The organism is Pseudomonas sp. TH41, from assembly GCF_016650695.1.
Taxonomy (GTDB): Bacteria; Pseudomonadota; Gammaproteobacteria; order Pseudomonadales; family Pseudomonadaceae; genus Aquipseudomonas.
In genome coordinates, this window is the sequence record NZ_JAEKFH010000003.1 from 330,001 (window position 1) to 387,443 (window position 57,443).

The following is a 57,443-nucleotide window of genomic DNA, read 5'->3' on the forward strand; positions in this document are numbered from 1 at the left end:
CGCCTCCCTGGCCAAAAGCATGTTTCCTATTGTTGGCGCGCAAGGGACCACTACCCTGCGTCTCATTTTCGCCAGCGTGATCATGATGATGATTCTGCGCCCATGGCGGGCGAAGCTCACGGCGAAATCCCTGCGCACCGTCATCGTCTACGGAATGGCGCTGGGCGGCATGAACTTCCTCTTTTATATGTCCTTGCAGACAGTGCCCCTGGGTATCGCGGTAGCGCTAGAGTTCACCGGGCCACTGGCGGTAGCTATCTATGCCTCACGTCGCGCGATCGATTTCTTGTGGATCGCCCTCGCCGCCGTAGGCCTGCTGCTATTAGTACCTATTGGAGCAACAGCGGCGGGAATCGACTTGGTAGGCGCCGGTTATGCCTTGGGCGCCGGTGTTTGCTGGGCCCTGTACATTCTGTTCGGTCAAAAGGCCGGTGCCGACAATGGGGTTCAGACCGCGGCACTGGGGGTAATGATCGCGGCCCTGTTTGTGGCCCCTATCGGCATCGTCCATGCTGGCGCTGCATTGCTGACGCCCTCGCTGATTCCCGTGGCCATTGGTGTCGCCCTTCTCTCCACTGCTTTGCCCTATACGCTGGAGATGATCGCGCTCACCCGAATGCCGGCCCGTACCTTCGGCACACTAATGAGTATTGAACCTGCGATCGGCGCATTGTCTGGCCTGCTGTTCCTCCACGAATACCTCACGCTGTCACAGTGGATGGCCATCGCCTGCATCATTCTGGCTTCCGTTGGCGCGACCATGACCATGGGGAGTGCTGCGAAGCCTGCGGTCGCAGCCGATTGATATCGGATTTGACGTGGGTCTGGTATTTAACGCTCAATTAGGCCATGTTTAGGGCCGTAACCCGGCGTCAGACATGGATTTTTCAGGATAGAGATCTCAAAGCGCTTCATGCAAAAAGCGAAAACAGCCAAACCCGGGCGCTAGATCCGGGGACGCTAATAAGGACGGCAATGAAACGAATTTTGATACTGATCGCTGTACTCGCAGTTGCGGGCTGCGCGGCGACATCGGAAACGCATACGAAGCGCGGCAAGAAAGGACTTCATATCAACTGTTCCGGGCTGTCGTCATCCTGGGACAAGTGCTACACCAGCGCAGCCAACTCATGTGCCCCCAAGGGATACAAGGTTGTCGCCAAGTCAGGGGACGCCGTGGAAGAACCAGGCGATTATCCGTTTGGCCTCAACCCTGCCGGCTATACCAGCCGCAGCATGATCGTCATCTGCAAATAGGTTGATGCCGCCCTGTCAGGTTCGTGGACTTGAGATCTGGCGGCCAATCTCATCGTAACTGGACTTCAGCACCCTGCGCTGAATGTCCGGAGTGGCCAGCATTCTCGCCACCACCAATGCACCGATGCATTGCGACAAAATCGCCCAGGCCAGGCTGTCGCTTTCCAAAACCCGTGCCCAACTCTCCTGAAGTCGACAAATCCAGCTTTCCGCTTGCTGACGAACCATCACGTCGGAGCGAGCAATTTCAGCGCCTAATGTCGGCAAGGCACAACCGGATTCCGGGTGCTCGACATGAGCCATGGTCAGGTAATGCTTCACGCAGCGCTCGAGTTTGTCGCGGCCCTGGTCAGCGCCCAATCGAGCCAGGCTTTGGCCCAGCTCACGCTCGACAATTGAAGCGAACAATTCGTCCTTCGACGAAAAGTGACTGTAGAAAGCCCCCCCGCTCAAACCGATAGCCTTCATCAAACCGTCGACCCCCACCGTCGAAAACCCGGACTTCTTGGCGGACACCGCACTGCTTTCCAGCAACTTCTCTTTGGTTTCCAGCTTGTGATTGGCCGAGTATCGCATTGCCTTGCCCTCAGGATTGTTCGCCTTGACGCTTGCCGAATCGTAGCATAACGTTCGTTCAGTTAACGATCGTTTAACAAAGGGATCTACTCATGAATAACAAGAAGGTCGTATTGGTTGTCGGCGCTGGGGATGCCACAGGCGGCTCCATTGCCAAGCGTTTTGCACAGGAAGGATTTGTGGCCTGTGTCACCCGGCGTAGCGCGGACAAACTCCAGCCGCTGGTGGATGCCATCAAGGCTGACGGTGGCCAGGCCTACGGTTTTGCCTGCGATGCGCGCAAAGAAGAGGATGTGGTTGCCCTGGTCGAGCAGATAGAAAGCGAAATCGGCCCCATCGAAGCGTTCGTCTTCAATATCGGCGCCAATGTGCCATGCAGCATTCTCGAAGAAACCGCCCGCAAATATTTCAAAATCTGGGAAATGGCCTGCTTCTCAGGCTTTCTCAATGCCCGTGAAGTGGCCAAGCGCATGGCCAAGCGTCAGCGTGGCACTATCCTGTTCACCGGTGCCACCGCCGGCATGCGTGGTGCCGCGGGTTTCGCGGCATTCGCCGGAGCCAAGCACGGTATTCGTGCACTGGCCCAAAGTATGGCCCGCGAACTGGGTCCGATGAATATTCACGTCGCCCACGTTGTCGTCGACGGTGCCATCGATACCGACTTCATTAGAGACACCTTTCCCGAAAAGTACGCGACCAAGGATCAGGACGGCATCCTCAACCCCGAGCACATCGCCGAGAATTATTGGTACCTGCACAGCCAGCCCCGAGACGCCTGGACCTTCGAACTGGATCTGCGCCCCTGGAGCGAACGTTGGTAAGCCCTCCCCCACAACACTAAGCAGAGCGTATCGACCATGAGCAAAACCGTGGAGTTCTACTTCGACCTCGGCAGCCCAGCCACCTACCTGGCCTACACCCAACTGCCAACAATCTGCCAACAGACCGACAGTCAGCTGATCTACATCCCAATATTGCTGGGCGGTATCTTCAAAGCCACTGGCAACGCCTCCCCGGCGACTATCCCGGCCAAGGGCCGGTATATGTTTCAGGACCTGGACCGCTATGCCAAACGCTACGGCGTGCCGCTCAAGTACAATCCGCACTTTCCCATCAATACCCTGATGCTGATGCGCGCCGTAACAGGCATGCAACTGCGCCATCCCGAACGCTTTCAGGCCTTTATCGACTGCCTGTTTCAAGCCCTTTGGGTTGAAGGCCGCAGCCTCGATGACCCGGCAACCGTCGCGATCGTTCTGACACAGAACGGCTTCGATCCCAATCAGATAATGACCCTGACCGCCGATGAGGAGGTCAAAGCCGCGCTCAAGAACAACACCGAGAAAGCCGTGCAGCGAGGTGTATTCGGCGCACCGAGCATGTTTGTCGATAATCAATTGTTCTTCGGCCAGGATCGACTGGACTTCGTCCTTGAAGCCCTGCGTTAAATCTCGACGACCAACCGCCCCTGTGCTGCTCCGGACATCAGCAGCTCATGGGCGGCCTCGGCGTTTTGTAATGTGAAATGCCGAGGGTCTACCAACGGTTTCAACTTGCCCGCCTCGATCAATTGCGCCGCTTCTCGAAGAATCTGTCCATGATGCTCAAGCCCCTTGCCAGTCAACAACGGCAATAAGGTAAACACCCCGGAATAAGTCGCTCCGCGAAACGATAGCGGCGCGAGGCTGTGCTGGCCCCAACCCAGGCAGCTCACCACATGGCCGTGATAAATCCGGACCGCCTTGAACGACGCATTCAGCGTTTCACCGCCCACCGTGTCGTAGACGATATCGAAACCCTCCCCGCTCGTGTACTCGGCCACGTAGTCCTCAACCGAGGACGCGCGGTAATCAATAAATGTCGCACCGAACCCTTCGAAGATCGCTTGTTGACTGGCTGAGCCGGTGGCGAACACCTCGGCACCCAAGGCGCGTGCTATTTGCACAGCAACGTGCCCGACCCCACCCGCGCCGCCATGAATCAATACTTTCTGACCCGCTCGCACCCGAGCCCGGTCCACCAATCCTTCCCATGCCGTGATCAACACCAACGGCAACCCTGCTGCTTCGCGCAGACTCAGATTGCGCGGTTTACGCGCCAACAATCGGGCATCAACCACCGCGTATTCAGCCAGCGAACCCTGCGCACCGCCAATTCCGGTCGCCATTGCGTAGACCTCATCGCCCGGCAGCCATCCGCTGACGCCCTCCCCCAACACTTCAACAACGCCCGCAAGATCAATACCCAATACCGCGGGCAACGGCTGCCGAGCATGGTCTGCCTGGCCCGCACGAATTTTTCCATCCAGAGGATTCACCCCGCTGGCCCTGATCCTGACCAACACCTGACCCGCTGCAGGCACAGGACGCTGAATTAAAGCCAAGCGTAACGGCCCGTTGGCCGAGTCAACAATCAGAGCGCGCATTTCAAGTGAGTCAGTCATTTCGCAAATTCCCGTCAGAGGTGGCTGTGGGATAAATCTTGCGCTTAGTCATTCATGCCGATAAGGCGTCATATCGCTATAGTGATCATGCCCAATTGGCATCAATGAGAAAGCCCATGGACAAACTCAATGCAATGGCGATCTTCGTCCGTGTGGTCGAACGCGGTAGCTTTTCGGCCGTCGCCCGAGAGTTGCAGACCAGCCAACCCACCATCAGCAAAGTCCTGCGAGCGCTGGAAACCGAGCTGGGGGGCAAGCTGATTGCCCGCAGTACCCGGAAGCTCTCCCTGACCGACGAAGGTCAGCGGTACTACAGCGAATGTCGACACATCCTCGCGGCCGTGGATGCTGCGGAGCACAGCTTTCATTCAGGGCGCGAAACCGTTGCTGGAAACCTCAGAATTGGCTCGTCAGTGAGCTTTGGACGTTTGCAGATTGCGTCGCGACTGCCGGGTTTTCTGACTAAATACCCACAGGTGCAGATCGATCTGCAACTCAGTGATCAAAACCAGGACTTGGTCAGCGAAGGATTGGACGTCACGTTCAGGATCGGCGAGCTAAACGACAGCGGCTTGATCGCCCGACGCATCGGTACGACCCATCGAGTCACTGTCGCAGCCCCCGTCTATCTCAAACAACACGGCCAGCCGCAAACGCCGCAAGAACTGGGCGGGCATAACTGCCTGCAGTTCAACTTGCTGAACAGTCAAAACCTATGGGCTTACGAAAAAGACGCCCGACGTCACGAAGTGCGGATCAAGGGCAATGCGCAAAGTAACAATTCCGAGGCGATTCGCGAGATGGTGCTGGGGGGATTGGGGATTGCGCTGTCGCCAGTGTGGCTGTTCAGCGAGGATCTGAAAGCCGGTCGAGTGACGGCCATTTTGCAGGACTACACCGCGCAGTCGCTGCCGATTCATGCCGTGTCCCCGGCCAATCGTCGCCAATCCGCCAGGGTCAAAGCCTTTGTCGACTACATGAGCCAGGCGCTGGAAACAGCGCCTGAACTCAAGCCGGTCAGATAGCTGCGGTGCGGGTGTTCAGCCATTCAAGGGCTGCGCCGTCGAGCAACGGGCTCAACCGTTCGCGCACTTCGGCGTGGTAGGCGTTGAACCACTGCTTCTCGTCCAGCGTCAGCAGCGACGGCTCCAGGCAGCGCGTGTCGATCGGGCACAGGGTCAGGGTTTCGAACTTCAGGAATTCACCGAATTCGCTGCTGCCCGCCTCGCGGTTCAATACCAGGTTCTCGATCCGCACGCCCCAGCGGCCCGGACGGTAAGTGCCCGGTTCGATCGAGGTGATCATGCCGGGTTGCATCGCGGTTTGCGGCGCCGCAGCGGCCTGATAGGCGATGACTTGCGGACCTTCGTGAACATTCAGGAAATAACCAACGCCGTGACCGGTGCCGTGACCGTAATCGACGCTCTCCGCCCAGATCGGCGCCCGGGCGATGGAGTCCAGCAACGGCGACAGAATGCCCCGAGGAAATTGCGCACGGGACAGCGCAATCACGCCTTTGAGTACCCGCGTGCAGTCGCGCTTCTGCTCATCGGTTGGCGTACCGACCGGCACCATCCGGGTGATGTCGGTGGTACCGCCCAAATACTGGCCGCCGGAGTCGATCAGCAACAGGCCGTCGCCTTCGATCACCGCGTGTTCTTCTTCGGTAGCGTGGTAATGCGGCATGGCGCCATTGGCATTGAACGCGGCAATGGTATTGAAACTCAGCGACACATAACCTGGACGTCGAGTACGCGCGGCCGTCAGGTGTTCATCGATGGTCAGTTCGGTGACGCGTTCACGCCCCAGCGCGGTGTCCAGCCAGGTGAAGAATTCACACAGCGCCGCGCCGTCCTGCTCCATGGCCTGACGAATGTGCTCGGCATCGGCCAGGCTTTTCTGCGATTTGGCCAGGGTGGTCGGGTTCAGGCCTTCGACCAGTTTCACGCCACTGTCCAGATTATCCAGCAAACCCGCCGTGACCCGGGCCGGGTCGACCTGCAAGCTCGCCCCACTCGGTACCGCGCGCAAGGCTGCCGCCACTTCGCTGTAATCACGCAGGGTCACGCCGTCTTGTTCAAGGACCGCACGCAACTCGGCGTCGACCTTGCTCAGCGCCACAAACAATGTCGCCTGCTGCTGGCTGATCAAGGCAAAGGACACGAACACAGGGTTGAACGACACATCACCGCCGCGCAGGTTGAACAGCCAGGCGATGTCATCGAGGGTCGCGATGAAATGCCAGTCGGCACCACGTGCCTGAAGCGTTTCACGTAGTTTGGCGAGTTTTTCACCACGGCTGACTGTTGCCTGTGGCGGCAAGTGTTGATAGATCGGCTCATTCGGCAGCGTCGGACGATCGCTCCAGACGTCGCTCAACAAATCGATGTCGGTGCGCAGACGTGCGCCGCGCTCCTCGAGTTTGCCGCTCAACGTACGCGCCGACGCCACGGCCATCACCGCACCATCTACCGCAACGACGCCGCCTTCAGGGGTTTGCTCGGCCAGCCAGTCCAGCGGACCGGGCTGACCCGGTTGCAGCTTGACCAATTCGATGCCGCTGCCTTTGAGTTCCTTGGTCGCTTGCTCCCAGTAACGGCTGTCAGCCCAGACGCCGGCAAAGTCCGGGGTGACGATCAAGGTGCCGACCGAACCGTGGAAACCCGACAGCCATTGCCGCCCTTGCCAATAGCCCGGCAGGTATTCCGAGAGGTGCGGGTCGGCCGACGGCACCAGCAAGGCGTGAATGCCTTCCCGGCTCATCAGTTCGCGGGTTTGCGCCAGGCGCTGGGGCACTGACCCATTGATCGAAGGCTGCGTACTCATCGTGTCTCCTGCTAACCACTTCATCATTATTGTTGAGTGCCGATACGGGTCGGCGCTTTAAGACGCTACTGCCAGAATGCCGGAGCACTGGCGCAGGCCGCTTTAATCAGTTCAACTGCTTGGTCGATGTCCTGCTCGGTGGTGAAACGCCCGAGACTCAAGCGAATGGTTCGACCGGCCGAGCGCGCGTCATGCCCTAACGCTAGCAGCACATGGGACGGCGCATTGCTCGCGGAGTTGCAGGCCGACGTCGCGGAAAACGCGATCGATGTGCTCAGCGCGGCGGAATTGAACTCGCCTTCGTCGAAGGTCAGGCTCAGGGTATGGGGAATCCGCTGGATCGGGCTGCCATTGAGGCGAACGCCGGGAATGCTCAGTAGCTGTTCGAGCAAACGCTCGCGCAGACGCACAATCGTGTCTTTTTCTTCAGCGAACACTTGCGCTGCCAACGCGAAAGCCGCGCCCATGGCAGCAATCTGGTGAGTCGCCAAAGTGCCCGAACGTAACCCGCCCTCGTGACCACCGCCGTGAATCTGCGCCTGTAAACGCTGCTGCGCGCGAGGGCCGACATACAGCGCGCCAATGCCCTTGGGGCCATAAATCTTGTGCGCGGAGAACGACATCAAATCCACCGGCCACTGAGCCAGGTCAATCGCCACTTTGCCCGCGCCCTGGGCCGCGTCGACATGGAACAACGCATCGCGATCACGCACCACCTGGCCGATGGCCGGAATGTCGTTGACGGTGCCCAGTTCGTTATTGACCAGCATTAGCGAGACCAGAAAGGTGTCCTCGCGCATCGCCTCGCTGACCGCTTGCGGGGTAATCAGCCCCTCGGCGTCAGGCACCAGATAAGTCACCGTAACACCCGCGTCCTGCAATTGTTTTGCGGTGTCGAGAATCGCCTTGTGTTCAATCTGACTGGTGATGATGTGGCCGCCGGAAATACCGCGAGCCTGGGCGACGCCCTTGAGGGCGAGGTTATTGGACTCAGTGGCACCGGAGGTCCAGACGATCTGTTCCGCTTGGGCGCCGACCAGTTCGGCCACCTGACGCCGCGCTTGCTCGACCGATTGTCGGGCCTGTTGGCCAAACGCGTGGGAGCTGGACGCCGGGTTGCCGAAGTTGCCGCTAAAACCCAGACACTCGACCATGACCTTGATGACCCGCTCATCCACCGGCGTGGTGGCGGCGTAGTCGAAATACAACGGACGTTTATTCATAAAAGACTCGCAGAGCTTGTTCCGGGATCAGGTGCTGGAAACCACCGCACCAGCAATACCTGATCGGATGCGTTAAAGAAGTACGACTTCATTTAAAAGTGCGTAGGAACGCTCCTGAAGTCGAGCTTAACAGGCATCGGGCAACCGGTTGAAGCAATGCGTCAGCGAAAGCTTTCAAGCAACAACGGATACAACGAAACCACCAGCAATGCGGCCATGCCCCAGTTGAACAGGCGCAACCAGCGGCGATCCTTCAGCACATTGCGCAACAGCGTGCCACAAGCGGCCCAGACGCCAACGCTCGGCAGGTTGATCAGGGCGAAGACCGCTGCAATCACGATCACGTTGGTGAAATAGCCCTGCATGGGTGTGTAAGTGCTGATGGCACCGATCGCCATGATCCAGGCCTTAGGGTTGACCCACTGAAACGCGGCGGCGCCGAGGTAGCTGATCGGTTTGCTCTTGCCTTCGTCACGCTCGGAAACCGGCCCGGAATGGGCGATTTTCCACGCCAGGTACAGCAAATACGCCGCCCCGACGTAACGCAGCACGCTGTAGAGCAACGGATAGGTTTTGAACACGGCGCCCAGACCGAAACCCACTGCCACGACCAGCACAAAGAAGCCGCAGGTGATGCCCAGCATATGGGGGATGGTCCGGTTAAAGCCGAAGTTCACGCCCGATGCCAGCAACATGGTGTTGTTCGGGCCTGGCGTGATCGAGGTGACGAGCGCAAACAGGGCGAAGCCCAGCATCAGATCGAATGAGAGCGTCATGAGCGGCAGTCCATCAAGGTCAGTCAGGTATTGACCCTATCGCACGCCCTGCGGGAAACCCATGGACAGTTGGGTGAAAGTTCGAGCAGTACAGTCTCAGCTAGGGTGGCCGTGAAGCTGTACAGCACGTTCGGCGTTCATCTCGCCATGCTTGTCAAAACTGAACGACTTCTGTGGTTAGCCGAGCAATTCGGCTTTTTTCGCCTGGTATTCGTCGAAGGACAAACCGCGACGATTCAGGTTCTCCAGTGCCAGTTCCCGGCTTTCTTCCGCCGTGTATGGCCGCAATTCCGGTGAAACATGGCTTGCACATCCGGCGAGAACGGAGACCGCTAGGAGCATGGATATCGCGATTAGAGGTTTCATGTCTGGCGTCCTGACATCTGTGTTCGGGGCAATGAACACAGGCTACGCCCGGCCTTGGCTCAGTAGAAATCAACGCGCTCGATAGTGGGTATCACGGTCAAAAGATCGCGGTCAGCCTATTTTTATATTCACTTATGATCTATAAATATTTTTTAATGATCTTTTACGGAATAAGGGAGAGTGTTTATAACAACTCCGTCGATTAAACAGACCTTCACGCCTACCGCTCCATGTGCTGAACGCCCCATCGAATGCCTGACAAATCATCCCTGTGGGAGCGAGCTTGCTCGCGAATGGGCCTGAACAGCCAACTTCAGTGTCGACTGGGCGGACGTCTTCGCGAGCAAGCTCGCTCCCACAGGGATGATGTGTCGACTTTCTATTCATAGCCTTCTATTCATGGAGCTTGCCCCATGCAACTGCTGACCTTACCGCCCTCGCCCGCACTGGCCACTTCGATCCGCGCCACGGCCCAGGTGTTCGAAGATCCGAAATCCCAGGCCTTGCTCACGCATTTGCAGCAGGTCGCGCCGAGTGAAGCCAGCGTACTGATCATCGGCGAAACCGGCACTGGCAAGGAGCTGGTTGCCCGACATATCCACAACCTCAGCGCGCGACGCAACCGGCCGTTCGTGGCGGTGAACTGCGGCGCGTTCTCCGAATCCCTGGTGGAGGCCGAATTGTTCGGCCATGAAAAAGGTGCCTTTACCGGGGCGCTGAGTGCCAAGGCCGGCTGGTTCGAAGAGGCCGACGGCGGCACGTTGTTCCTCGATGAAATCGGCGACTTGCCAATGGCGATTCAGGTCAAGTTGCTGCGGGTGCTGCAGGAGCGCGAAGTGGTGCGACTGGGTTCGCGCAAGAGCACTCCCATCAATGTGCGCGTACTGGCCGCGACCAATGTGCAACTGGAAAAAGCCATCAGCGCCGGGCATTTCCGTGAGGATTTGTACTACCGCCTTAACGTGGTCAACCTGGAATTGAGTCCCCTGCGCGACCGCCCCGGCGACGTCCTGCCGCTGACCCGACATTTCGTCAAAGCCTACAGCCAGCGCTTGGGCTACGGCAGCATTACCATCAGCAAAGACGCTGAACTGAAACTGCGCAGCTACAGTTGGCCGGGCAACATCCGCGAGTTGGAAAACGTCATTCACCACACCCTGCTGATCTGCCGCAATGGCGTGATCGAGTGCGAAGACCTGCGGCTATCGAACCTGCGCATCGAGCGCCAGGACGACTACCAGGCGAATATCGACGATTCAGCGCAAGCCTTGCTCGACCGGGCCTTTCAAAAACTTTTCGAGGAACAGGCGGGCGCACTGCACGAAAAGGTAGAAGACGCTTTATTGCGGGCGGCTTATCGCTTCAGCCATTACAACCAGGTCCACACGGCAGCACTGCTGGGGCTGAGCCGCAACGTCACCCGCACACGATTGATCAAGATCGGTGAGCTGGCGGTGAACAAGCGCCGCCCCACGGAAAATGTGCTGGGTGAGCGCTTGATGCAGCTGTCGATTTAACCCACCAGATTGCAGTGCAACGCGTTGTCGTGGCTACGCTCCAGACTGTGCAGTACCTGGAACGAGCCGAAGGTCACGGTTTTCGCCTGATGGGCACGGATCAGTTGCCAGAAATCCTGCTCGCCACTTTCAAAACGCTGGAACGCGGCTTCACCCGCTTCGCGAGATTGCCATTGCAAGTAGTTGAGCACCCGCCGGCCGTCGTCGCTGGCCTGGATGCTGGCGCTCAGAAAACCGCTGTTGCTCTGGGCCAGGTGCTCGGTTTGTTTCGATAATGCCGACACCAGTGCATGTTGGTGATGGGGTTCGATCTCGAATTCGATCAATTGGGTGAAGCTGCGATTTTTCTCTGGCGCTTGCATGAAAAGTCCCCACTGACGTGTAAGCCGGATCTTGCGATCCGAAGGCCTGCAGGGTAAAACCTCTAGTTAACTAGAGGTCAAGGGGCATTGTTTAAATGATCACCTCGGAAAATTTGCATAAAGAACTCACCGTTGGCCAAGTCGCCGCCCGCAGCGGTGTGGCGGTCACGGCGCTGCACTTTTATGAATCCAAGGGATTGATCAAAAGCCATCGCAATCAGGGCAACCAGCGGCGTTATCCACGGGAAGTGTTGCGGCGGGTGGCGTTGATCAAGGTGGCGCAGCGGTTGGGGATTCCGTTGGCGGAGATTGGTGAGGCGTTGAAATCCCTACCGGATAACCGGGCGCCCACGGCGGCGGACTGGAAGGTGTTGTCGGCGCAGTGGAGTCGGGATCTGGATGAGCGGATCAACCAGTTGGTGATGTTGCGGGACCGGCTCAATGGCTGCATCGGGTGTGGGTGTTTGTCGATGGAGGCGTGTCCGTTGCGTAATTTTGGTGATGTATTGGGGGAGCGTGGGCCGGGGGCGCAGCTGTTGGAATCGGGAGTTGATCCGGAATAGCGGCGCGGCCTTCGCGAGCAGGCTCGCTCCCACAGGAGATCTGTGGCGTTCACAAATCCTATGTGGGAGCGAGCCTGCTCGCGAAGGCGTCCTGTCAGTCAGCGGGAATTTAGAACCCCGGCGCAATCTGCCCTTTATAGCGGGTCAAAATGAACTGCCGGACCTCATCGGAGTTCAACGCCTTGGCCAGTTTCTGCAGGCCAGGGTCGTTGATGTTGTCCGGCCGTGCGACGAGGAATTCGATGTACAGGCTCTTGCCCTTCTCGACGATCAACGCGCTGTTGGTGTCGATCCCAGCTTCCAGGGCGTAGTTGGCGAAGACAAACGCCAGGTCCACTTGGCTCACCGAACGGGCCAGCAACGCGCCTTCCAGTTCACGGATCTTCAGGTGCTTGGGGTTTTCAACGATGTCGCGCTGCGTCGCCAGGGTGTTGCTCGGGTCCTTGAGTTTGATCAGCCCTGCTTCGTGCAAAAGCACCAGCGCGCGACCGGTGTTCACCGGGTCGTTGGGGATCGACACGGTAGCGCCATCCTTGAGTTCGGCGATGTTTTTGATTTTGGTCGAGTACGCCCCGAACGGTTCGATGTGCACCCCGACCACCGGCACCAGATTGGTGTGGCGGGTCTTGTTGTAGTCATCGAGAAACGGACGGTACTGGTAATAGTTGGCGTCGAGGTTCTTCAATGCCAACTGCTGGTTGGGCTGGATGAAGTCAGTGAAGACCTTGATGTCCAGGTCCACGCCTTCCTTGGCCAGTGTTGGTTTAACAAATTCGAGAATTTCCGCGTGCGGCACCGGGGTGGCGCCAACGGTCAGTTTTTCGTTAGCGTGAACGCTCAACGACACAACGGCAGCCAGTATGGCCAGGGTCTTTTTCATGCTGTGCTCCAAGGCAGATTTAAGTGGCCGTCGTGGGGTGGACGTGGGGCCGATTTTTTGGGGTTTGAGTTAAAGGTTCAGCGATGGCTATAGCGCGCCACCAACCGGTCGCCGGTCATTTGCAGGGCCTGGACCAGGATCAGCAGAAGCACCACGGTCACCACCATCACGTCGGTTTGAAAACGCTGGTAGCCGTAGCGAATCGCCAGGTCGCCAAGGCCGCCGCCGCCAATCACCCCGGCCATTGCGGTGTAATCCACCAGCACAATGGCCGTGACAGTGACGGCGGCCAACAGCCCTCCCCGTGCTTCGGGCAACAAGGTGTGGCGGATAATCTGCCAAGTGTTCGCGCCCATGGCCTGGGTCGCTTCCACCACCCCGCGATCGACTTCACGCAACGCGGTTTCCACCAGCCGCGCGAAGAACGGCGTGCAACCCACCACCAGCGGCGGAATCGTCCCCGGCACGCCGAGCGAAGTGCCTACCAGCAGCGTGGTCAGGGGAATCAATACGATCAGTAAAATGATGAATGGCAGCGAACGCAGCATGTTCACGATGATCGACAGCACCCGATAAACGCCGACGGCTTCATGTAACTGGCGCTTGCCGGTGAGGAATAACACGACCCCCAGCGGCAACCCCAACAGCACGGTAAAACCGAGGGCGGCACCGAGCATGCTCAGGGTGTCGAGACATGCCTGGGCGATGTCGGCCCAATAAATGTTTTTCAGCAGTTCAGCCATGATCACGACCAGTCGTGGCGCGGAGGTTTCACGCCGTTGAGCAGCCAGTTGCCGACCACGTGGTACTTCCAGCGCACCGGGTCGTGCAAGGTGTGAACCCGCGCGTTGCGCCAGTGGCGATCGAAGTTGTGCTGCTTCAGCGTCGAGCGAGTGCCGCCGAGTTCGAACAGTTTGTTGCTGGCCTCGATGGCGATTTCGGTGGTCAGCACCTTGGCCTTGGCCACCGCCAGGGAGGCACGGGCGACGTTGTCTTCATCCGGCGCCGGCCGCGCCGCATCCAGGGCTAGACCCGCCCGTTCCAGCAAGGCTTCGGCGGCTTCCAGACGAATCTCCAGGCCCCCGACCTGAATGATGGTCAGCGGGTCTTCGCTGGCTTTTTCCACACCCGCGTCGATCCACGGCCGGGCAAATTGTTGAACGAACGCAATGGTGTCGCGCAGGGCCGCCCGGGCAATGCCGGCATCGATGGCGGCAGTGGTCAATTGCGCAAACGGGCCGGCCAGGGTCGGGCTTTCATACGAGCGATAGGTCGGGAACACATTGAACGCCGAGACGTGCAGGTCCTCGGCCAGCACCGTGCCGCTGGACGTGGTGCGCTGGCCGATGCTGTCCCAATCGTCGACGATCACCAGCCCTGGGGTTGCGCGCTCGACGAAAGACAGCTGGCCGTTCTGATCCTCATCCAGCGCCAGCACCGCCAGCCAGTGGGCATACAGCGAACCGGTGCAGTAACCCTTGCGGCCGTTGATCACATGGCCGTCGCCATAACGGCGGAGGGTCGCCTGAATATCCTGCACGTTCTTGCCGCCGGTTTCCGACAGGGCATTGGCGAAACGATGACCTTGCAGTGCCAGCTCAAAGAAATGCGCCTGCTGCTCGGGCGTGCCCTGGAGGCGAATGTCTTCCAGCAGGCAATAGTGATTTTGCGGGATTTGCCCCAGGGACGGATCGGCTGCCGAGATGATGGCGATGACCTGCGCCAGCACCGCGTAGGACACCTGCGCACCACCGAAGGCTTTCGGCACACTGATGCCCCACAAACCACTGTTGGAGTAGAAGTCGACGATCTCGGCGGGCACCTCGCGACTGCGGTCACGCTCGGCATCCTGCTGCAGTAAAACGGCGGCCACGCGTTCGGCAACCTGCAGGGCTTCGGCCTCATCGGCGATCCGATGGGCGGCCGGTGGGTTGATCGGATAAACGGCAGATTCAGGCATACAAGACTCTCGGTACCAGTGTTTAGGTGAGGTCATTGCAGCTTCTGTGCCTGACAGCCGGAGCCCCTGTTTTCGGGCAGTTCAGCGCCTTCTCGAGGGTTTTTTGATGAGAAAACCGAGCAATCTGTTGCAGCGCTGTTGATGGCTGAACAGTGGCTTAGTTATGCCTTAAACCTGTAGGAGCTGCCGAAGGCTGCGATCTTTTGATCTTGATTGTGTATTGACCTTATTGGCGACAGGGTCAAAAGATCGCAGCCTTCGGCAGCTCCTACTATATTTGTTCGCTCGGAATACTTTTTGTTTCATAACAAAAATCAGGGAGATCGATCATGAGCGTCAAACCCATTCCAGAGGGTTATCACAGCATCACCCCGTATCTGGGCATCCAGAAAGCGGCCGAAGCCATCGATTTTTACAAGAAGGCCTTTGGCGCGATTGAAGTCATGCGCCTGTCCATGCCCGACGGCGGCATCGGCCACGCTGAACTGCGCATCGGCGACTGCCCGATCATGCTCGGCACACCGTGCGATCAGGGGCCATTGAGCAATCCGGATAAATCACCGTCCGTGGGGCTGCATCTGTACGTGACCGACGTCGATAAGTCCTATGCCAAGGCGATTGCCGCCGGTGGCATCGTCGTGTCCGAGGTCAAGGATCAGTTTTATGGCGACCGGTCCGGGACCTTGAAAGACCCCTATGGGCATCTGTGGTTTCTGGCCACGCGTAAAGAAGATCTGACACAGGAGCAGATCGAAAAGCGGGCGAAGGAGATGTTCAGCCAGGGTTGAGTTTTGCAGTCGATGTTATGGCCTCATCGCGAGCAGGCTCGCTCCCACAGTAGATTTGTGCGCACAGTCAAATGTGGGAGTGAGCCTGCTCGCGAAGGGCCCAAGGGCTTAGACCCTTGATCTGCTTTCTATGAAGGGGGCGACAGGCCTTTGTCCATGGGAATGGCGTGGAGCCCCGACACCTCGAAAGTTTGAGCGCAGGGCCGATAACCCAAATGACGGTAAAACGCTTCGCTGGTTCGGGTGCTGTTGAGTTGTGCCTGACGTAAACCCTGATTGATCAACCAGCCTTCCAGGTCCTGCACCAGCGCTTGCCCGGCACCCCGGCGAAACCATTCCGGCTGCACGTAACAGAACGCGACCTTGCCACTGATCGCGGCCATGGCGACGCCGACCGGTTTGTCCTGCAACAGGGCGATGTTCAGGTACAACCGATGGTCAGTCAGCCAGGCGCTGATGTGTTCAACGGTTTTGTTGTGGACCCAGGCCGCGACGATTTTTGCATCATTGCGGTGGTCGAGCGCACAGCCGACACGGATGGAGCGCTCGACGATCCGGCTGATGATGCCGGCGTCGGCGGCGGTTGCCTTGCTGATGTGTATCGATGCATTCATGGCGCTGTTACCTCAATCCATTGAGAAAAAGCTGCCGGGGACGATAGCGCCGGCGACGGCAGCTACACCAGTGGAGAGAGGTTTCATTTGATGTGCAACGCAGAACCTAATGTAGGAGCTGCCGCAGGCTGCGATCTTTTGATCTTTTTTCAGCAAGATCAAAAGATCAAAAGATCAAAAGATCAAAAGATCAAAAGATCAAAAGATCGCAGCCTTCGGCAGCTCCTACAGGGTTTGTCAGGCCGGATGCAACGGCATGGTCAGTTCAACCCGCAACCCGTCCGGTCGGCTGTCGAAATGCAACGTGCAACCACAACGCTGAACGATCGCCTGAACAATCGCCAACCCCAGACCGCAGCCGGTGCTTTGGCCATTGCGCCAGAAGCGCTGGGTCAGGTGTTGCAGATCGTCTTCGGCAATGCCCGGGCCATGGTCTCGAACGACAAACCGCACCCGAGCCTCAGTCGTTTCAAGGCTCAGTTCGACGGCCCCGTCGCTTGGAGTATGCCGCAGCGCGTTGTCCAGCAGGTTGCGCAGCGCGGCGATCGACAGCACCGCCGGCATTTTCACCGGGGCATGAGACAGCGTTGGCGGCAGCTGAAACCTGATGCGCTGACGATCACTGCTGGCGGCGTCCTGAATCGCCAGTTTCGCCACCTGTTCGGCGCTGCATTGCACGCCATCGTCGAACGACAGACTGCCCTCGACGCGCGCCAGCAACAGCAATTGTTCAAGGGTGCGATGCAGGCGATCGGCGCCCTCTTCGGCACGGGCCAGGGATTGATCCCGGGCCGCGCCTTCGGTCATACGCGCCACTTGCAGGTGGGTCTTGATCGCCGTCAGCGGACTGCGTAATTCATGGGCCGCGTCGCCGGTCAGCCGGCGTTCGCGTTCGATGGTCTTGCCGATGCGCTGGAGCAGTTGATTCTGGGTGTCCAGCAAAGGTTGCAGTTCGCTGGGAAGCGGCTGGATCTGCAAGGGCTCGAGGGAATCGGCACTGCGGCGCATCAAGGCATCGCGCATGCGGTTCAGCGGCGCCAGCCCTTGCCCGATCCCCAGCCATAGCAGACACAGGCAACCGAGCAATGCCACGCCGACCGGAACCGAAGCCGCCAGCAGGATCGACATATTCAGCGCCTCACGCTCGATCTGCCGATCCGCCGTGGTAATCCGCAGGTCGCCACGCGCCAGGGTGAAGCTGCGCCACGGCGCGCCGTCGATCATCTGATCGTGAAAGCCCACCTTCTCGGCTTCCAGTGTTTGCTGCGGATCGGTATGACTGCGGGCAAGGATCTCGCCACGCAACGAGCTGACCTGACAGGCCATGCCGCCGGGAATATTCAATTGTTCCGCGCTGAAGTGAGTGCCTTCGCCCTTACTCGGCAACGCCGGCATTTGCTCCATCAGGCCGGCGACCATGCGCGCCGACGCCACCAGCCGCTGGTCGAGGGAAAACATCATCTGGTTGCGCAAATCGCTGAGCATCCAGGCCGCCGCCAAGGCCCAGATCAGCGCAAATGCGGCGCCGAGTGTCAGGCTCAGGCGCAAACGCAGGCTCATCACTTCGATTGATCTCCGCCATCGGCCGGCCCCAGTCGATAACCCAGGCCGCGCACTGTCTCGACAATGCCATTGCCAAGTTTGCGCCGCAGGTGATGGATATGCACGTTGAGGGCGTTGCTCTCCAGTTCGTCGTTGAAACCGTACACGCTGTCCTTGAGCTGCTCGGTGGACAGCACGCGGCCACGGTTATGCAGCAGGGCCTGCAACAACGACTGCTCGCGACGCGATAAATCGACCGGTTGGCCGCCGAGCATGGTTTCGCGGCTGCTTGGATCGTAGGTCAGAGCACCGTGCTCGATCAGATTCACACTGCGCCCCGCCACACGCCGCAGCAGGGTGTGCAAACGTGCCGCGAGTTCGCGCAGGTCGAAGGGTTTGAGCAAATAGTCGTCGGCGCCGGCTTGCAGACCATCGACGCGGTCAGTGACCGAATCGCGCGCTGTCAGAATCAACACCGGAATTTCCAGGCCATGTTGACGCAATTGCTGAAGGAGTTTGAGCCCGTCTTCGTCCGGAAGGCCAAGGTCGAGCACCATGACGTCGAACTCGGCCACTTTAAGCATCGCGCGGGCCGCCGATGCAGTGGCGACATGCTCTACGGTCAGGCCCTGGGCGGTCAGGCCGGCGACAATGCCGCTGGCGATCAACTCATCGTCTTCACAAACCAGTACGTGCATGGTTTTACCTGCAAATGCGTTGATTAAAAGGGCTGCCGATTAACCCCGGATTATGCCTGCGGCCAACACGCGCTGTCCGGACAAGCCGTCGATTAATGGCATGCAATAACTATGTACCGCACATCACTCGTCTCCACTCAATAGCCTGTGTCGGGTGTTACCTCAACCCTCCAAAGACACAGGAATCAATGATGTATACCCATTCAGATGCACTTACGATGCTGTTCGGTTTTCTCGAAAACCTGAACGCACTGATCAAGTCCGTGCAAGAGCAGCAAGAGTCCGCCAAAAAACAGGCCATGGACTTATACAACTTGGGCGAATTCACCCATGCGGAAGCTTTTTTGAAGATCCCGGCGTGTGCCGGAGACGCTGCGGCGCAGTTTGCCTTGGGCGAAATTTTCAGGCGGCGGGATAAAAAGGTTACCGACGAAAAAAAACGGGATAAGACCGTTATCGAAGAAGCAAAAAAATGGTACGCGCTCGCCGCTGCCCAGAATCATGTCTATGCCTTGATGCGACTGGCAGACGAAGATTCACTGAAAAACGCTAAAGCGCTGGCTCAGACGGCTGCCGATGGAGGCAGTGGCGAAGCGATGCTTCAGATGTACGAGCTAACAAATGACATTGAATGGCTGAAAAAATCCGCCGACGCGAATTTTCAGGAAGGGCAATACCTCCTGGCCAGACGGTATGACAAAGATGAAACCCTCATTACAGATGCGGTCACACGTCGAACGACTGTCAACACTCTGCTTGAAAAGGCTGCCAATGCGGGGTTTTCCAAAGCCATGCTCTGGTATGGCAATCGTCCCCCCGTCAGCAACGATAAGGCTGCGAAGCGGCAGTGGCTGGAAAAGAGAACACAATTAAACGACGTCAACGCGGTGCTCGATTATGGGTATGCGCTCGCCTTCGACTACACAGACGAGGAAGACGCCGATGAGTACGGTTTTGAAAGGGACGTGGTAAAGGGCTATGGACTGGTCTGGCTGGTGGTCGATACCACTCGAGAGTTTCTGCAATACGACACTGCCAGAACCAATCTTGAGGAGATCGGCAAGGGCATGACAGCGGCACAAATCCAGGCAGCCATAGCATTCGCCCAGGAATGGAAAAGCATCCATGTCTCCATGTCCGAATACCGACTGACCTACAACGAAGATCGCTAAGCGGGCCGGTTGAACAGCGCAGCAGTCAGACTGACAACTTCAATATTCGCCGACACCTTGCGTTAACACCCGGTTAATCGATGACCATCATCGTAATCAGCATCTGTAAATTCCAAGGCGTTGCCGATGCGTTTTCTTTTCCTGCTTGTATTTGGATTGTTTGCCGGACTGGCTCAAGCACAGTCCGGCAACAATCCGTTTGAAACCAAACCCGACTTTCTTCCCGTTGGCAAAGCCTTCATCTTTACCTCCGAACGCCTTGAGTCCGGTGAAACCCAGCTCTATTGGCAGATTGCCGATGGCTACTACCTGTACCAACAACGCCTGAAATTCGATGGCTTGCCGACGGAGCACAAACCGGAATTGCCCCAGGGTGAATCCCACAGCGATGAATTCTTTGGCGAACAGCAGGTTTATCGTCAAGGCCTGGAACTGAAGATTCCCGCCGGGGCCAGTGGCCAGATCAAGGTGGGTTTCCAGGGCTGTGCCGATGCCGGTTTGTGTTATCCACCGCAAACTCAAGTGGTGAATCTGGGCGGCGACGCGGCCACTTCGGCGACTAACGAAGCGCCGGATCAAGCATTGGCCAGCGGCCTCCAACAACGGGCGCTTGGCTGGAGTCTGCTGGTGTTCTTCGGCCTGGGTCTGCTGCTGGCCTTCGCCCCGTGTTCGTTGCCGATGCTGCCGATTCTCGCCGGATTGGTCGTCGGCAGTGGCGCCACGCCCAAGCGCGGTTTTGCCCTGGCCGGCAGTTATGTGGTCAGCATGGCGCTGGTATATGCGGCGATGGGTGTGCTGGCCGCGCTGCTCGGGGCAAACCTTCAGGCGCTGCTGCAAAACCCTTGGTTGCTGGGCAGTTTCGCCGCGATTTTTGTGCTGCTGGCGTTGCCGATGTTCGGGTTCTTCGAACTGCAATTGCCGGTGGCCGTGCGTGACCGACTGGAAAATGTTTCGCGCAATCAGCGCGGCGGCAGCCTCATCGGCGCTGGTGTACTGGGCGCCTTGTCCGGTCTGCTGGTCGGCCCGTGCATGACCGCCCCGCTGGCCGGCGCCCTGCTCTACATTGCGCAAAGCGGTAACGCGCTGCACGGCGGGTTGATTCTGTTCGCCATGGGCATCGGCATCGGTGTGCCGCTGCTGTTGCTGGTGACCGTTGGCAATCGCTTCCTGCCCAAACCTGGCGCCTGGATGAACCTGCTCAAAGGCGTGTTCGGCTTTCTGTTCCTGGCGACTGCGCTGTTGATGCTGCGCCCGGTGCTGGATGAATCGCTGTGGGTCGGTTTGTGCGGTGCGTTGCTGTTGATTGCTGCTTACGCCGCCTGGCGCCAGTCCGCGGGTTTCGGCCGGTCCACCCATGTATTCGGTGCCGGTTCGTTATTGCTGGGTTTTTGGGGCAGCCTGCTGGTCATTGGTGCGGCGGGCGGCAGTGATGATGTGTTCAAGCCGTTGCAGGTCTACCGCGCTTCAAATTCGAGCAATGTGGCAAGTCCCACGGCTCATGACGCTTTCACCACGATCAAGGACCCGAGCGCACTGCAGCGGGAACTGGACGAAGCGCAAACGCAAGGCCAGTGGGTGTTGCTGGACTATTACGCCGACTGGTGCGTGTCGTGCAAGGTCATGGAAAAGCAAGTGTTCGCCAAGCCCCAAGTGCTGGAAGCCCTCAGCGAGGTGCGCTTGCTACGGCTGGACGTCACCGCAGACAATGCCGCCAGCCGCGAGCTGCTCGGTCGATATAAAGTGCCGGGGCCACCGAGTCTGCTGTGGATCGGTGCCGACGGCGAAGAACGCCGTAGTCAGCGCATCACCGGCGAGGTCGATGCCGACACGTTCCTGCAACGCTGGACCACCACCCGAGACGCCCGTTAATGCTGACTTTTACCCTCGGCACTTTTGCCATCGCGCTCAATCACCTGCTGCTGATCAGCGCCCTGGCGCTGGCGACTTTTGTCGGCTGGCGGGTGGCCAAGCGCGGAGGCGAGAATCCGGAGTCGGCGCTGTTCAGCCTGTTCCTGATCGGCATGCTCGCCGCCCGGATCAGCTTCGTGGCGGTTTACTGGGCGCACTATCGCAATGATCCATGGCAAATCATCGACCTGCGCGATGGTGGCTTCCTCGCCTGGCCCGGCGTGATCACGCTGCTACTCGCCACCTTGTATCGAGGCTGGCGTCGCCCTGGCTTGCGCCGCCCCTTGGGCTTTGGCGTGGCCAGCGGCTTGGCATTCTGGCTACTGGCAACCTTCTCCCTGACAATTTACGAACAAGGCACGCGCCTGCCGGAAATCACCCTGCGCAATGCCGCCGGTCAAACCGTGCAACTTGCCGACTACAAGGGCGGTCCATTGGTTATCAACCTGTGGGCCACCTGGTGCCCGCCATGCCGCCGGGAAATGCCGGTGCTTGAAAACGCCCAGCAACACCGCCCGGACCTGACCTTCCTGTTCGTCAATCAGGCTGAAAGCATGCAAAGTGTCAGCACCTTTCTGGAAACCCAGGGCCTGAGCCTGTCCAACGTGCTATTCGACGGCGGCGGTCGATTGGGTCAGGCCGTCGGTTCGATGGCGTTGCCGACGACCCTGTTCTATAGCCCCGACGGGCGCCTGTTGGGCAGCCATCTGGGGGAACTGTCGGAAGCGAGCCTGGCCCGCGCCCTGGAAAACTTTGATTCAACTCATTCGGCCACCACGGCCACGCCTTCAAGGAAACTGCCATGCCCCGCCTCCGCCACCTGCTGACCCTGACCCTGGGCGCTGCCCTGCTGCACCTGCCGTCAGTGCAGGCCGAAGAATTGCCCGAGGCGATCAAGAAAATCGAAGCCAAAGGCGCGAAAATCGTCGGCCAGTTCGATGCGCCCGACGGTCTACGGGGTTATGCGGCGCAGTACCAGAATCGCGGCATGGCGCTGTACCTGACGCCCGATGGCAAGCACGTGCTACTGGGCAATTTGTATGACGCCGAGGGCAATGACCTGACCAGCGCGCCGTTGCAAAAGCTGGTGTACGCACCGATGGCGAAAGAAGTCTGGGGCAAGATGGAAGCCAGTAACTGGATCGCTGACGGCAACAAAGATGCGCCACGCGTCGTCTACCTGTTCAGCGATCCGAACTGCCCCTACTGCAACATGTTTTGGGAGCAGGCACGGCCGTGGGTGAAGGCCGGCAAAGTGCAACTGCGCCACATCATGGTCGGCATCATCCGCGAAGACAGCCCGGGCAAATCCGCTGCGTTGCTGGCGGCAAAGGATCCGAGCAAAGCGCTGGAAAACCACGAGAAATCCGGCAAAGAGAGCTCGCTCAAGGCATTGAAAGACGTGCCGCCGGCAATTCAGGTGAAACTCGCGGCGAACATGCAGTTGATGGAGGACCTGGAGTTGTCCGCCACCCCGGCGATTTTCTACATGGACGACAAGGGCGAGCTGCAACAGCAGCAAGGCGCGCCTTCGCCGGACGCGTTGGTGAAAATTCTCGGGCCGAAGTGATTTTGAGATTAAAAGATCGCAGCCTTCGGCAGCTCCTACAGGGGGGCGGGCGTATTCCTGTAGGAGCTGGCGCAGCCTGCGATCTTTTGACTTTAAAGCCCCTCCAACTCCGCCATTAAATCATTGAGGCGATCAACCTTGTCTCGCTGATATCACTCACACCTTCTTGGCCTTGATGCTGCTCGCTGGGTACCCAGCATCTAAAGCCCTTTGTGCGATGAACCAGTCGCTAAAAGGTGTGACTCGGACTATGTGATTTACTTCAGGTTGCCTCCAAGGAACTGCTGCAGCCGTTCACTCTGCGGATTGCCCAGTACGTCATCGGGCGCCCCCTGCTCTTCGACCAGTCCCTGATGCAGAAACATCACCTGGTTTGACACCTGGCGAGCGAAGCTCATTTCGTGGGTGACCATGATCATGGTACGACCTTCTTCGGCCAGCCCCTGAATGACCTTGAGCACTTCGCCCACCAGTTCCGGATCGAGTGCCGAGGTTGGCTCGTCGAATAGCATGACTTCCGGTTCCATGGACAAGGCCCGGGCAATGGCGACACGCTGTTGCTGACCGCCAGAGAGGAATGCCGGATATTGATCAGCGACTCGGGCCGGCAGACCGACCTTATCCAGATAACGTCGAGCCCGATCCTCTGCATCTTTCTTGCTGACACCCAGCACCCGACGCGGGGCCATGGTGATATTTTCCAGCACCGTCATGTGGCTCCACAGGTTGAAGTGTTGGAACACCATCGCCAGACGGGTGCGGATGCGCTGCAGTTCAGCCTCGTCGGCCACGCGCATGCCGTGCCGCTCATGAACCATGCGAATCGGCTGGTTGTCCAGGCTCATGGCACCGTCGTTGGGCGTTTCGAGGAAATTGATGCAGCGCAGGAAGGTGCTCTTGCCCGAACCACTGGCGCCAATCAGGCTGATCACATCGCCGGTTTTGGCTTTCAGTGAGACGCCCTTGAGGACTTCGTGGTTGCCATAGCTTTTATGCAGGTTATCAACGGTCAGTTTGTACATGTGCGCAAATCCTGAATTAGTGAGCCGGGCCCAGGAAAGACAGCCAACGGCGTTCGGCCAGGCGGAACGAACCGACCAGGGAGAAACTGACCGCCAGGTAGATCGCCGCCGCGATGCCGAACGACTGGAAAGTCAGAAAGGTTGCCGAGTTGGCATCGCGAGCGATCTTGAGGATGTCCGGCACGGTGGCGGTGAAGGCCAGCGTGGTCGAGTGCAGCATCAGAATCACCTCGTTGCTGTAGTACGGCAACGAACGGCGCAGGGCCGACGGCATGATCACATAGGCATAGAGTTTCCAGCCGCGCAGGCCATAAGCCTTGGCCGCCTCGACTTCGCCATGGTTCATGCTGCGAATCGCCCCGGCGAAAATTTCCGTGGTATAGGCGCAGGTGTTCAGGGCAAAGGCCAGAATGGTGCAGTTCATTGCATCGCGAAAAAATGCATCGAACATGGGCTGAGCGCGCACCGCGGCGATGCTGTAGATCCCTGTGTAGCAAATCAGCAACTGGATATACAGCGGCGTACCGCGGAACAGATAGGTGTAGAACTGTACCGGCCAGCGCACCCAAACATTGCTTGAAACCCGGGCAATCGACAGCGGGATCGACATCAAAAAGCCGAAAAAGATCGACGCGCTGAGCAGCCAGAGAGTCATGGTCAACCCGGTGATGTGATGACCGTCGTGATAAAGGAAAGGTTTCCAGTATTCCTGCAGTAGTTCAATCATCGTACAGCCTCTCGGGAACCGGCCGCGTAATGCCGTTCGAGCCAACGCAAGACGACATTTGAGGCACTGGTAATCAGCAAGTAAATCAGCGCTGCCAGCACCAGAAAGTAGAACAGTTGGTAGGTGCTTTTGCCGGCATCCTGAGCAGCCTTGACCAGATCGGCCAGGCCGATGATCGAGACCAGTGCGGTGGCCTTGAGGATCACCATCCAGTTATTACCGATGCCCGGCAGGGCAAAGCGCATCATTTGCGGGAACACCACGTATCGAAAGCGCTGGGTGCGGCTCAGGCCGTAGGCGGTAGCCGCCTCCATTTGGCCGCGGGGTACGGCGAGGATCGCGCCGCGAAACGTTTCGGTGAAATACGCTCCGTAGATGAAGCCCAGGGTGATGACCCCGGCGCTAAACGGATCGATCTCAATGTAGTCCCAACCCAGCGCTGCAGTGAGGCTCGTCAGCCAGGTTTGCAGGCTGTAGAAAATCAGCAGCATTAGCACCAGGTCCGGCACCCCACGGATCAGCGTGGTATAGAGTTGCGCGGGAATGCGCAACGCAGAAGATCGTGAAAGTTTGGAACTGGCGCCAATCAGGCCGAGCAACGCGCTCAACAACAGTGACAACACCGATAGTTTGACGGTCATCCAGGTGCCTGACAGCAACAGCGGACCGAAGCCCTTTAGACTGAAGCCGGATAGCCCCAGAATCTGCAATAGGTTTTCGAACATTGGGCAGCCCTTTGGCAATCAAGAAAGCGCCCATCCGGGGATGGGCGCAGGGTCGTTACTTGCCGCTGTAAAGATTCAGATCGCCAAAGTGCTTTTGCTGAACGGCCGCGTAGGTACCATTGTCGTGCAGCGCTTTGAGGCCTTTGTCCAGAAGCGCTTTGAGTTCCTGATTGCCTTTAGTGATGCCCACCGCCGTTTGCTCTGGCATTAACTCGCTGTCGATCTGCTTGCTGACCTGGAAATCGGCACCTTGTGGTGACTTCAAAAAGCTCAATTCGGCTTGCAGCTTTTCCTGGATCGAGGCATCGAGGCGGCCGGAGACCAGGTCGGCATAGACCTGATCCTGGTTCGCATAGGCCTGGGTTTCTACCCCGGCCTTGTCCAGTACGGCTTTGGCGTAGGCTTCCTGGATAGAGCCTTGCTCGTAGCCGACTTTTTTGCCTTTGAGCGATACTGGATCAATGTCGATTGCTGCGCCTTTTTTGAAGACTAGGACAGTCGGGCTCGAGAACAACTCGCTGGAAAAATCGATGACTTTCTCACGGGCTGGAGTGACCGTCATAGACGAGAGTACGCCGTCGAATTTGTTGGCCCTGAGGCCCGGAATCATGCCATCAAAATCGCTTTCGACCCATTTGCACTTGACCTTCAGTTCGGCACAGATCGCATTACCCAAGTCGATATCGAAGCCCACCAGGCTGCCATCGGCAGCCTTGGACTCAAAGGGTGCATAGGACGGATCGACGCCAAAGCGCAACTCTTTGTATTCCTTGGCCAGGGCGGAACCGGCAGCGACACATAGAGCCACTGCAGAAAGGGTCAGAAATGCTTTTTTCATTGTTATATTCCTAATATCCAACATGAGCGCTTGTGGCGCATGAGTACTGTTACTGGAACTTGCATGGCATACAGAAACGAAACCTGATGTTCATCTTGTTGCTCTCACACCGTTCGGCTCTGCCGGAGAAATTGTCAGGCGCAGAGCAGTGAGCCTGAGCGCACAGGCTCTTGCCCCGCGACAAACGTCAGCTCGGTATTGGCTTCGGTGAAACGCTCGATCACCCGTGCGTAGAAAACGCCAGCCACGCTGCTGTAGAGGGTGCTGACTTGGCCGCTGAGCGGATCGATAACATCGGCCAGCGCGGTGCCTGGTTCGACCCTGCTGCCAATTGGCGCGCGGTATGCAACTACTCCGGCGTGTGGAGCATTGAGTATCTCCACCCCGGCCAAAGGCGTCGGCTCGCACAAGGGTGTCGGCACCTTGGTCTGTGCATCCGCGATCAAACCCAGGTGCCCCAGGTACGCCAACAGCGCATCGGCATCGCGCGTCGCTAGCTCGTGGCTAACATCAAACAGGCCGCGCAGTTCTAACGTGGCGGAGAAAGTTGCCAGCGGAATCGGCAAATGTGGGAAGCGCTGTTGCAGCCTGTCCCAGATGGCCGTGAAGGACTCGTCGAAACTATAGGTTTTGGCGTCGGGACCACCCTGCTCGGTGGCATGCAGCACGGCATGTGCACCGGTGAAGCTGGCCAGTACTCGCGCCTGATCCTGCTGTTTGCTGTGTGCGTAAATGTGCACCATGGCCTCACTGTCGCAGTGCACATCGATGACGTAGTCGGCAGCACTGGCCAGGCGCAGCAGCGTCAGGCGCAAAGACTCCAGCTCGGTGCGTGGCTGCAGGGCTTCGAGGCGTTCGCGAGTGCAGCGACGGATCAGCGCGACATTGGCAATGGGATCGCTACCAAGCTCACTGCTAACCTGCTCGCATACGAGTTCGGCGAGATCGAGGTAGTGGCGGTTGAAGTTCTCTCGGCTGGACAGCTCAAAGCGGCCCAACTGACGCCCGAATACATAATTGCCCAGGCCGATTGGGTTAGCGATCGGCACCAGTACCACCTCACCCGTCAGGCGGCCAGCGGACTCTAGCGCCAGCAGGTGGTTTTTGAGGTGATGCAGAACCAGCATACCGGGATGCTCATCGGCATGCAGACCAGCCTGCAGGTAAACCTTTTTGCCCTGCCCCTGCGGCCCGAAATGCAGACTGATGACTTCACGGGGTGCGCCAAGGGTCTGCGCTATAAGCACATGTCGAAGCTCTTGCATGGGAATATCCAAATAGGTGGTTCAGACGAGCGCAGCAGCACCGGGATAGCGGCTTTTCTGCCTGCCACGCCTTGGCGCGACAGGTAGACGTCTTAGGCGCGTTTCTTCTGCGGTACAGAAGCTTTGGGCTGTAGACGGGCGAACAGGTCTTTGGGATCTTTCAAGTCAGGTACCAGCTCGATCTCGCTGCCGATATCCAGAGCCTTGGCGGTGTCGAGGACGTAGCGCAATGCCGAGTAGTCCTCCAGTGCGAAGCCTACGGAGTCGAACAAGGTGACGCTTTGCTCGCTGTCGCGACCGACCACCTCGCCGTTCACCACGCGCCAGAATTCGATGATCGGCGAGTCCTGCGGCATCTGCTGGATCTCCCCTTCGATACGACTTTGTGGTTCGTATTCGACGACCACCCGGGCTCGTTCGACGATATCGCGGTGCAACTCGGTCTTGCCGGGACAGTCGCCGCCCACAGCATTGAGGTGCATGCCGGGCTCAATCATGTCTGGGGTGAGAATGGTGGCGTAGGTCTTGTCGGCGGTTACGGTGGTGACGATATCGGCACCGCGCACGGCCTCGGCTACGCTACCGGCAAGGATCACCTTGATCGCAGGGAAGCCGCTGAGGTTGGCAGCCAGCTTGGCAGTAGCCTTCGGATCAACGTCGTACAGACGGATCTCCTCGATACCCAGCAACGTGTGGAAGGCCAGTGCCTGGAATTCGCTCTGCGAGCCGTTGCCGATCAGCGCCATGCTACGGCTGTTGGTGCGCGCCAGGTAGCGGGCAGCCAGGGCTGATGTGGCGGCGGTGCGGATCGCCGTGGTCAGGGTCATCTCGCTGATCAGGAGCGGGGTTCCGGTATCGACATCCGCCAACGCACCAAAGGCCATCACCGTCAGCCTGCCGGTCTCGGGGTTCTTCGGGTGGCCGTTAACGCACTTGAAGGCATAGAGTAAATGGTCCGAGATCGGCATCAACTCGATCACCCCTTCGGGGGAGTGGTTGGCCAGGCGGGCGCACTTTTCGAAAGCGTGCCAGCGCAGATAGTCCTCACGAATGTATTCGGCCATTTCAGTCAGGCACTGCGTGAGGCCTTTTTGCGCAACGAGCTGGCTCAGGTCGTTGACGTCGATATAACGGGTCATGCACATCTCCTTTAATCGGGTTTTTCAGGACGTTTGAATCGCCCCGGTTTTCCCGGACACTCTTCCACGCTCAGTGCGTAACGCTTTCAAAGCGCAAGCAGCGATAGCTGTTTGTTGAAACGATGACGACGCTTTGGCATGCGACACGGCAGCCCAAGATCATCAGGCCAAGAAGTATTTTTTATTCTGTGCATCTGCATAACACCGGTTAAGAGCGCGATTACTTCGACGCCAAACTACGCGATATTCGCTTTCAATCCATACACAGCACCCCCTAAGATGAACGTACCTGTATTGGTCGAAAAGGCTGCACACCCCCTCATGAGTTCGCCGCAAAAGACATCCCTTATTGGTCGGCTGGTGCAGCATTTTTCGCAATTGATCGATCAGGCCAAGCTGGCCCAGGGCGCCCGTTTGCCATCCATTCGTGCCGCAGCCAAGGAGTTCGAGGTCAGTACCTTCACCGTGGTACAGGCTTATGATCGCCTGGTCGCTTTGAGTTATGTCGAGGTGCGCAAAGGGGCTGGCTTCTTTGTCGCCCAGGCCTCGCCGAGTATTGAGCAGCAACGCAGCGAAGCCCCGTTGGGGGATGTCTATTGGCTGCTGGATGATGCGTTCCAACCGGATGCTGATGCCTTGCAACCGGGTAGCGGCGGCCTGCCAGATAGCTGGCTGGATGAGGCGGGCCTTCGCCTGGCCATGCGCAGCCTTGCTCGTGGCTCTGGGCTGATTGCCGAGTATGGTGAGTCTCGCGGCCTCCTGGACCTTCGACAATGGCTGCAGCGCCATCTGAACGAGCGAGGGGTACCCGCACAAAGTGAGCAAATCTTGCTTACCCAGGGAGCCAGCCAGGCGCTCAACATAGTGATCAACGCCCTACTGCATCCGGGTGATTGTGTGCTGGTGGACGACCCAGGCTATATCAACCTGCTGTCTAATCTGCGTGACCACAAAGTCAAAATTATCGGGGTGCCCTGGACCCCACAGGGTCCGGATGTGGAGAAGCTTGGCGAGCTGCTGAGCCTTCATCGGCCCAAGGCCTTTTTCACCAATCCTTGGCTGCAGAACCCAACCGGCGCCAGTTATAGCCCAGCGGTAGCCCATCGCGTGCTGCAACTTGCCGATACTCATGATTGCTGGATCGTTGAGGATGACGTGCATGGTCAGTTGGTACCGAACAACCAGCCAACACTGGCCGCCCTCGACAACCTGCAGCGGGTGATTCATATCGGCAGCATTTCTAAAAGCATGGCCCCCTCGCTGCGGGTTGGCTTCGTCACCGCCGAACCGGCAGTGGCCGAAGCTTTGCTGCACTACAAGATGACCACCGGCCTCTACAGTTCGCAGCTTTGCGAACGGCTGGCGTTGCAGATGCTCAATGACGGCACCCAGCGCAAACGCTGCCAGAGGCTGCGCGATCGTCTATTGCAGGCCCAGGTGTTTGCTCGCCAGCAACTGCAACAACTCGGCTGGCAATGCTGGGCCCCCATCGCACCGGCGCCGTATCTGTGGATCGGTAGCGGCCAGGAAGGTTTCGATCCGGTGGCCCTGACACGCGCAGGGCTCAAGCAGAATATCCTGCTGTCCCCCGGCTGCATCTTCCGCCCCGACCTGGAAGTTACCCCCTGGCTTCGCTTTAACGCGGCCTTTGGCGAAGACCCGGCAGTCTGGCGCTTTCTCGCCGAAAGTCAGGGAAACAAGCCACGGACTGCTTAACGCGAACTCTCGATCCAGTCATGGTTCTGCTGACGACCCTTTTCTGCTGAAGACCAAATAACGGAACGTGTTGTCTAGTCCTGAATAAGGTTTCACCTGTTCCGACGTGATTCAAGGCAAAGCCAAATCTGGTAAGCGTCCGGCCAACACGCCTTCCTGATCTCAACACCTCATAGCGTTAGCAGTAATGTCCGATACACTCCTGTGAGAGAACGTCTTACAGCACCCAGGTTTTGCGTCCGATTAACTATTTAGATGTGGTGTTTTGATGCGGCGGAAAGTTAATCGTGTCGTCATTTTAAGCCTAATGCTTACAAGCTGCTTTCTACAGGTATCCGCAGAGCCGGCTCCTCCCGATCCTGATCAGGCGATTGGCCGTTCGTTGTCAATTATTCGGTCAGCAACTCCAGAGACGCCGCAGGTCCTGAAAATTCTTTTCTACGGACAATCGATCAGTACGCCGAAGTGGACCGATCTGGCTATTGCGACTTTGCGAGCCAAATATCCCAACGTGGCCTTCGATTACCGTAACCTCGCTTTGGGGGGCTGGGGCGCCGCTCTCCTGGAGCAGGCGGTTGCCCGCGACGTGGAGGAAGTCTATCCCGATCTGATCGTTTTCCACGCTTATGGCGATCACCGTGCCTACGAACGAATTATACGAACCCTTCGCTCAAAAACGGCAGCCGACGTCATCATTCAAACCGACCACGTCGTAAGTCCGCTTGAACCCGTGTGTGACACTGGCTTTCATCTTCAATGGTCGCCGCCCGAGGGCTGTGTGGGCCATTTTTGGTTCAAGCAAAGGAGCTGGGAGGAGTTCATGTCCGGCGTCTGGGAGCCAGCCCTGGCGGCGAAATATGACCTTGCGCTGGAACCGCGCCGCCAGCGCTGGAATGCCTATTTGCAGGAGCATAATCTTCAAATAGCTGATCTTCTCGCCGATTCGCCGCATCCCAACGCCGAGGGGTGGACCCTCATGGCTAACCTGTTCACCTCTTGGGTCGAGGAGCTTGGGGATCGTCCTCAAAATAATGGGTGGAACACTTCCGGGCAAGTTCGGAGTTTTACTGCGCCGGTCCCTGGCGAAAAGACCCGCTATGAATTTGATGGAAACCGCGCCGAACTAATCGCCGCGGGGCCCTTGGACGGAAAAGTAAATCTCAAAATCGACGGAAAGGACCCTAGCGAGCTCGACGGCTGCTGGCAGACCAGCCGCGTGACGCGTTTGACTAATGTCCCGGATTGGCCGGCCCTGACAAAAGTCGACGTCCGCCTATCTTATCGAGAAGCGGATGTTTGGACGCTTCGGGTACGGAGTCTCGACATCTCGCAGGAAAACTTCGACTTTGACGTCGAGAGTGCTCGTACAGGAGCAGAGGGAAGCGGCTCGGGTAAGGACGTTTTCACGTCGCTCTCGGGAAACTTTACTATACAGCCGGGCGCCTGGAACCTTTCCTATGCCAAGACGACATCCGGTAAAGGTCTCGCGGAGGAACAAAGCTTTCAATGGGAGCGACGCTTCGCCTGCGGAGACGAACTGGCGACCGCCCTGGCAGATGGCTCGGTGCAGCAACGTCATGTACTGGCAACCGGCCTTCCAAATACACATCATGTCATCGAGTTAACCGTTTCTTCTGATACTCCCGCGATTTTGGAATTGCGGGCTTATCGGCCACCGCTTATTGAGTGATATTGCAGAAAAAAGCGGATAGTTTTAGCAAAAAGGGCGTTCCTGATGGAGCGCCCTTTTTCGTTGTGGTTCAGGTGGTTCGTGGCGGATCAATCGTCATGCAGCAAACCGGAACTGTATTGGCTAAAGCTGCTGCCAAGCGCACTGCCATGGAAATTCATCTGGTTGGGGTTGTTGCTGTGGCTCGGAGTAAAGCCATCAGACGACTGGCAGTCTTCGCCATAACAGTCATGGGTGCTCGCCCCGGAACAGGCGCTCAACAGCAAAGCACCGGCGATGAGCGAGACTTTGATTATGTTTGAGATCACTTTTCAGATTCCTTTGGGGAAGACGCAGTGGCTTGGCTTTGTGATTTCATTCTAGTTCGTTGACCAGCCACCCATTATGAAACTTTGCTGAGTGACAGCGCTGGTTCAGGTACGGTGGTATCTCAAGTAAAAAGGACGCCTCTCAGGGTAATGCCGATCAGTTAAGCAAATTCAGCAGCAACACATACCTTGTAATTGGATGGACTCGCCCAAGCCGAGGCGTCAATGCGCCACGGTGGCAGTCTAAACAGCCAACGACAGCGAGGGCGAGTCCATGAAAAATCATAGTTCGATTGATCAATCCCTGTCTTCTTCCGATTTGTCGGCCTGCACAACCTTAGCGGTCGATCTGGCCAAGCAGGTCTTTCAGGTTGCCGGTGAAGATGTCCTCGGTCAGGTGCGCTACGAGCAGCGGATCAAGTCGCGCGAGGCGTTTTATGAGTTTCTCCACAAGTTACCGCCTTATGTCGTGGTTTTGATGGAGACCGGTCCGGGTGCTCAAGCCTGGGCCCGGCAGTTGCAAGAACAAGGCAATCTGGCGCGGATTCTTCCAGCCGGTTTGGTGGCCACGCATCGCAGCGGGCCAAAAAATGATCGCAACGATGCGCTGGCGATTCTGCGGGCTGGTCGCGATGAAAAAATCTGCGCAGTACCGGTCAAAAGCGTCGCGGCGCTGGCAATGCAGGCGTTGCATCGCGCCCGTCAGGGCTATGTGCGTCGGCGCACGGCTGTCAGTAATCAGATGCGCGGCCTGCTGCTCGAGCACGGCGTGGCCTTGGCGCAGGGCGATGTTGCGATCAGCCAGAAAATTCCGCGGGTACTGGAAGATGCTACCCAGCCGGTGCCGGGCCTGCTGCGTGAACTGATCGACGAACTGTTGGCCGAGTGGCGCCATTTGGGCGAGCGCATCAGCGTGCTGACGGGACGCCTGGAAGTGGCCGCCAACGCCGACATGACGGCGAAGCGACTGATGACTGTGCGCGGCATCGGCCCAGTCACGGCCACGGCACTGGTGGCCAAGGAAACCAAGCCTGAGCGATTCCCCAATGCCCGCAAGTTTGCCGCGTACTTTGGCATGGTGCCTGACCAGCACAGCAGCGGGGAGACGGTCCGGCTAGGGGATATGACCAAGCGAGGCGATGTTTATTTACGCAGCCTGATGATCCAGGGAGCCCATGCGGTGCTGCAACAACTACGACCTGATTCCCAGCAACCCGATGACCGCCGCTTGTTGCGCTGGATGAGCCGGCTGGGCCGTAAGGAGGCTGCGATCAGGCTAGCCAACCGCAACCTGCGAATCGTCTGGGTGCTTTTACAGAATGATCAGACTTATCGTCGCCACGCTGGTGATGGCCAGCAAGCGACAATGAGCCACTGAGCGAAAGAGTTCTGTCACCGAGGTACTAACTGTCCGACCCTTTGCTGAAAAAAATTGACCCCAGGTAAGACCGGCGTGGATTGATGCCTAAGCTGCTACTGGCCTTCGAGGCCTGACCGTAATCGGCATACCACGAGCTTTTCCAATTTTGGCCAGAAGCCGAAGACGGCTTCCACGAATAGGCCTGATACATAGATGCAACGGGGCGACGGTTTTTCAAAAGCGGGTAGACAGTGGGGGGCGAGTCCATACATAGCAGCTGGCGAAGCCTGCGTCCGGCTGCTACGGATCGTGTTATGGCGCTTAAGAATTCATAGAGGGTCTACAGGCTGCGAGGGAAACCAGTGCGTATGAATTTGCTTGAGCACGCCGTTAGCCTTTATGCGTCGATAGCCTTCGTCATACATCGTCAGTGCCCGCAATCCGTCCGGGTGAGCCAGACTAAAGCCTATGGTCGCGGTTGCCACCCCGCAATTGAAGGCAAATTGAACGGCATCTTCTGTGCCGGATTGTTTGGCCTTCTGTCTTTTTTCTTCCAGATTATTGGTCACTATCAAGGCGGCAGATAAGCGCCGAGCAGCGAGTTTCTTAAGGTTCTGCACATCCGAGTCGGCGCTCTCGAATACCACCCCGGCAGACTGTAGCGCTGTAGCCTGGGGCGAATATTCGTAGCCTCTGACAGTGCCCACTACAGTGCCGGGCGGCAAGGTGCATGTGCCTTTCTGCGACTTCGGCAAGGGGGCTTTGGTCAGTTCGAAAATATCATTATTGACCGTGTAGATCGGTTGCGAGGCCAGTTTGATCTTGCCCTCGAATTCGGGCAGCCAACTCATATTGAAGCAGGCCACACTCGTGCCGTTGAGCACCAAGTACTTGCAACGGGCGTAGGGCACGACTTTGAGCTTCACTTCGACCGCCATTTCTTTGAAGGCGGCGACCACTACGTCGTTGGCGTAACCTGTGCCGTCATGCTCCGACCAAGGGGCGGCGGCATCCTCGACCATAATCGTCATCGTCTCGTGCGTCTCCAGTGCAGCGGCGGCGCTCGGAGCCAGCAGGTAGAGTGTGCACATCAGCAGCATCGGTTTGAACTGCCACATTCCGTGGTTAGACTTTTGTTGGTACATGTTTCCTCATTGAACCGTCGCCCCCTATAGCAGTAGGTCGATATCTATAACAGATGTACCCGTAGAACGCAGATCCACATCCCTGTGGGCGCTCAGTAGACGCTTATGATTATGGGTTGAAACGCTCAGCCAGGCTATGCAGATACTCGGCCATACGTTCAAGATCCTGGCTGATCTCGGCGCCTTGTTTGGCCCGTCCGGCGCTGTGATCGCACTACTGGGCAATGCGCGTGATCTGTTGATTGATATCTTCAGCCGAGCAAAAAAGAACAAAAATGGGAGCTATTGGATCGAGCCTGGGCCATGTACTACGAGGGGAACTCCTATTTCGCGGCGCTGCACCTTGCAGGCGGTGCTGAGGAAATTCTCGGCTCCTATGTTGAGCGCAGGGGGATGAGTCGTCGTTCAAAAGCCTGCAGCCGGAGCAGTGAAACTCTCCAAGATTTTCAACGACGGAATGGGGTCGAAATCCAAAGACATCACTGAGATCATGAATCACGCGAAGAACCGAACCAAGTGTTCATCTTTAGACCATGCTTAGACTGCTCAAAAGAGCCGATTGACAAACGGCTAGAGTCAGTGTGGATATCCGCACAAAAATAGTCTACACCTTTATTGTGCCTGATGAGACCGAACACACAAATTAATGCTGAACTAGCGCCTCCTTCAGATCAGCATAGAGCAACATGCAAGCCAGGTCGGAATCTCAATTTTAGAAACATGCAACAAGGCAACTTATTTATAGTACTCAGCACAACATATTGCTTCATTGCTTGGATCTGACCATCAACAGAAATTTAGCAAGGAACTAACATGAAAGCAAAATATATAAAAAACATATTTCTAACGACCTTACTCTTCAGCGTTTCTTTTTTAGTATTTTCGACTGAAACCAAGGAAACTTCAATTTTAGAAAAACAAAAAGAAGCCCTTTTAGCCATACAAAGTTTTGCAGCCTCCATTTGTGATTCAGTAAAGGCTGTTGGTAAACAAACAGCATGGGAGGCCTCCACTGATGCAAAAGCAAAACTCGGAGGGGTTGTGAAAGTCATAAGCGACCTTGGTGTTGAAGGAGCCGCAAAATATAAGTCTTCTGAATACGAAGGAGTTTTACAGTCGGACCTAAGCAAAGTGCTAACAGATCAAGGATCCTGTCGCCACTCAGTATTCATAGAGTTGAAAGACAAGCTCATTCCCGAGAGCGGAACTTCTATACCTCCCGGTTCCTCCAAGGCGAGCACTGTGATATACGGGGAGTTTGGGAAAACAGTACAAGAAGTTGAACAGACAAATAAAGTCACTACTTCGCTGCACAAGGATGATGATACAGGAACATTCTGGATAAGCTATAAGCAGCCTATATTTGGCAAAAGCTTTATTGTAGCGCAGAACTTAGACAACGCAAAAAAAACCGAAATGGCACGGGCAAGTTACAAGCTGCTTGGCGGTGATAGTTGGGGAAGCAAGGGAGCCGACATTGATGAAACACATACTATGTGTTCTACTACACATTATAACTCCATGCTATCCCAACTGATTCAAAAATTCGGCACTCCCACTGACATCAAAAATCCAAAAGAGAAAACCACATATTCCAACGACGGAGGAGTTAAAGTTAATGCATTATTTAATAGTGCAGGCGCTGCATGGCGGTTTTCTGATGAAAGCAAATTACTTTTCCAGATGAACTCCCGAGATGTTGAGCGAACATTCAGCAAGACCGAGAACTATTGGGAGTGCATCGTCGAACTATGCGCGATACCTACAGACACCAAAGAAACTTGTTTTGATATACCAGGACTAGCACTCTAGCGACTAACTTAACCACTCAGATCAAGCGCTGTATGAGGATAATTAATCTCGATTAGAGAATATACATTAAAGCTCAATTCCAGGTATTTCAAAACAAGATTTTTTCCACCCTTTGGGTATGGCACATAATTGCACGACACACTTCCAAGTGATCTGGGCATTTCCATATACCCGCTCTTTCTCACTTGATCTAATCTGGAAAAGTAATTTGCTTTCATCAGAAAATCGCCATCCGGCGCCAGCGGTTTTTGATATCCCTTTATACGTCGTTCCTCCTTCGTTTGAGTATGCCTCTTCCTCACTTGGATCTTTTATATCAGTAGGAATGCCGAATCTCTCGATCAATTTAGATAGCATGGAGTTATAACGTGTTATTGTGCACATAGAGTGTGCTTCAGCAAAGTCTGCGTTTTTGAATAAACTACCATCACCACCATAAAGGCTATAGTACGCCCTTGCCATTTCGGTTTTCTTGGAGTCATCTAAACTCTGAGCTACTGTAAAGATTTTACCGAACAGAGGCTGCTTGTATTCTATCCAAAGTGTTCCTTCTTCTTCACTTTTATGAAGTGAAGTAGTGATATCATTGTTGTCTTCAACCTCTTTAACGGTAAGGCCGAACCGCCCCAATATCGAATCTCTCGCACTGGATGAAACTATCGGTTTAATAGCGACAGCATCAGGAATGAGTTTATCTTTCAATTCGACGAATACAGAATGTCGGCAGGATCCTTGCTCTGTAAGCACTTTGCTTAGGTCGGTTTGCAAAACCCCTTCATATTCAGAAGACTTATATTTCTCTGCTCCTTCAACACCAAGGTCGCTTATGATTTTAACTACTCCTCCGAGTTTCGCTTTCGCACCAGTAGAGCCTTCCCATGCTGTTGCCTTGCCTTGTGCTTTTACTGAATCACAAATGGAGGTGGCAAAATCTCTTATGGTTAGTAGAGCTTCTTTTTGTTTTTCGAGCGTTGAATCATCTTTAGTATCAGCTGCAATCGATAAAGAAGAAACATTGTAGAACAGGAGTGTTAGAATTGCGCCCCTCAAGTAACCGGCTTTCATATTGACTCCTTAAGCTCAATACCTTTCGTAACTGGTGCAATCGGCCTCAGCAAACATACTAAAGGTGTAGCCTACGCAAGCACTAATAGCCACATCGACTCAGTTCATTTGTCAATCGCTCCACTGCAGCAACGATTGCGATCTGCTTGTCACTGAGTAATTCTAGGATGGCGTAATTTTTAAGACTAGCAGTCCTGTGGTTTCATTCAATCCCTACTAGGTCGGTATCAATGAGCATGTGATCCCTGCTGTTTATTTCATAGACAGTTACCATGGGGGGCAGGCAGTCATTGCCGTGAACGGGGAGCATGAGTGGATAGGGATCCGAACCCCTTACAAGTTCTCTGAGGACTGCTCCAGACCATAGAATACGGCGCTATCACCCCTCTTCTCATAAGCGAAAAAAGAGGGGCCGAAAAAAGATGGGACAGATTTATTTTTCCATGCTGCGAAGTACAAAAATAAATCCGTCCACTTTTCTACCCTTCGAGGTTTGAGCATCGAAAACGCACCACGTGGCCTTTCATTAAACATCGCCAAAAGGTGCTTGTTTAAGCACCCTCAAGCTTACTTCCTGAAAGCTACAAAACCTTGCGCCGTTGCCTACGGTTACGCCAGAATCCGCCGGCTTGTGCGCCTTGGGCCCGCTCGGTAACTTGATTCGTGTCACTGCCCATCAGTGATCGGGTTTAGCAGCCCGCGATAACCTAAGTCGTACGACGCTTCTATCAGTCAGGTTTTTCGCCTGCATTTTGATGGTAGCTGTGCGCAGGGCGCCCTTGGGCGCGCCGGCTTCTTAGGTTTCCCGGTCTGCTAACCTGCGTGCAGCTGCCACCCTCTCGTTTAGCAGCAGGAGGGTTGGCACACCATTAGGAACCTAAGATATGTTCAAAGTCACACCCAACCCACCGGACACCGATCCGGCATCCCCGTACGAACCCGATTCAAAAAAACTCAACGACGCCGCCGAACGGGCCCTTGATTATCACTTCCCCTCCACTGCCGATATCAAAGCGAAGCCGCGTACGCCCAGCACTCTGTTCACCGTGGCCCCAGAGGTCACTACCGAAACCCTGATGGTTTATCTGGTCGAGACCCTGGCCTCGGTCGATGTGATGGTCCATCACTTGGTGGATCTTCTAGAGGGTGGGTCGCGCAATGCCCTGCTGGGTATTTCAAACAGCATCATGCTGGCGGAGATCACGGCTAACCGGGTGTTGGATCAGATTGATCCGCCCGTGTAGGCCTGGTTCGTTCTGACGAGGGGCTTGTCGGTGTTGGGCTGCTGCGACGGCTGCGCAGTCCAACGGGGCGGTGCGGCGTTCCGACAAGCCCCCTCGCCACGGTTTCTCATCGCTTGTTTATCTCTTATCCGGGGGGGTTATCTCAGTCCTAAGCCAATCCTGATAAACTCTCCCACCTCCTAGCCTCACCGATTCCAGATCCCCAATGTCCGTAACCAACGCCACACCCGCCCCGCTCTCCCGCCGTTTCTCCGTCGCCCCGATGATGGACTGGACCGACCGCCACTGCCGTTTCTTCCTGCGCCTGCTCTCCAGGCACGCGCTCCTCTACACCGAAATGGTCACCACTGGCGCGCTGCTCAACGGCGATCACGAGCGTTTCCTGCGGCACAACGAGGCCGAGCACCCGCTCGCGTTGCAGCTTGGCGGCAGTGTGCCGTTGGACCTGGCTGCCTGCGCGCGCATGGCCCAGGACCACGGTTACGACGAAGTGAATCTGAATGTCGGCTGCCCGAGTGATCGGGTGCAGAACAATATGATTGGTGCGTGCCTGATGGGGCATCCGCAGTTGGTGGCCGATTGTGTGAAGGCGATGCGCGATGCGGTGTCGATTCCGGTGACGGTGAAACACCGGATCGGGATTAATGGGCGGGACAGTTACGAGGAATTGTGTGATTTCGTCGGCACGGTTCGGGATGCCGGATGCACGAGTTTTACGGTGCATGCGCGGATTGCGATTCTGGAGGGGTTGTCGCCGAAGGAGAATCGGGACATTCCGCCGTTGCGCTATGACGTGGCGGCACGGTTGAAAGAGGATTTTCCGGAGCTGGAGATTATTCTCAACGGCGGGATCAAGACGCTGGAAGCCTGCCACGCGCATTTGCAGACGTTTGACGGTGTGATGTTGGGCCGTGAGGCGTATCACAATCCTTATGTGATGGCTGAGGTGGATCAGCAGCTGTTCGGCAGCACGGCACCCGTGATCAGTCGGGCCGAAGCGCTGGCGCAGTTGCGGCCCTATATTGCTGCGCACCTTGAGGCGGGCGGTTCGATGCACCATATCACTCGGCATGTGCTGGGACTGGGCACCGGTTTTCCGGGGGCGCGCAAGTTTCGGCAGCTGTTGTCGGTGGATATCCACAAGGCCAAAGAGCCTTTGGCGTTGCTGGATCAGGCCGCCGAGTTGCTTGAGGGGCGTTAAGCGCCCCGCTGTTGTATCAGCGTTTCGGCAACTTGATGGTCACATTCAACCCGCCCCACTCGCTCTCCTGCAACAGCAATGCCCCGCGCCACGTGTCGACGATGTCACGCACGATCGCGAGGCCCAAGCCATGCCCGTCAGTCTGTTCATCCAGCCGTGTTCCACGGCTGAACACCTTATCGCGTTGGTCCTGGGGTATCCCCGGTCCGTCGTCTGCCACGCTTAACTCAAAGCTTTCTGTGGTTACCGTCACGTTCAATCGAACCTCGGCGTCCGCCCATTTGCAGGCGTTGTCCAACAGGTTGCCAAGCAGTTCCAGCAAATCCTCGCGATCCCACGGCAGTTGCAGTCCGGCGGGGGCGAGGTAACTGAGGTGCAGATGCTCGCCATGAATCATGTTCAACGTGGCCAGCAAGCCGGGCAATTCAGCGTCGCAATCAAACAACGCGCCCGGCAGTGCGTCACCGGACAACCGGGCACGATTGAGTTCGCGATTGAGTCGATGCTGGACCTGTTCCAGTTGTTCCTTGAGGGTTTTGCGCAGTTGCGGATGCGCATCGAGCTGCTCGCTTGACGCCAGGCTCAACAATACCGCCAACGGGGTTTTCAAGGCATGACCGAGGTTGCCCAAGGCATTGCGCGAACGCTTGAGACTGTCTTCGGTGTGGGCCAGCAAATGATTGATCTGCGCCACCAGCGGTTCAAGCTCCACGGGCACCTGGTCATCGAGTTGCGAGCGCTGGCCCTGCTGCAACTGGGCGATCTGCTCGCGGGCTTTTTCCAGCGGACGCAACGCGCGGCGAACAGTGACCCGCTGCAACAGCAGAATCAGCAGCAGCCCCGCCAGACCCAGGCCAAGGCCGATCTGCTGCATGCGCAGGAAGCTCTCGCGTACCGGCGTGTAGTCCTGGGCCACGCTGATGGAAATTGACTGGCCCAATCGGCGATAGTCCGAACGCAACACCAGCAACTGCTGCCCTTCCGGTCCCAGTTGCAGGTTGCTGTGCAGACCGGGATGGTCCATCAACGGCAGTTCCTGATCCCACAGCGAACGGGAACGCCAATGGCTGTCGGCAAAATCGATACGGAAGTAATGCCCGGAAAACGGTCGCTGATACGCCGGCGACAGGTGCCGCTCATCCAGTTGCAAGCCCTGCGGGCCACGCACCAGTGCCACCAGCAGGTTTTCGCTGTCGTCGCGCAGCCCGGCTTCGAGGTAACGCTGCAAGCCCATTTCGAACAGCCACAGACTGGTTTGCGCCAGCACCAGGCCGACAATCACCATCACGCTGATCAGCCCCAGGCTCAAGCGGCGCTGGATTGACCTCACTGGGCTTGCCCGCCGAACAGGTACCCTTGACCGCGACGGGTTTCGATCACGCTACGACCGAGTTTGCGTCGCAGGTGATTGACGTGGACTTCCAGCACATTGGAATCGCGCTCGGTTTCACCGTCGTAGAGGTGTTCGGCGAGGTGGCTTTTGGAGAGGATCTGTTCGGGGTGCAGCATGAAGTAACGCAACAGACGGAATTCAGCGGCGGTGAGCTGGATGTCGGCGCCGTCGCGGGTCACGCATTGACGGCCCTCATCCAGGTGCAAGCCGGCCGCCTTGAGGGTCGGCTGATTGGCCTGACCGTGGGACCGGCGCAACAATGCCTGAACCCGCAAATGCAACTCTTCGGGGTGGAACGGTTTGGTCAGGTAATCGTCCGCGCCAGCCTTGAGGCCTTCGATCCGTTCGGCCCAGGAACCGCGCGCGGTGAGGATCAGCACCGGCGTCGACAATCCGCCAGCGCGCCATTGGGTCAACACCTCAAGCCCCGGCAACCCCGGCAGGCCGAGGTCGAGGATGATCAGGTCATAGGGTTCGCTGCTGCCCTGGTACACCGCGTCGCGACCGTCGGCCAGCCAGTCCACGGCATAACCCTGGCGGTTGAGCCCGGCCATCAATTCGTCGGCCAGGGGCACGTGGTCTTCCACCAGCAGCAATCGCATCGATCAATCTTCCTTGTCTTTCAATAAACGGCCAGTGACGGCTTCGATGTCCAGTTCGCGGACCACGCCTTCGGTGGTCAACAGCTCGACTTCATACAGGTAGACGTCGTGTTTTTCTTCGAGATCGGCTTCCAGCAGTTTGGAACCGGGGTAGCGGTCCAGCGCCTGTTGCAACAGCTGTTCCAATGGCAGGATCACACCCTGCTGACGCAGGCGCAGGGCTTCGTCCTGATTCAGCTCGCGCGCCATGACCGCCGAGCAAAAAGCCAGCAGCGCCAAAGCCAGGCATGAAAAAGAAAGCACCTTCATTACGTATCCTGTTTCCCGGACGACACAAGGGTACCCGCATCGCGCAGCCTCAGGGCTTCATCGGGGCCGAGGTCGAGAGCATGGGCGATGCTGGCGGTCAGGACTTTCATCGGTGTCTCCGTATCTTTGTGTGTCGCCTACGGGGGCACCTTAGCGATCCGAACTTAACTGAAACTGAATTGCCATCATGGAGCACCGCACCGTGCAATCACGGGCTGATTTTTATTGCGCCAACACCTCGTCTGCCCGGCCGCCTTCCTGCTGTATCACCAAGTGAATGAAGTGCAGTTTGGCGATCACCGCAGGTGAAAGGACAAACGGATAGAAGTCCGGCTGCCCCATGCTGCGCGACAGTTCATTGAGCATGCCGGCCAGTTCGATCCACGCATTGACGAACGACAGGAACGCCGCGCCACCGGGATGGTGTGGATCGTAGAGGGTGCTGGGCGGGAATGGCTGATAGTCGAAATCCATTTCCCGGGCGCTCATGCCAAAACCCAGCGCCGTATCTACCGCGTCCATCATGTGCAGGTAGTGAGCCCAGGTTTCGGCCCAGTCCTCCCAAGGGTGCATGGTGGCGTAGGCGCTGACGTAATGCGGTTGCCAGTCGAGGGGCGCGCCTTGCTGATAATGCCGCTCCATCGCGTCGGCATAATTGGCGCGCTCGTCACCGAACACACCGCGAAAGTGCTCCAGCCACTGGCTGTTGGCGATCAATCGGTCCCAGTAGTAATGCCCGACTTCATGCCGAAAGTGCCCGAGCAACGTGCGATACGGTTCGTGCATCTGCACCCGGACCTGCTCGCGATGGGCATCGTCGGCTTCCTTGATATCGAGGGTGATCAGGCCGTTGGCGTGGCCGGTGGTCGGCGGATTGCCTTCGAGGTCGACACCGATGAAATCGAAGGCCAGGCCGGTCTCTTCGTCCACGGTTTTCGGGATCACCTGCAAGCCGAGGCTGACTAACTGAGCGACCAGGCGCCGCTTGGCAATTTCGACCTTGCGCCAGCGTTCGTGGTTTTCTGCAATGGATAGATCAGGGATGGTGTGGTTCAAGCTGCACGCGATACATAACGCATCGTGGCCGTTGGCCGGCAGCAACCAATTACACGCGGCGGGGGTATCGAGGTTGGCACAGCGGCTGAACACGCCCGCCTCGAGATCGACATCGAGTAACCATGTATTGGCTAGAGGGCCAGGCTGCAGTGAGGACAGGCGACTCTGCTCCGGCTGATAACCCAGCGCCGCCGAACAGGCCAAGCATTGGCTGTTGCGAAAAAACAGCGACTGCCCGCAGCGGCAATGCCAGACCTTGCTGTTGCGCGAGCTTTCCCCGATGAAAGGCGCGGCGATGCGTGAGCTGAGCTGTTCGAAGAAGCGGTGCATGGCGATCTCTCCCTGGGGCTTGCCAAGACTAGATCATTCTCGGGCCATGATCGTTCCTGCGTATTGGGTGGGGGAAATCAAAAGATCGCAGCCTTCGGCAGCTCCTACAGGGGATTGGCGGTCACCGCACGTTTGGCGGAAACGACATCGATCTACTGTAGGAGCTGCCGCAGGCTGCGATCTTTTGATCTTGTGCTTCCCTGTGTCAGATCGAGATGCCGTGCTGGCTCAAAAACCCGACAAACGCCTCTTCATCCAACACCTTCAACCCCAGCTCATTGGCCTTGGCCAACTTCGACCCGGCACCCGGCCCAGCCACCACGCAATGAGTCTTGGCCGACACCGAACCCGCCACCTTGGCACCCAGGCTCTCAAGCTTGTCCTTGGCCACATCACGACTCATCAACTCCAGCGAACCGGTCAACACCCAGGTCTGGCCAGCCAGCGGCAGGCCTTCGACGACTTTTTTCTCGCTCTGCCAATGCATGCCGAAATCGCGCAACTGTTTCTCGGCGGCTTCGGCCACCTGGCGATTTTCAGCCACCGCGAAAAACTCGCGAACCGAATTCGCCTGTTTCTCCGGCAGCGCCTGACGCATGTCCAGCCAGTCAGCGCCGAACACGCCTTCGAGCGAACCAAACTTGTCCGCCAGCTTCTGCGCCCCGCCCGGTCCAACCGAAGGAATGTGCAACTTGTCGAGGAAACCGCCCAACGTCGTGCTCGCCGCAAACTCGGCACCCAACTCGCCCTGATCCTGTATCTGCAGGCCGTGCTTGAGCAAATCGGCAATCACCTGCTGGTTATGCGCATCTTCAAAGAAGCTGTGAATCTCGTAAGCCACTTCCAGACCGACATCCGGCAAGTACGTGAGGACTTGCGGCAACGCCTGCTGAACCCGCTCCAGCGAGCCGAGAGAACGCGCCAGCACCTTGGCCGTCTCTTCGCCGACATCGGGAATCCCGAGGGCGTAGATGAAGCGCGCCAGGCTCGGTTTTTTGCTGTCTTCGATAGCGCCAAGCAGGTTCTTGCTCGACAGCTCGGCGAAGCCTTCGAGATCGACAATTTGCTCGAACGTCAGGGCGTACAGATCGGCCGGCGAATTGACCAGGCCTTCGTCCACCAATTGCTCGACGCTCTTCTCGCCCAGACCTTCAATGTCCATGGCGCGGCGGGAAACGAAGTGAATGATCGCCTGTTTGAGTTGCGCACCGCAGGCCAGCCGACCGACGCAGCGGTACACCGCGCCTTCACTGACGGTCTCGCGCCCCTTGCTGCGCTTGACCAGTTGCGTGCGCTCGACATGAGAGCCGCAAACCGGGCACTGCTCGGGGATCTGCACCGGCCGTGCGTTATCCGGACGGCGCTCGAGGACCACTTGCACCACTTGCGGAATCACATCGCCCGCGCGACGGATGATCACCGTATCGCCGATCATCAGGCCCAGGCGCGCCACTTCGTCCATGTTGTGCAACGTCGCATTGGCCACGGTGACACCGGCGACCTTGACCGGTTTCAAGCGCGCCACGGGGGTGACGGCACCGGTGCGACCGACCTGGAATTCCACGTCGAGCAATTCGGTGAGTTCTTCCATGGCCGGGAATTTGTGGGCGATCGCCCAACGCGGCTCGCGAGCGCGGAAACCCAGCTCACGCTGGGAGGCGATGCTGTTGACCTTGAACACCACACCGTCGATTTCATACGGCAGCGCATTACGGCGCTCACCGATGTCGCGGTAATAATCCAGGCATTCATCGATGCCCTGAGCCAGCTTCAGCTCATGGCTGATCGGCATGCCCCAGGCTTTGAGTTGCTGCAAGTTGCCAATGTGCGTGTCAGCGATATCCGCCGAAATCTGGCCGATACCGTAGCAGCAGAATTCCAGCGGACGGTTGGCAGTAATCTTCGAGTCCAACTGCCGCAAGCTCCCCGCCGCCGCGTTGCGCGGGTTGGCGAAGGTCTTGCCGCCGACTTCCAGTTGCGTGGCATTGAGCCGTTCGAATCCGGCCTTGGACATGAACACTTCACCGCGCACTTCCAGGGTCGCTGGCCAGCCGTTGCCTTGCAGTTTGAGCGGGATGTTGCGCACGGTGCGCACATTGACGCTGATGTCTTCGCCGGTGGTGCCGTCGCCGCGAGTCGCGCCACGCACCAACACACCGTCTTGATAAAGCAGGCTGACCGCCAGGCCATCGAGCTTGGGTTCGCAACTGTATTCCACCGCCGCGCCGCCACCGAACAAGTCGCCGGCCGGCAAGTCGAGACCCTCGGTCACCCGACGATCAAACTCGCGCATGTCGGTTTCTTCGAAGGCGTTGCCGAGGCTGAGCATCGGCACTTCATGGCGTACCTGAGTGAACGCCGACAGTGCCGCACTGCCCACTCGCTGGGTTGGCGAGTCGCTGGTGATCAAGTAGGGATGGGCCGCTTCAAGGGCCTTGAGCTCATGGAACAACCGGTCGTATTCGGCGTCCGGGATGCTCGGCTCGTCCAATACGTGATAGCGGTAGTTGTGCTGATCCAGCTCAGCGCGCAGCTCTAGAATACGGTTTTTGGCGGCGGTCATGGGTGTTCTCTCATAAAGCAAAAGAGCAGCCGAGGCTGCTCTATCTCATCTCATCAAGATCAAGATCAAGAGATCGCAGCCTCGTTTCACTCGACAGCTCCTACAGAGTGAAACGAGGCTGCGATCTCTTGACTTTAGCGCTTCTGGGTCAGGGCACGACGTTCGAATTCGACGATGCGCTGACGGTAGTGCTCAATCGTCTGGGCGGTCAGCACGCTGCGCTGGTCGTCTTTCAGTTCGCCGTTCAATTCCTGGGACAGTTTGCGTGCCGCAGCCACCATCACGTCGAAGGCTTGCTTCGGATGACGCGGGCCTGGCAGACCGAGGAAGAAGCTCACCGCCGGCGTGCTGAAGTGGTCGATGTCGTCCAGGTCGAAGACGCCCGGCTTGACCGCGTTAGCCATCGAGAACAGCACTTCGCCATTGCCGGCCATGCTTTCGTGACGGTGGAAGATGTCCATCTCGCCGAAACGCAGACCGCTCTCCAGAATGTTCTGCAACAGCGCCGGGCCTTTGAAACCGGCCGCGTCGCGGCAGATCACGCTGATCACCAGCACTTCTTCGGCTTGCGGTTGCTCTTTTTCGCTGACCGAAGGCGCGGCCTTGGTGTCATCCGGGAAATCGTCGTCACGGCTGCTGAAGCTTGGGCCGCCGTCCAGGTCCAGGCTGAGGTTCATGTCGCCCTGGGAGGGCTCGCCATGGCCACGCTTGCCGCGCTTGGAACCCGAATCACGGGGTTCACGGGCAGGCATGCTGACCGACGGCAGATCATGCTCGTCCAGTTGCGGTTCTTTGTGCGTATCCAGCACGCGGGGCGGGCCCAACAGCTCGGCGCCGGTGTCCTCTTCCGGCAGGTTGGACAAACTTCGATCAAGACGGAATTTCAGTTTTCCCTTACCGCCGCGCATGCGACGCCATCCATCGAAAAGAATACCGGCAATGACAATAATGCCGATGACGATCAGCCACTCGCGCAGACCGATTTCCATGTAATCCCGTGCCTCTATAAAAAATGCTGAAAAATAAGGGGTTTACAACTCGTAAACCGCTTTAAAACGTGGCGCCAACTCTATGTTCTGACAGGCGTTTTGCCCACGTATACGAAAAATTGACATTAAACTAGCACGACCAAAGGCAACTTTACACCGTCAGTCACAATGGCTTGAGCGAATATGTCGATTGGCCAGCAAGTAGAGACCGGTAATTCGCCAAACCCCACGCGAATACGTGCTCTACATTGTCCTACAAGGCCGCACCTCAGGCCTCAACCATCGCCATCGCCTCCTCGACATCCACTGCCACCAGTCGCGAGCAACCCGGTTCGTGCATCGTCACCCCCATCAGTTGATCGGCCATTTCCATGGCGATCTTGTTGTGGGTGATATAGATGAACTGCACCGTCTGCGACATCTCTTTGACCAGCCGTGCGTAGCGTCCAACGTTAGCGTCATCCAGTGGCGCGTCAACTTCATCGAGCATGCAGAACGGCGCCGGATTCAACTTGAAGATGGCAAAAACCAGGGCCAATGCTGTCAGGGCTTTTTCGCCACCGGAGAGCAAATGGATGGTGCTGTTCTTCTTTCCTGGCGGCCGCGCCATGATCGTCACCCCTGTATCGAGTAGATCTTCGCCCGTCAGTTCCAAATACGCGCTGCCACCACCGAAAACTTTTGGGAAAAGTGCCTGTAAACCGGCATTGATCTGATCAAAGGTATCTTTGAAGCGGTTTCGCGTTTCCTTGTCGATCTTGCGAATCACGTTTTCGAGCGTGTCCAGCGCTTCCACCAAATCGTCGTTTTGTGCATCCAGATAACGTTTACGCTCGGATTGTTGCTGGTATTCGTCGATGGCCGCCAGGTTGATCGCACCGAGGCGCTGAATCCGAGCGGCAATGCGTTCGAGCTCTTCCTCGGCGTCCTTCTCGTTCGCCTCGGCCGTCAGCGTGGCGAGCACGCCGTGAAGGTCGTAGCCGTCTTCGAGCAATTGATCTTCGAGGGTCTTGCGGCGCACGGTCAGGGCTTGCCATTCCATGCGCTGGTGTTCGAGCTGGCTGCGGATCAGTTGGGATTGCTGTTCGGCCTGATTGCGGCGCTTCTCGGCATCGCGCAGTTCGCGGTCGGCATCTTCCAGGGCGATCTGCGCAGCCTTGAGTTCTTCGTCGACGGTCATGCGCTTGTCGAGCAACTCTTCAAGTTTGAGGCGCAGCTCTTCCAGCGGTGCCTCGCCCTCTTCCAGATTGAGGCTGAGCTGTTCCCGCTTTTCGGTCAGCCGCTCGGACTGCATCTCCAGCCGTTCCAGCGCCTGACGCGTCGAATCGTGCTGCGCCTTGAGTGAACCCAGGCGTACCGCCAATTGATGCGCGTGATCCTTGTGTTGCCGGGCTTCCTGACGCACGCGATCAAGTCGCTCGCGAAGGCTGTCGCGCTGAGCCAGCAGCAACTCTCGCTGCTCGGTGTCCAGCGCCATGGCATCCAGCGCTTCCTGCAATTGCAGGCGCGCTTCGCCGATCTGTTCGTGCTCCAACGCGCGCTGCTCGCCCAACTCGGTGAGCTCTTCGTCGAGGCGCGTGCGGCGCAGCGTCAATTGTTCAGCCTTGGCTTTGCCGGCGGACAGTTGAGCTTTTAATTCACCTTGCTGACGGGCTTCATCCTGCAGCAAGCGACGCAAATGCTCGCGACCGTTTTCCTGCTGACGCTGCTGCGCCCGCAGGTTTTGCAACGTAGTTTCCAGCGTTTCGACCGTGGCTTCGCGCTCTTCACGCTCCAGGCCCAGACGCTGGATTTCCTGACCACGGGCCAGCACACCGCTTTCCGCTTCGCTGGCCCGACGCACACGCAAAAAATGGCGCCCGACCCAGTAACCGTCGCGGCTGATCAGGCTTTGGCCGACAGTCAGTTGGCCGCGCAGGACCAAGGCCTGCTCAAGGCTGTCGACCGGTTTAACCTGGCCCAGCCACGGCGACAGATCGATTGGCGCTTCAACTTTATCGAGCAAGCTGCCCGGCATACGCACGCCATCACTGGCTGGGCTCAGCAATCGCAGATCGCCTTGGGTAAACCCGGCCAGATCGAAGCCACCGAAATCGTCCACCAGCACCGCTTGCAGATCGGCGCCGAGCACGGTTTCCACCGCCAGCTCCCAACCCGCTTCAACCTTCAGGCCTTCCGCCAGACGCGGGCGATCCGCCAGATGCTGTTCGCGCAGCCATTGCGCGGTGCCGGTGCCCGGATCGAGCGCGGCCTGCTGCAGGGCTTCAAGCGATGCGAGTCGACCGTTGAGGCGCTGCAAATCGCCCTGAGCCTGTTGCTGATTTTGCAGGGCCAATTGCAATTCCTGGCGCAGTTGCTCCAGGCGTTCAACCTGCGCTTCTTCGCTGGCCTGTAAATCTTCGAGCGTCGCTTCGCTGGCCGCCAGCTGTTCGCTGAGTTCCATGATCGCCGCGTCTTCCGGATCCGCCGAGAGCAAGTCGCGCTCTTCGCCAAGGCGCTTCTGGCGATCAGCCAAACGCTCCATGCTGGTTTCCAGCTGCTGGATCCGTGACTGTTGAACCTCGGATTGACGTCGAGGTTCGGCGGCGGTGAGGTTGAACGTGTCCCACTGCTCCTGCCAGCCGTGCATGGTGGTTTCAGATTCTTCCAGCGCCGCGGCGGCTTCTTCGGCAGCGGCACTGGTGACTTCCTGTTCCGGCGTGAGCTGGTCGAGCTCTTCGCCGAGGGTCAGCAGCAAGGTGCGGTCATGGCCCAGGTGAGACTCGGTTTCCAGTCGCGCGCGCTCGGCTTCCTTCAAATCGTCCTGCAATTGACGCAGACGCTGTTGACCGTGCTGAATGCTCTGCTCGACCCGGGCGATGTCGCCGCCGACCGAATAGAAGCGTCCTTGCACCAGATTGAAGCGTTCCGAGAGGTCGTGATGCCCGTCACGGAAGCGTTCGATGCTCGCGTCTGCGTTGCGCTGCTCGGCGACCAGCGCTTCGAAGGTGATTTCCTGAGTGCCGATGATCGCTTCACGCTGGCCCACCTGCTCGTTCAACGCCTGCCAACGCAAGGCCGACAGCTGGGCCTTGAGCTGACGCTCTTCGCCTTTGAATTCCTGATACTTCTTGGCGGCTTCGGCCTGGCGGTGCAAGCGTTCGAGCTGACGCTCAAGCTCTTCGCGCAAGTCGGTCAGGCGGGCCAGGTTTTCGTGAGTGCGGCGGATGCGGTTCTCGGTCTCGCGCCGGCGCTCCTTGTACTTGGAGATGCCGGCCGCTTCTTCGATGAAGTTGCGCAGGTCTTCGGGCTTGGACTCGATCAGCTTGGAGATCATCCCCTGCTCGATGATTGAGTAGCTGCGCGGGCCGAGGCCGGTGCCAAGGAAGATGTCGGTGATGTCGCGGCGGCGGCATTTGGTGCCGTTGAGGTAGTAAGTGGTCTGACTGTCGCGGGTCACTTTGCGGCGAATGGAAATTTCCGCATAGGCGGCGTATTCGCCGAGCAGGGTGCCGTCGGAGTTATCGAACACCAGCTCGATACTTGCCTGGCTCACCGGTTTGCGGCTGGTGGAGCCGTTGAAGATGACGTCGGTCATCGACTCGCCGCGCAAGTTCTTGGCCGAGCTCTCGCCCATCACCCACCGGACGGCGTCGATGATGTTCGACTTGCCGCAACCATTGGGCCCGACCACTGCCGCCATGTTACTGGGGAAGTTCACCGTGGTCGGGTCGACGAAGGATTTGAACCCCGCCAGTTTGATGCACTTGAGCCGCACGCTTAAGCGCCCGTCAGGGCGGAAACCACCAGATCGCAACTGCGCTGGGTGTAAGCCGTCAGCACCTCGCGAATCTGCGGAAAGTCACGGGCTATCACGGCGGCGAGCAAGCGTTCGAACAGCGCCAGGAACTCGCTCATCGAGGCCTTGCGCTGGTCCAGGGCGAGAAAATACGCGCGGCTCATGGCGGGCTGCAGATTCTCGACGGTTTCCTGCAAGTAAGGGTTGTTGGCGAACGGATAGGCGGCGCGCATCACGTTGAAGCTGTCGTCGACGAAGGTCCGGATATCCTGGCGCTCGTAGCTGGCGCTCAGGCGCTGCTGAATCTGCACGAACGGCGCCAGGTCAGGCTGGACTTGCCAGCCCGTGGCCACGGCGTTACCGAGCAAGATATAGAGCTCGCTCATGAGTTTGCACAGGCTCTGGACCTTGTGGGCGGTGAGTTCGGTCACATGGGCACCGCGTCGCGGCAGGATCGCGATCAAGTGACGGCGCTCGAGAATCAGCAAGGCCTCACGGACCGAACCGCGACTGACATTAAGGGCCAGCGTGACCTTCTGTTCCTGGATGCGCTCCCCGGGCTTCATTTCGCCGCGAATGATGCGTTCGGCGAGGTGGTGAGCGATTTGCTCGGCGAGGCTGTCCGGCGCCTTGAACGTCATGGTTGTCCTTCAAACTCTTCGATTTGCACAAGCGGCGCAGTGTAGCGCAATTGATACGCCATGGCCGAGTGCCCACTCGGCGGTTTTTGGCACGATTCAAGCAAAAAAGCAGGCTATCCCGCGAGGGTCAATACTGATGAAACGTACTGTTGATCGCCAAAACACGATTTCCTGACCTTTAAGTCAGAAAATCATTGACCGAAAAGTCAGACCTGATAAATTCGGTTCAAAGCGGTTAACAACAATAATGAGTCTGCGAGGCCTTCCGTGATCCAGTTTTTACTAAACCAGGAACTCCGTAGCGAGCACGCCCTGGACCCAAACCTGACCGTGCTCAATTATCTGCGCGACCATGTGGGCAAATCCGGCACCAAAGAAGGCTGCGCCAGCGGTGACTGCGGCGCCTGCACGGTGGTGGTCGGCGAGTTGCAAACGGATGAGGATGGCCGCGAACACATTCGCTATCGCAGCCTCAACTCGTGCCTGACGTTCGTTTCGTCACTGCACGGCAAACAACTGATCAGCGTCGAAGACCTCAAGCACAACGGCGAGCTGCACAGCGTGCAAAAAGCCATGGTCGAGTGCCACGGCTCGCAGTGCGGCTTCTGCACCCCCGGCTTCGTCATGTCGCTGTTCGCGCTGCAAAAGAACAGCGATCAACCGGACCTGCATAAAGCCCACGAAGCGCTGGCCGGCAACCTCTGCCGCTGCACCGGCTATCGACCCATCCTCGCCGCCGCCGAGCAATCCTGCTGCGGCCAGCAGCCGGACCAGTTTGATGCCCGTGAAGCCGACACCATCGCCCGCCTGAAAGCCATTGCCCCCTCCGATATCGGCGAACTCAACAGCGGTGACAAGCGCTGCCTGGTGCCGCTGACGGTGGCCGATCTGGCCGACCTCTACGACGCTTATCCACAGGCCCGCCTGCTGGCTGGCGGCACCGATCTGGCGCTGGAAGTCACGCAATTCCACCGCACGCTGCCGGTGATGATTTACGTCGGCAACGTCGCTGAAATGAAGCGCATCGAGCGCTTCGACGATCGACTGGAAATCGGCGCCGCCACCGCCCTCTCCGATTGCTATGAGGCTTTGAAAACCGAGTACCCGGACTTTGGCGAACTGCTGCAACGCTTTGCTTCCTTGCAAATCCGTAACCAGGGCACCCTCGGCGGCAACATCGGCAACGCCTCGCCCATCGGCGACTCGCCACCGCTATTGATTGCATTGGGCGCACAGATCGTCCTGTGCAAAGGTGAAACCCGGCGCACGATGGCGCTCGAGGATTACTTCATCGATTACCGGGTGACCGCGCGTCAGGAAAGCGAGTTCATCGAGAAGATCATCGTGCCCCGTGCCAGTGCCGAACAACTGTTCCGCGCCTACAAGGTGTCCAAGCGTCTGGACGATGATATTTCCGCCGTCTGCGCGGCGTTCAACCTGCGCATCGACAACGGCGTGATTGCGGACGCCCGCGTCGCCTTCGGCGGCATGGCGGCCACACCAAAACGCGCCAAGAGTTGCGAAGCCGTCCTGCTCGGCGCCCAGTGGAACAACGCCACCGTCGAACGCGCCTGTGCCGCACTGGCCGAAGATTTCACGCCGCTCTCGGACTTTCGCGCCAGCAAGGAATATCGCCTGCTCAGCGCGCAGAACCTGCTGCGCAAATACTTCATCGAACTGCAAACGCCGCACATCGAAACTCGGGTGACCGCTTATGTCTAATCATCACGCCGTAGAGAAGACCCAGGCCGAACTGGCTGAACTGTTCGCCAAGGACCTGACCACCGGTGTCGGCCGCAGCGTCAAGCACGACAGCGCCGCCAAGCATGTGTCCGGCGAAGCGCAGTACATCGACGATCGCCTGGAATTTCCGAATCAGCTGCATGTTTATGCCCGACTGTCGGACCGCGCCCACGCGAAAATAATCAGCATCGACACCCAGCCGTGTTACGCCTTCGACGGGGTGCGCATCGCCATCACCCACAAAGACGTTCCGGGTTTGAAAGACATCGGCCCACTGATGCCGGGCGACCCGCTGCTGGCCATCGACGATGTGCAATTCGTCGGTCAGGTGGTGCTCGCAGTCGCGGCGAAAGACCTGGAAACCGCGCGCCAGGCCGCAATGGCCGCGATCATTGAATACGAAGATCTGGAACCGGTACTGGACGTCGTCGAAGCCCTGCGCAAACGCCACTTCGTGCTCGACAGTCACACACACCAGCGGGGGGATTCGGCCAATGCGTTGGCAACGGCTGAACATCGCATTCAGGGCACGCTGCACATTGGCGGCCAGGAACACTTCTACCTCGAAACCCAAATCTCTTCGGTGATGCCGACGGAAGATGGCGGGATGATCGTCTACTGCTCGACGCAAAACCCCACCGAAGTGCAGAAACTGGTGGCGGAAGTGCTGGACGTGTCGATGAACAAAATCGTCGTCGACATGCGCCGCATGGGCGGTGGTTTTGGCGGTAAGGAAACCCAGGCCGCGAGCCCGGCGTGCCTCTGCGCCGTCATCGCGCACCTGACCGGCCAGCCGACCAAAATGCGCCTGCCACGGGTCGAAGACATGCTGATGACCGGCAAGCGTCACCCGTTCTACGTCGAGTATGACGTGGGCTTCGACAGCACCGGCCGCTTGCACGGTATCGCCCTGGAACTGGCCGGGAACTGCGGTTGCTCGCCGGACTTGTCGGCCTCGATTGTCGACCGTGCGATGTTCCACGCCGACAACTCGTACTACCTGGGCGACGCGACCATCAACGGTCATCGCTGCAAGACCAACACCGCGTCGAACACCGCTTATCGGGGTTTCGGCGGCCCGCAAGGCATGGTCGCCATCGAGGAAGTGATGGACGCGATTGCCCGTCATCTGGCCCTTGATCCGCTGGCGGTGCGCAAGGCCAACTACTATGGCAAGACCGAGCGCAACGTCACCCATTATTACCAGACCGTCGAGCACAACATGCTCGAGGAAATGACCGCTGAGCTGGAAGAAAGCAGCCAGTACGCCGAGCGCCGTGAAGCGATCCGTCGCTACAACGCCAACAGTCCGATCCTGAAAAAAGGCCTGGCGTTGACCCCGGTGAAATTCGGTATCTCCTTCACCGCCAGCTTCCTCAACCAGGCCGGTGCGCTGATCCACATTTACACCGACGGCAGCATTCACCTGAACCATGGCGGCACCGAGATGGGCCAGGGGTTGAACACCAAGGTTGCTCAGGTGGTGGCCGAAGTGTTCCAGGTGGAAATGGACCGTGTGCAGATCACCGCGACCAACACCGACAAGGTGCCGAACACCTCGCCGACTGCGGCTTCCAGCGGTGCCGACCTGAACGGCAAAGCGGCGCAGAACGCTGCAGAGATCATCAAGAAACGCCTGGTCGAGTTCGCCGCGCGGCAGTACAAGGTCAGCGAAGAAGACGTCGAGTTCCACAATGGCCACGTGCGCGTTCGCGATCACATCCTGACGTTCGAAGCGCTGATCCAGCAGGCGTATTTTGCTCAGGTGTCGCTGTCGAGCACCGGGTTCTACAAAACCCCGAAAATTTTCTACGACCGCAGCCAGGCCCGTGGCCGGCCGTTCTACTACTACGCCTTTGGCGCGGCGTGCTGCGAAGTGATCGTCGACACCCTGACCGGCGAGTACAAGATGCTGCGTACTGACATCCTCCACGACGTCGGCGACTCGCTGAACCCGGCGATCGACATAGGCCAGGTCGAGGGTGGTTTCATTCAGGGCATGGGCTGGCTGACCATGGAAGAACTGGTGTGGAACAACAAAGGCAAACTGATGACCAACGGCCCGGCGAGCTACAAGATCCCGGCCGTGGCGGACATGCCTTTGGACCTGCGGGTGAAGCTGGTGGAAAACCGCAAGAACCCGGAAGACACGGTGTTCCACTCCAAGGCCGTGGGTGAACCGCCGTTCATGCTCGGCATCGCCTCGTGGTGTGCGATCAAGGATGCCGTGGCGAGTTTGGGTGACTACAAGCATCAACCGAAAATCGACGCACCGGCGACCCCGGAGCGGGTGTTGTGGGGCTGTGAACAGATGCGGCAGTTGAAGGTGGCGAAAGCCGCCGAGGCTGAGCCGGAGTTGGCTTCGCTTTAAGACCGAGGCGCGGCCATCGCGAGCAGGCTCGCTCCCACAGTTGATCGCATTGCCTTGTGGGAATGGGCTTGCTCCCACAATTGATTGCGGTCCCTTCTGGGGATGGGCTTGCTCTCACAGTGATCGCATTCCCCTGTGGGAGCGAGCCTGCTCGCGAAGAGGCCCGAACAGACAACAACGATGTCGAGGTGGATATGTACAACTGGATCGACGCCCTCGCCGACCTGCAATCCCGGGGTGAACCCTGCGTGTTGGTGACCATCATCGAAGAGCTCGGCTCGACGCCGCGCAATGCCGGCTCGAAGATGGTCATCAGCGCTAACCAGACGTTCGACACCATTGGTGGCGGGCATCTGGAATACAAGGCCATGCAGATTGGCCGGGAGATGCTTGCCAGCGGTAAGCAGGACACGCATCTGGAGCGCTTCAGCCTGGGTGCCAGTCTGGGCCAGTGCTGCGGCGGTGCGACCGTGTTGCTGTTCGAACCAATGGGCCAGGTCCAGGCGCAAATTGCCGTGTTCGGCGCCGGCCACGTCGGTCGGGCCCTGGTGCCGCTGCTCGCCAGCCTGCCTTGCCGGGTGCGCTGGATCGACTCGCGGGAAGACGAGTTCCCGGAACAGATCCCCCACGGCGTGCGCAAAATTGTCGCCGAAGAACCGGTGGACGAAATTGATGACCTGCCCGCCGGCAGCTACTGCATTGTCATGACCCACAACCACCAGCTCGACCTTGAACTCACCGCCGCGATTCTCAAGCGCAACGACTTTGCTTACTTCGGCCTGATCGGTTCGAAGACCAAACGGGTGAAGTTCGAACATCGCCTGCGCGACCGCGGTTTTGACAGCAGCGTGCTGCAACGCATGCGCTGCCCGATGGGCCTCGGCGAAGTCAAAGGCAAGTTGCCTGTGGAAATCGCCATCTCCATCGCCGGCGAAATCATCGCCACCTATAACGCCAATTTCGGCCAGCACACTGCCAGCGCCGGATCGATTGCCAAACTGCTGCCTGCTTCACGTCGCAGCCAAGCCTCCCATTGAGAACGCTCATGCCTCAGACTCGCAAAGCCTACCGCGCCGCTATCCTGCACAGCATCGCCGACCCAGCCGAAGTGGGCATCGAAGCCTCTTATGAGTATTTCGAGGACGGCTTGCTGGTCATTGATAACGGCCAGATCAGCGCACTGGGCCATGCCAGCGAATTGCTGCCGACCCTGCCCGCCGATATCGACATCACTCATTATCAAGACGCACTGATTACGCCTGGCTTCATCGACACGCATATCCACTTGCCGCAAACCGGCATGGTCGGTGCTTATGGCGAGCAACTGCTGGACTGGCTCAACACCTACACCTTCCCGTGCGAAAGCCAGT

The 57,443-nt window shown here is 57.9% G+C and carries 51 protein-coding genes and 2 pseudogenes (2 of these 53 only partly in view); 22 read left to right on the forward strand and 31 right to left on the reverse strand.

Annotated elements, in window-relative coordinates:
• On the forward strand, window positions 1-805 hold the 3' portion of the coding sequence (gene rhtA, locus JFU37_RS04240; RefSeq protein WP_201113232.1) for a threonine/homoserine exporter RhtA. Its footprint begins 83 nt before the window's first position; 805 of the gene's 888 nt are visible here — the last part of the coding sequence; the start codon falls outside the window, past its left edge; its stop codon occupies window positions 803-805.
• Between the two features lie 170 nt (window positions 806-975).
• Window positions 976-1,257, forward strand: coding sequence for a hypothetical protein (locus JFU37_RS04245; RefSeq protein WP_201113234.1), 282 nt, complete (start codon window positions 976-978; stop codon window positions 1,255-1,257).
• Window positions 1,258-1,272: 15 nt separating this feature from the next.
• Here JFU37_RS04245 and JFU37_RS04250 read toward each other — a convergent pair whose 3' ends face one another.
• On the reverse strand, window positions 1,273-1,833 hold the full coding sequence (locus JFU37_RS04250) for a TetR/AcrR family transcriptional regulator (protein ID WP_201113236.1): 561 nt from the start codon (window positions 1,831-1,833) through the stop codon (window positions 1,273-1,275).
• 92 nt (window positions 1,834-1,925) lie between these two features.
• On the opposite strand from JFU37_RS04250, the gene JFU37_RS04255 reads away from it, so the two are divergent.
• A complete protein-coding gene (locus JFU37_RS04255; protein WP_201113238.1) occupies window positions 1,926-2,654 on the forward strand; it encodes an SDR family oxidoreductase in 729 nt (242 codons plus the stop codon).
• Window positions 2,655-2,690: 36 nt separating this feature from the next.
• Window positions 2,691-3,281, forward strand: a complete 591-nt coding sequence (locus tag JFU37_RS04260; protein WP_201113240.1) for a 2-hydroxychromene-2-carboxylate isomerase — start codon at window positions 2,691-2,693, stop codon at window positions 3,279-3,281.
• Here JFU37_RS04260 and JFU37_RS04265 read toward each other — a convergent pair.
• Window positions 3,278-4,276: a zinc-dependent alcohol dehydrogenase family protein gene (locus JFU37_RS04265; protein WP_201113242.1), complete on the reverse strand. Its 999-nt coding sequence runs from the start codon at window positions 4,274-4,276 to the stop codon at window positions 3,278-3,280. The genes JFU37_RS04260 and JFU37_RS04265 overlap by 4 nt on opposite strands.
• Before the next feature lie 116 nt (window positions 4,277-4,392).
• Between JFU37_RS04265 and JFU37_RS04270 the strand changes: the two genes are divergently transcribed.
• Window positions 4,393-5,301: a LysR family transcriptional regulator gene (locus JFU37_RS04270; RefSeq protein WP_201113244.1), complete on the forward strand. Its 909-nt coding sequence runs from the start codon at window positions 4,393-4,395 to the stop codon at window positions 5,299-5,301.
• Here the strand turns inward: JFU37_RS04270 and JFU37_RS04275 are convergent.
• From JFU37_RS04275 to JFU37_RS04290, 4 genes and pseudogenes are all read right to left on the reverse strand, one after another.
• On the reverse strand, window positions 5,294-7,102 hold the full coding sequence (locus JFU37_RS04275) for an aminopeptidase P family protein (RefSeq protein WP_201113246.1): 1,809 nt from the start codon (window positions 7,100-7,102) through the stop codon (window positions 5,294-5,296). The two genes, JFU37_RS04270 and JFU37_RS04275, sit on opposite strands and share 8 nt — an antisense overlap.
• 65 nt (window positions 7,103-7,167) lie before the next feature.
• Window positions 7,168-8,325 (reverse strand): cysteine desulfurase family protein, encoded by a 1,158-nt coding sequence (locus JFU37_RS04280; RefSeq protein ID WP_201113248.1) that lies wholly within the window; start codon window positions 8,323-8,325, stop codon window positions 7,168-7,170.
• 161 nt (window positions 8,326-8,486) lie between these two features.
• The gene (locus tag JFU37_RS04285) at window positions 8,487-9,101 is read right to left on the reverse strand and encodes a LysE family translocator (RefSeq protein WP_201113250.1); all 615 of its coding nucleotides are present in this window, start codon (window positions 9,099-9,101) and stop codon (window positions 8,487-8,489) included.
• 96 nt (window positions 9,102-9,197) lie between these two features.
• A pseudogene (locus tag JFU37_RS04290) lies at window positions 9,198-9,467 on the reverse strand (hypothetical protein).
• Between the two features lie 413 nt (window positions 9,468-9,880).
• Between JFU37_RS04290 and JFU37_RS04295 the strand changes: the two are divergent.
• A complete protein-coding gene (locus JFU37_RS04295) occupies window positions 9,881-10,984 on the forward strand; it encodes a sigma-54 interaction domain-containing protein (protein WP_201113252.1) in 1,104 nt (367 codons plus the stop codon).
• Here the strand turns inward: JFU37_RS04295 and JFU37_RS04300 are convergent.
• Entirely contained in the window at window positions 10,981-11,346 is a 366-nt protein-coding gene (locus JFU37_RS04300) for an antibiotic biosynthesis monooxygenase (RefSeq protein WP_201113254.1), read from the reverse strand. The genes JFU37_RS04295 and JFU37_RS04300 overlap by 4 nt on opposite strands.
• 95 nt (window positions 11,347-11,441) lie before the next feature.
• Between JFU37_RS04300 and soxR the strand changes: the two genes are divergently transcribed.
• Window positions 11,442-11,909, forward strand: a complete 468-nt coding sequence (gene soxR / locus JFU37_RS04305) for a redox-sensitive transcriptional activator SoxR (protein ID WP_201113256.1) — start codon at window positions 11,442-11,444, stop codon at window positions 11,907-11,909.
• 109 nt (window positions 11,910-12,018) lie between these two features.
• Here soxR and JFU37_RS04310 read toward each other — a convergent pair whose 3' ends face one another.
• From JFU37_RS04310 to JFU37_RS04320, 3 genes are all read right to left on the reverse strand, one after another.
• Window positions 12,019-12,789, reverse strand: a complete 771-nt coding sequence (locus JFU37_RS04310; protein ID WP_201113258.1) for a MetQ/NlpA family ABC transporter substrate-binding protein — start codon at window positions 12,787-12,789, stop codon at window positions 12,019-12,021.
• A 77-nt stretch (window positions 12,790-12,866) separates the two neighbouring features.
• Complete coding sequence (locus JFU37_RS04315; protein WP_201113260.1) at window positions 12,867-13,532, reverse strand: methionine ABC transporter permease; 666 nt, start codon at window positions 13,530-13,532, stop codon at window positions 12,867-12,869.
• Between the two features lie 2 nt (window positions 13,533-13,534).
• Window positions 13,535-14,749, reverse strand: a complete 1,215-nt coding sequence (locus JFU37_RS04320; RefSeq protein WP_201113262.1) for an SfnB family sulfur acquisition oxidoreductase — start codon at window positions 14,747-14,749, stop codon at window positions 13,535-13,537.
• A 329-nt stretch (window positions 14,750-15,078) separates the two neighbouring features.
• Here JFU37_RS04320 and JFU37_RS04325 point away from each other — a divergent pair, with 329 nt between their 5' ends.
• On the forward strand, window positions 15,079-15,537 hold the full coding sequence (locus tag JFU37_RS04325) for a VOC family protein (RefSeq protein WP_201113264.1): 459 nt from the start codon (window positions 15,079-15,081) through the stop codon (window positions 15,535-15,537).
• Window positions 15,538-15,665: 128 nt separating this feature from the next.
• Here the strand turns inward: JFU37_RS04325 and JFU37_RS04330 are convergent, their stop codons facing one another.
• The 3 genes from JFU37_RS04330 to JFU37_RS04340 form a co-directional block, all read right to left on the reverse strand.
• Window positions 15,666-16,151, reverse strand: coding sequence for a GNAT family N-acetyltransferase (locus JFU37_RS04330; RefSeq protein ID WP_201113266.1), 486 nt, complete (start codon window positions 16,149-16,151; stop codon window positions 15,666-15,668).
• A gap of 237 nt (window positions 16,152-16,388) precedes the next feature.
• A complete protein-coding gene (locus JFU37_RS04335) occupies window positions 16,389-17,714 on the reverse strand; it encodes an ATP-binding protein (protein ID WP_201113268.1) in 1,326 nt (441 codons plus the stop codon).
• Window positions 17,711-18,391 carry a response regulator gene (locus tag JFU37_RS04340; protein WP_201113270.1) on the reverse strand — a complete coding sequence of 227 codons (681 nt, stop codon included), beginning with the start codon at window positions 18,389-18,391 and terminating at the stop codon, window positions 17,711-17,713. The genes JFU37_RS04335 and JFU37_RS04340 overlap by 4 nt, the downstream gene beginning before the upstream one ends.
• 191 nt (window positions 18,392-18,582) lie before the next feature.
• Between JFU37_RS04340 and JFU37_RS04345 the strand changes: the two genes are divergently transcribed.
• From JFU37_RS04345 to dsbG, 4 genes are all read left to right on the forward strand, one after another.
• On the forward strand, window positions 18,583-19,563 hold the full coding sequence (locus tag JFU37_RS04345) for a tetratricopeptide repeat protein (protein WP_201113272.1): 981 nt from the start codon (window positions 18,583-18,585) through the stop codon (window positions 19,561-19,563).
• Between the two features lie 126 nt (window positions 19,564-19,689).
• Window positions 19,690-21,432: a protein-disulfide reductase DsbD gene (dsbD, locus tag JFU37_RS04350; protein ID WP_201113280.1), complete on the forward strand. Its 1,743-nt coding sequence runs from the start codon at window positions 19,690-19,692 to the stop codon at window positions 21,430-21,432.
• Window positions 21,432-22,298, forward strand: a complete 867-nt coding sequence (locus tag JFU37_RS04355; RefSeq protein WP_201113282.1) for a TlpA disulfide reductase family protein — start codon at window positions 21,432-21,434, stop codon at window positions 22,296-22,298. The genes dsbD and JFU37_RS04355 overlap by 1 nt, the downstream gene beginning before the upstream one ends.
• Complete coding sequence (gene dsbG, locus JFU37_RS04360; RefSeq protein ID WP_201113284.1) at window positions 22,274-23,041, forward strand: thiol:disulfide interchange protein DsbG; 768 nt, start codon at window positions 22,274-22,276, stop codon at window positions 23,039-23,041. The genes JFU37_RS04355 and dsbG overlap by 25 nt, the downstream gene beginning before the upstream one ends.
• Before the next feature lie 257 nt (window positions 23,042-23,298).
• Here dsbG and JFU37_RS04365 read toward each other — a convergent pair whose 3' ends face one another.
• The 6 genes from JFU37_RS04365 to JFU37_RS04390 all read right to left on the reverse strand — a co-directional run bounded on the left by JFU37_RS04365 (window position 23,299) and on the right by JFU37_RS04390 (window position 28,757).
• Complete coding sequence (locus JFU37_RS04365) at window positions 23,299-24,063, reverse strand: ABC transporter ATP-binding protein (protein WP_201113292.1); 765 nt, start codon at window positions 24,061-24,063, stop codon at window positions 23,299-23,301.
• A 16-nt stretch (window positions 24,064-24,079) separates the two neighbouring features.
• On the reverse strand, window positions 24,080-24,790 hold the full coding sequence (locus JFU37_RS04370; protein WP_201113294.1) for an ABC transporter permease: 711 nt from the start codon (window positions 24,788-24,790) through the stop codon (window positions 24,080-24,082).
• Window positions 24,787-25,515: an ABC transporter permease gene (locus JFU37_RS04375; protein ID WP_201113296.1), complete on the reverse strand. Its 729-nt coding sequence runs from the start codon at window positions 25,513-25,515 to the stop codon at window positions 24,787-24,789. Before JFU37_RS04375 ends, JFU37_RS04370 begins: the two co-directional genes overlap by 4 nt.
• 55 nt (window positions 25,516-25,570) lie before the next feature.
• Window positions 25,571-26,353, reverse strand: a complete 783-nt coding sequence (locus JFU37_RS04380; protein WP_201113298.1) for a transporter substrate-binding domain-containing protein — start codon at window positions 26,351-26,353, stop codon at window positions 25,571-25,573.
• A gap of 134 nt (window positions 26,354-26,487) precedes the next feature.
• Window positions 26,488-27,618: a succinylglutamate desuccinylase/aspartoacylase family protein gene (locus tag JFU37_RS04385; RefSeq protein ID WP_201113300.1), complete on the reverse strand. Its 1,131-nt coding sequence runs from the start codon at window positions 27,616-27,618 to the stop codon at window positions 26,488-26,490.
• 92 nt (window positions 27,619-27,710) lie between these two features.
• Complete coding sequence (locus JFU37_RS04390; protein WP_201113302.1) at window positions 27,711-28,757, reverse strand: ornithine cyclodeaminase; 1,047 nt, start codon at window positions 28,755-28,757, stop codon at window positions 27,711-27,713.
• A gap of 321 nt (window positions 28,758-29,078) precedes the next feature.
• Between JFU37_RS04390 and JFU37_RS04395 the strand changes: the two genes are divergently transcribed.
• Window positions 29,079-30,473, forward strand: coding sequence for an aminotransferase-like domain-containing protein (locus tag JFU37_RS04395; protein WP_201113304.1), 1,395 nt, complete (start codon window positions 29,079-29,081; stop codon window positions 30,471-30,473).
• Between the two features lie 268 nt (window positions 30,474-30,741).
• On the forward strand, window positions 30,742-32,163 hold the full coding sequence (locus tag JFU37_RS04400) for an SGNH/GDSL hydrolase family protein (RefSeq protein ID WP_201113307.1): 1,422 nt from the start codon (window positions 30,742-30,744) through the stop codon (window positions 32,161-32,163).
• Window positions 32,164-32,252: 89 nt separating this feature from the next.
• On the opposite strand, the gene JFU37_RS31110 is transcribed toward JFU37_RS04400, so the two are convergent.
• A complete protein-coding gene (locus tag JFU37_RS31110; protein ID WP_342214912.1) occupies window positions 32,253-32,471 on the reverse strand; it encodes a hypothetical protein in 219 nt (72 codons plus the stop codon).
• Between the two features lie 319 nt (window positions 32,472-32,790).
• Here JFU37_RS31110 and JFU37_RS04410 point away from each other — a divergent pair, with 319 nt between their 5' ends.
• Entirely contained in the window at window positions 32,791-33,849 is a 1,059-nt protein-coding gene (locus JFU37_RS04410) for an IS110 family transposase (protein ID WP_201116398.1), read from the forward strand.
• Window positions 33,850-34,160: 311 nt separating this feature from the next.
• Here JFU37_RS04410 and JFU37_RS04415 read toward each other — a convergent pair whose 3' ends face one another.
• The gene (locus JFU37_RS04415; RefSeq protein WP_201113310.1) at window positions 34,161-34,976 is read right to left on the reverse strand and encodes a substrate-binding periplasmic protein; all 816 of its coding nucleotides are present in this window, start codon (window positions 34,974-34,976) and stop codon (window positions 34,161-34,163) included.
• Window positions 34,977-35,789: 813 nt separating this feature from the next.
• Here JFU37_RS04415 and JFU37_RS04420 point away from each other — a divergent pair.
• Window positions 35,790-36,788, forward strand: coding sequence for a hypothetical protein (locus JFU37_RS04420; protein WP_201113312.1), 999 nt, complete (start codon window positions 35,790-35,792; stop codon window positions 36,786-36,788).
• 66 nt (window positions 36,789-36,854) lie between these two features.
• Here JFU37_RS04420 and JFU37_RS04425 read toward each other — a convergent pair whose 3' ends face one another.
• Window positions 36,855-37,853 carry a hypothetical protein gene (locus JFU37_RS04425; protein ID WP_201113314.1) on the reverse strand — a complete coding sequence of 333 codons (999 nt, stop codon included), beginning with the start codon at window positions 37,851-37,853 and terminating at the stop codon, window positions 36,855-36,857.
• Window positions 37,854-38,737: 884 nt separating this feature from the next.
• Between JFU37_RS04425 and JFU37_RS04430 the strand changes: the two genes are divergently transcribed.
• Complete coding sequence (locus JFU37_RS04430) at window positions 38,738-39,097, forward strand: DUF6124 family protein (protein WP_201113316.1); 360 nt, start codon at window positions 38,738-38,740, stop codon at window positions 39,095-39,097.
• A 205-nt stretch (window positions 39,098-39,302) separates the two neighbouring features.
• Window positions 39,303-40,298 (forward strand): tRNA dihydrouridine(20/20a) synthase DusA, encoded by a 996-nt coding sequence (gene dusA, locus JFU37_RS04435; RefSeq protein ID WP_201113324.1) that lies wholly within the window; start codon window positions 39,303-39,305, stop codon window positions 40,296-40,298.
• Window positions 40,299-40,314: 16 nt separating this feature from the next.
• On the opposite strand, the gene JFU37_RS04440 is transcribed toward dusA, so the two are convergent.
• The 9 genes and pseudogenes from JFU37_RS04440 to JFU37_RS04480 form a co-directional block, all read right to left on the reverse strand.
• The gene (locus JFU37_RS04440) at window positions 40,315-41,628 is read right to left on the reverse strand and encodes an ATP-binding protein (protein ID WP_201113326.1); all 1,314 of its coding nucleotides are present in this window, start codon (window positions 41,626-41,628) and stop codon (window positions 40,315-40,317) included.
• A complete protein-coding gene (locus JFU37_RS04445; RefSeq protein WP_201113328.1) occupies window positions 41,625-42,293 on the reverse strand; it encodes a response regulator transcription factor in 669 nt (222 codons plus the stop codon). Before JFU37_RS04445 ends, JFU37_RS04440 begins: the two co-directional genes overlap by 4 nt.
• Window positions 42,294-42,296: 3 nt before the next feature.
• A complete protein-coding gene (locus JFU37_RS04450) occupies window positions 42,297-42,602 on the reverse strand; it encodes a PepSY domain-containing protein (protein ID WP_201113336.1) in 306 nt (101 codons plus the stop codon).
• Between the two features lie 11 nt (window positions 42,603-42,613).
• Window positions 42,614-42,712: pseudogene (locus JFU37_RS04455) on the reverse strand (PepSY domain-containing protein); the annotation flags it as partial.
• Window positions 42,713-42,824: 112 nt separating this feature from the next.
• Window positions 42,825-43,988, reverse strand: a complete 1,164-nt coding sequence (locus JFU37_RS04460; RefSeq protein ID WP_201113338.1) for a zinc-binding metallopeptidase family protein — start codon at window positions 43,986-43,988, stop codon at window positions 42,825-42,827.
• 205 nt (window positions 43,989-44,193) lie between these two features.
• Window positions 44,194-46,551, reverse strand: a complete 2,358-nt coding sequence (gene ligA / locus JFU37_RS04465) for an NAD-dependent DNA ligase LigA (protein WP_201113340.1) — start codon at window positions 46,549-46,551, stop codon at window positions 44,194-44,196.
• Window positions 46,552-46,685: 134 nt separating this feature from the next.
• Window positions 46,686-47,540, reverse strand: coding sequence for a cell division protein ZipA (zipA, locus tag JFU37_RS04470; protein WP_201113342.1), 855 nt, complete (start codon window positions 47,538-47,540; stop codon window positions 46,686-46,688).
• Window positions 47,541-47,808: 268 nt separating this feature from the next.
• Complete coding sequence (smc, locus tag JFU37_RS04475; protein ID WP_201113351.1) at window positions 47,809-51,297, reverse strand: chromosome segregation protein SMC; 3,489 nt, start codon at window positions 51,295-51,297, stop codon at window positions 47,809-47,811.
• A gap of 2 nt (window positions 51,298-51,299) precedes the next feature.
• Complete coding sequence (locus tag JFU37_RS04480) at window positions 51,300-51,959, reverse strand: GntR family transcriptional regulator (RefSeq protein ID WP_201113353.1); 660 nt, start codon at window positions 51,957-51,959, stop codon at window positions 51,300-51,302.
• A 267-nt stretch (window positions 51,960-52,226) separates the two neighbouring features.
• Here JFU37_RS04480 and xdhA point away from each other — a divergent pair, with 267 nt between their 5' ends.
• From xdhA to guaD, 4 genes are all read left to right on the forward strand, one after another.
• Window positions 52,227-53,681: a xanthine dehydrogenase small subunit gene (xdhA, locus tag JFU37_RS04485; protein ID WP_201113355.1), complete on the forward strand. Its 1,455-nt coding sequence runs from the start codon at window positions 52,227-52,229 to the stop codon at window positions 53,679-53,681.
• Window positions 53,674-56,073 carry a xanthine dehydrogenase molybdopterin binding subunit gene (xdhB, locus tag JFU37_RS04490; protein ID WP_201113357.1) on the forward strand — a complete coding sequence of 800 codons (2,400 nt, stop codon included), beginning with the start codon at window positions 53,674-53,676 and terminating at the stop codon, window positions 56,071-56,073. Before xdhA ends, xdhB begins: the two co-directional genes overlap by 8 nt.
• Before the next feature lie 194 nt (window positions 56,074-56,267).
• On the forward strand, window positions 56,268-57,110 hold the full coding sequence (xdhC, locus tag JFU37_RS04495) for a xanthine dehydrogenase accessory protein XdhC (RefSeq protein ID WP_201113360.1): 843 nt from the start codon (window positions 56,268-56,270) through the stop codon (window positions 57,108-57,110).
• A gap of 8 nt (window positions 57,111-57,118) precedes the next feature.
• A protein-coding gene (gene guaD, locus JFU37_RS04500; RefSeq protein WP_201113362.1) for a guanine deaminase crosses the window boundary here: on the forward strand, window positions 57,119-57,443 show its 5' end (the start). The gene runs 980 nt beyond the window's last position; the window shows 325 of its 1,305 coding nt (coding positions 1-325); it begins with the start codon at window positions 57,119-57,121; its stop codon lies off the right edge, out of view.

Bases quoted from the DNA above. Each gene is read 5' to 3' on its own strand.
- JFU37_RS04245 (WP_201113234.1), top strand. From the start codon at position 976: ATGAAACGAATTTTGATACTGATCGCTGTACTCGCAGTTGCGGGCTGC.
- JFU37_RS04250 (WP_201113236.1), bottom strand. From the start codon at position 1,833: ATGCGATACTCGGCCAATCACAAGCTGGAAACCAAAGAGAAGTTGCTG.
- JFU37_RS04255 (WP_201113238.1), top strand. From the start codon at position 1,926: ATGAATAACAAGAAGGTCGTATTGGTTGTCGGCGCTGGGGATGCCACA.
- JFU37_RS04260 (WP_201113240.1), top strand. From the start codon at position 2,691: ATGAGCAAAACCGTGGAGTTCTACTTCGACCTCGGCAGCCCAGCCACC.
- JFU37_RS04265 (WP_201113242.1), bottom strand. From the start codon at position 4,276: ATGACTGACTCACTTGAAATGCGCGCTCTGATTGTTGACTCGGCCAAC.
- JFU37_RS04270 (WP_201113244.1), top strand. From the start codon at position 4,393: ATGGACAAACTCAATGCAATGGCGATCTTCGTCCGTGTGGTCGAACGC.
- JFU37_RS04275 (WP_201113246.1), bottom strand. From the start codon at position 7,102: ATGAGTACGCAGCCTTCGATCAATGGGTCAGTGCCCCAGCGCCTGGCG.
- JFU37_RS04280 (WP_201113248.1), bottom strand. From the start codon at position 8,325: ATGAATAAACGTCCGTTGTATTTCGACTACGCCGCCACCACGCCGGTG.
- JFU37_RS04285 (WP_201113250.1), bottom strand. From the start codon at position 9,101: ATGACGCTCTCATTCGATCTGATGCTGGGCTTCGCCCTGTTTGCGCTC.
- JFU37_RS04295 (WP_201113252.1), top strand. From the start codon at position 9,881: ATGCAACTGCTGACCTTACCGCCCTCGCCCGCACTGGCCACTTCGATC.
- JFU37_RS04300 (WP_201113254.1), bottom strand. From the start codon at position 11,346: ATGCAAGCGCCAGAGAAAAATCGCAGCTTCACCCAATTGATCGAATTC.
- soxR (WP_201113256.1), top strand. From the start codon at position 11,442: ATGATCACCTCGGAAAATTTGCATAAAGAACTCACCGTTGGCCAAGTC.
- JFU37_RS04310 (WP_201113258.1), bottom strand. From the start codon at position 12,789: ATGAAAAAGACCCTGGCCATACTGGCTGCCGTTGTGTCGTTGAGCGTT.
- JFU37_RS04315 (WP_201113260.1), bottom strand. From the start codon at position 13,532: ATGGCTGAACTGCTGAAAAACATTTATTGGGCCGACATCGCCCAGGCA.
- JFU37_RS04320 (WP_201113262.1), bottom strand. From the start codon at position 14,749: ATGCCTGAATCTGCCGTTTATCCGATCAACCCACCGGCCGCCCATCGG.
- JFU37_RS04325 (WP_201113264.1), top strand. From the start codon at position 15,079: ATGAGCGTCAAACCCATTCCAGAGGGTTATCACAGCATCACCCCGTAT.
- JFU37_RS04330 (WP_201113266.1), bottom strand. From the start codon at position 16,151: ATGAATGCATCGATACACATCAGCAAGGCAACCGCCGCCGACGCCGGC.
- JFU37_RS04340 (WP_201113270.1), bottom strand. From the start codon at position 18,391: ATGCACGTACTGGTTTGTGAAGACGATGAGTTGATCGCCAGCGGCATT.
- JFU37_RS04345 (WP_201113272.1), top strand. From the start codon at position 18,583: ATGTATACCCATTCAGATGCACTTACGATGCTGTTCGGTTTTCTCGAA.
- dsbD (WP_201113280.1), top strand. From the start codon at position 19,690: ATGCGTTTTCTTTTCCTGCTTGTATTTGGATTGTTTGCCGGACTGGCT.
- JFU37_RS04355 (WP_201113282.1), top strand. From the start codon at position 21,432: ATGCTGACTTTTACCCTCGGCACTTTTGCCATCGCGCTCAATCACCTG.
- dsbG (WP_201113284.1), top strand. From the start codon at position 22,274: ATGCCCCGCCTCCGCCACCTGCTGACCCTGACCCTGGGCGCTGCCCTG.
- JFU37_RS04365 (WP_201113292.1), bottom strand. From the start codon at position 24,063: ATGTACAAACTGACCGTTGATAACCTGCATAAAAGCTATGGCAACCAC.
- JFU37_RS04370 (WP_201113294.1), bottom strand. From the start codon at position 24,790: ATGATTGAACTACTGCAGGAATACTGGAAACCTTTCCTTTATCACGAC.
- JFU37_RS04375 (WP_201113296.1), bottom strand. From the start codon at position 25,515: ATGTTCGAAAACCTATTGCAGATTCTGGGGCTATCCGGCTTCAGTCTA.
- JFU37_RS04380 (WP_201113298.1), bottom strand. From the start codon at position 26,353: ATGAAAAAAGCATTTCTGACCCTTTCTGCAGTGGCTCTATGTGTCGCT.
- JFU37_RS04385 (WP_201113300.1), bottom strand. From the start codon at position 27,618: ATGCAAGAGCTTCGACATGTGCTTATAGCGCAGACCCTTGGCGCACCC.
- JFU37_RS04390 (WP_201113302.1), bottom strand. From the start codon at position 28,757: ATGACCCGTTATATCGACGTCAACGACCTGAGCCAGCTCGTTGCGCAA.
- JFU37_RS04395 (WP_201113304.1), top strand. From the start codon at position 29,079: ATGAGTTCGCCGCAAAAGACATCCCTTATTGGTCGGCTGGTGCAGCAT.
- JFU37_RS04400 (WP_201113307.1), top strand. From the start codon at position 30,742: ATGCGGCGGAAAGTTAATCGTGTCGTCATTTTAAGCCTAATGCTTACA.
- JFU37_RS04415 (WP_201113310.1), bottom strand. From the start codon at position 34,976: ATGTACCAACAAAAGTCTAACCACGGAATGTGGCAGTTCAAACCGATG.
- JFU37_RS04420 (WP_201113312.1), top strand. From the start codon at position 35,790: ATGAAAGCAAAATATATAAAAAACATATTTCTAACGACCTTACTCTTC.
- JFU37_RS04425 (WP_201113314.1), bottom strand. From the start codon at position 37,853: ATGAAAGCCGGTTACTTGAGGGGCGCAATTCTAACACTCCTGTTCTAC.
- JFU37_RS04430 (WP_201113316.1), top strand. From the start codon at position 38,738: ATGTTCAAAGTCACACCCAACCCACCGGACACCGATCCGGCATCCCCG.
- dusA (WP_201113324.1), top strand. From the start codon at position 39,303: ATGTCCGTAACCAACGCCACACCCGCCCCGCTCTCCCGCCGTTTCTCC.
- JFU37_RS04445 (WP_201113328.1), bottom strand. From the start codon at position 42,293: ATGCGATTGCTGCTGGTGGAAGACCACGTGCCCCTGGCCGACGAATTG.
- JFU37_RS04450 (WP_201113336.1), bottom strand. From the start codon at position 42,602: ATGAAGGTGCTTTCTTTTTCATGCCTGGCTTTGGCGCTGCTGGCTTTT.
- JFU37_RS04460 (WP_201113338.1), bottom strand. From the start codon at position 43,988: ATGCACCGCTTCTTCGAACAGCTCAGCTCACGCATCGCCGCGCCTTTC.
- ligA (WP_201113340.1), bottom strand. From the start codon at position 46,551: ATGACCGCCGCCAAAAACCGTATTCTAGAGCTGCGCGCTGAGCTGGAT.
- zipA (WP_201113342.1), bottom strand. From the start codon at position 47,540: ATGGAAATCGGTCTGCGCGAGTGGCTGATCGTCATCGGCATTATTGTC.
- JFU37_RS04480 (WP_201113353.1), bottom strand. From the start codon at position 51,959: ATGACGTTCAAGGCGCCGGACAGCCTCGCCGAGCAAATCGCTCACCAC.
- xdhB (WP_201113357.1), top strand. From the start codon at position 53,674: ATGTCTAATCATCACGCCGTAGAGAAGACCCAGGCCGAACTGGCTGAA.
- xdhC (WP_201113360.1), top strand. From the start codon at position 56,268: ATGTACAACTGGATCGACGCCCTCGCCGACCTGCAATCCCGGGGTGAA.